Source organism: Saccharothrix longispora, assembly GCF_030852425.1.
GTDB classification, from domain to species: Bacteria; Actinomycetota; Actinomycetes; order Mycobacteriales; family Pseudonocardiaceae; genus Actinosynnema; species Actinosynnema longispora.
Map to the genome: position 1 here is coordinate 460,893 of NZ_NSDM01000002.1, position 56,896 is coordinate 517,788.

A 56,896-nucleotide genomic window follows, 5' to 3' on the forward strand; every position below is an offset into this window, starting at 1 on the left:
CCAGCACGCACGACGGGCCGCGCAGGCCGTGGCCGATGGAGAGCTGCCCGGTGCTCGCGGCGTAGAACCAGGCGATGGACTGGTAGGGGCCGACGTGCGCGGGGCCGCGCCGCCACAGGGCCTCGATCTCGCGCTGGCCGAACTCGACGCCGCCGGAGTAGCTCGCGGTCACCACGCCGAACGCGTAGTCGGGCACGGTGGCCGGGTCGAGGGCGGCGTCGCGCAGCGCCAGGTCGGCGGCGGCGAGCGCGAAGTGCGTGAACCGGTCGGTCTGCACGGCGACGCGCGGATCGACCCACCCGTCCGGCCCGAACCCGTCGACCTCGCCGGCCACGCGCACCGGGTAGGGGTTGGGCTCCCAGTGGCGCAGGTGCCCCAGTGCCCGGCGACCCTCCCGCACGGCGGGCCAGAAGTCCGCGCCGACGCCGCTGGGGGCGACCACGCCGACGCCGGTCACGACGGCGGCGCTCACGACCGCTCCCGGGCGGTCGACGGCCGGGTCAGCACGACCGCCGACTGGAAGCCGCCGAACCCGCTGCCCACCGACAGCACGGCGCGCAGGTCGCGTTCGCGGGCGGTGTGCGGCACGTAGTCCAGGTCGCACTCGGGGTCGGGGGTGTCGAGGTTGGCCGTGGGCGGCACGACGCCATCGGTCATGGCGAGCACGCACGCGGCCAGCTCGATCGAGCCGATAGCGCCCAGCGAGTGGCCGACCATGGACTTCACCGAGCTGACCGGCGTGGTGCGGGCGTGCTCGCCGAGGACCCGCTTGAACGCGGCCGTCTCGTGCCGGTCGTTCTGCTTCGTGCCGGAGCCGTGCGCGTTGACGTAGTCGACGTCGGAGGGCGCGACGCGGGCCTGGTCGAGGGCGCGCCGCGCGGCCTCGGCCATCTCCACGCCGTCGGGCCGCAGGCCGGTCATGTGGAAGGCGTTGCTCAGGGTCGCGAAGCCCGCGACCTCGGCGAGCACCACGGCACCGCGCCGGAGGGCGTGCTCGCGCTCCTCCAGCACCAGCACGGCGGCGCCCTCGCCGAGCACGAACCCGTCCCGGTGCAGGTCGAACGGCCGGGCGGCGTGCCCGGGGTCGTCGTTGCGGGCGGTGGTGGCGCGGATGGCGTCGAAGCAGGACACCGCGATCGGCGAGATCGGCGACTCCGCCCCGCCCGCGAGCACCACGTCCACCACGCCGTCCTCGACGAGCCGCGCCGCGTGGCCGACCGCGTCCAGGCCGGCCGTGCAGCCGGTGGAGACGGTGCGCACCGGTCCGCGCGCGCCGACCCGGTCGGCCACCTCGGTGGCGAGCGTCGCGGGTGAGAGGGCGAGGTGCAGGAACGGGGAGGCCGCCGACGGGTCGACCAGCCAGCGCGCGCCCCGGTCGGAGGTCGCCACGTAGTCGCGCTCCAGCAGGGTCGTACCGCCGACGGCCGAGCCCATGGACACGCCCACCCGCCACGGGTCGGCCACCTCCAGCTCGGCCTGGGCCCACGCCTCCGCGGCGGCCACCGCGGCGAACTGGACGTAGCGGTCCATGCGGGCGACCTCGGCCGCCGTCAACCCGGCCTCGGCGGGGTCGAAGTCGCACTCGGCGGCCACCCGCGACCGGAAGCCCGTCGCGTCGAACAGCGAGATCCGGCGGGTGGCGGTGCGGCCCGCGGTCAGCAGCTCCCAGAACGCCTTCGTGCCGGTGCCGCCGGGTGCCACCACCCCGATGCCGGTCACCGCCACCCGGCGGGTCACGGCGTCGGCTCCGTGTCCACGTGCCCCAGTTCGGGGCGGGGCGCGAGCGGGCACAGGTGGAACACCAGCCGCGCGGGCGCGGCGGAGGTGTTGCGGACCCGGTGCCGGACGCCGAGCGGCACCAGCATGGCCTGGTCGGCGGCCAGCCGGTGCGGGACGCCGTCGAGGTCCAGTTCGACCTCGCCCGCCACCACGTACAGGTACTCGTCGGAGTACGGGTGGTAGTGCTCGGTGACCCGCTCGCCGGGCGCCAGCGCCAGCACGCCGAGGAAGCCGCTGGTCGAGCCCACGGTCTTCGGGCCGAGCAGGACGCGCACGTCGCCGCCGCGGTGCAGCAGGGGCGGGACGTCGGCCGGGCTCACCGCCCGGTGCAGCTGCCCGGTCACGCCGCCACCTCCACCACGCGGTCGGTCACCAGGGTCATCGGCCGCGCGAGCCGCACGAGCGGCGCGAGCAGGCCCGCCAGCGGCACCGGCGGCGAGCCGGGCGCGTGGCCCGGCGCCGCGGACTCGGTGAGGTGCACGACGAGGTCGTGGCGGCGGAACACGGTGACAGCGCCGTCGAGGGGCGCCTCGGCGGCGAGCAGCCCGGCCACCTCGCGACCGCGTCCCGGCAGCGCCCGGTAGAGCGCGGCGGTCCGGGGCGCCCCGCGCTCGGCCGTGCCCCGCCGCCCGGCCACCCGCATCGCGGAGGTGGCCAGGAAGCGGCGCCGGTCGTCCTCGTCGGACAGGTCGCGCGGTTCGAGCAGGTGCGGGCGCAGGCGGTCCTCCACGGCCCGGATCTGCGGCCGGCCGGCCAGGTGGCGGATCGCCTCGGCGGGCGGGCAGGTGATGTCCACGACCCGCACGACGGTCGGTCCGGCCATGAACACCGAGGTGCGGTCGAGCAGGGTGCGCGGCGGACCGCCACCCGGCGGGCCGCCGCCCGACGCGCCGGGCGGCGGCCGGTGGTAGCCGGAGAGGATCCCCGCCACGGCGGCCTCGGACCCCGGCCGCACGGCGAACGTCAAGGCGTAGCGGTTCACGGCGTGCCTCCCACTTCCTGTCGTTGCGGCGCGCGGGTCGTCGCCCGCACGAGGTAGCGCCGCGATTCGCGATCGGTCACGCACGCCATCAGCGGGGCGGCGAGGGCGCGGTGCCCGGCGGTCGCCTCCCAGGTGGCGAAGTGCTGCGGGCTCGCCCACTCGCTGGTGATGACCCACTCGTCCGGGTCGTGCGCGGACTGGCACAGCTGGTCGCCGAGGTAGCCCTCGACCCGGGCGACCTCGTGGCGGATGCGCTCGTAGGCGTCGCGGAGCCGCGGGCCGGCACCCGGTTCGGCGCGCAGCCGGAAGATCACCCGCAGGTGGTCGGTGGTCGGGAACTCCGGGGTCGGGTCCATCCCTGCTCCTGTGGGCTCGGGGGGTGCGGGCGGCGGCCGGCGCTAGTCCTCGGGGTAGGACGCGATGCGGCACGCGTGGCGGGCCTCCCCGGGCGGCACGCCCTCGGCCTGGAGGATGCTGCGGCACCGCCGGACGTCCCCCGGAAGACCGCTCTTGGCGATCTTGCAGGCGCGCAGCACCGCGTCGGTGACCTCGACGCCCTGCTCCATGACGTGGTCGATGCAGATGCCCGGATCGGCGGACGCTGGTGCGGCGGCCACGAGCGGCGCGGCGAGGACCGCGAGGGTGAGCGCGACGGCGCGGAGGGTGCTCGACATCGGTGATCGCTCCTCGGGAGGCGTCAGGTCGTGCAGGGGTTCCCCACGCTCCGGCTCCGATCCCGGCCTGTCCACCGGGGCACCACCAGGCGCACCCGGACCACCCGTCCGGGTACACCGCTTGTCGCACTTCGTGTCGTGGCGCGCCGGGCGGTCATCCCACCCACTCCACTGTGGAGCGAAGGTGGCCGACCGGGCAGGGGCGGTTTCGCGATCCGGCCTCCGTGGCATAGAACTGGACCCGACAGCGGGCATCGAGGAGGATCTACGTGGCTCAGACGGTTCGCGGTGTGGTCGCACGGGGCAAGGGCGCTCCGGTCGAGGTGGTGGACGTCGTGGTCCCCGACCCCGGCCCGGGCGAGGCCGTGGTGAAGGTGCAGGCGTGCGGCGTGTGCCACACCGACCTGCACTACCGGGAGGGCGGGATCAACGACGGGTTCCCGTTCCTGCTCGGCCACGAGGCCGCCGGGATCGTCGAGGCCGTCGGCGACGGCGTCACCGACGTCGCGCCCGGCGACTTCGTGATCCTCAACTGGCGCGCGGTGTGCGGCCGGTGCCGCGCCTGCCTGCGCGGCCGGCCGTGGTACTGCTTCGACACCCACAACGCCTCGCAGCCGATGACGCTGGCCGACGGCACCCCGCTGTCCCCCGCCTTGGGGATCGGCGCGTTCGCCGAGAAGACCCTCGTGCACGCCGGCCAGTGCACCAAGGTCGACCCCCAGGCCTCCCCCGCCGCCGCCGGCCTGCTCGGCTGCGGCGTCATGGCCGGGTTCGGCGCGGCGGTCAACACCGGCAACGTCGGCCGCGGCGACTCCGTCGCCGTCATCGGCTGCGGCGGCGTCGGCGCGGCGGCCGTCGCCGGCGCGCGGGTCGCGGGCGCGACCACGATCATCGCCGTCGACCTCGACCCGCGGAAGCTGGAGCAGGCCACCAGGCTGGGCGCCACCCACACCGTCGACGCCAAGGACGAGGACGTCGTCGAGCGGGTCCGCGAGCTGACCGGCGGGTTCGGCGCGGACGTCGTGATCGACGCCGTCGGCCGCCCCGAGACCTGGAAGCAGGCGTTCCACGCCCGCGACCTCGCGGGCACCGTCGTGCTGGTCGGCGTGCCCACCCCCGAGATGCGGCTGGAGATGCCGCTGATCGACCTGTTCTCCCGCGGCGGCTCCCTGAAGTCCTCCTGGTACGGCGACTGCCTGCCCACCCGCGACTTCCCCTACATGATCGACCTGCACCGGCAGGGCCGCCTCGACCTCGACGCCTTCGTCACCGAGACCATCGCCCTCGACCAGGTCGAGCAGGCCTTCGCCAAGATGCACCACGGCGACGTCCTGCGCTCCGTGGTGGTCTTCTGATGGCCCGCGTCGACCACACCACCACGCGGGGCACGTTCAGCCTCGACGGGCAGACCTTCGACGTCGACAACAACGTCTGGGTGATCGGCGACGACACCGAGTGCGTCGTCGTCGACGCCCCGCACGACGTGGACAGGATCATGCGGGTGGTGGGCGACCGCGCGGTCAAGGCCATCCTGGCCACGCACGCCCACGACGACCACGTCCGCGTCGCGCCGGAGCTGTCGCGGCGCACCGGCGCGCCCGTGCTGCTGCACCCCGACGACCTGGTCGTGTGGCGGCTCACGCACCCCGACACCGACCCCGGCGGCGAACTCGCCGACGGCCAGGTCATCGAGGTCGCGGGCACCGCCCTGCACGTCCTGCACACCCCCGGCCACGCGCCGGGCGCGGTCTGCTTCCACGCCCCCGACCTGAACGCCGTGTTCACCGGCGACACCCTGTTCCACGGCGGCCCCGGCGCCACCGGCCGCTCCTACTCCGACTTCGACACCATCATCGAGTCGATCACCGACCGACTGCTCACCCTGCCACCGGAGACCGTCGTGCACACCGGCCACGGCGACGACACCACCATCGGCGCCGAAGCCCCCCACCGTGCGGACTGGATCGCCCGGGCCGCCGGCTGACGGGTGCGGGCGGGCCACCTCCCGGTGACCCGCCCGCACGCCGCTACCCGATGTGCTGCTCGACGCCCGGCACGTCCGCGCCCGCCGTGACCGCGACCGGGGTCGCGGCGCCGAAGGACGCGGCGTCCCGGTACCAGGCCTCCCGCCGGGGCTCCCGCTCGATGGCGCGGAAGCGGAGCTTGACCTCCTGGGTGCCCAGGCCGCCGACCACGTAGCCGTCCCCGTAGTTGGTGTCCCCGGCGCCGGCGACGTCACCGGTCCGGGCGTTCACCGCCATGACGTGCACCCAGGCGTACTCGTCGCCGTCCACGGCCGTCGTGCCGCTCACGCTGCCGCCCGCCACGAGGGACTCGTCGTGCGCGACCTCGCGCTCGGCGCGCACCCGGACGGGGGTGGCGGCGAAGCGGTCCGCCGCACCGCCCGACCACTGCCAGGCGTACCCGCCCGGCCGGTGCGCGAACTCCAGCGGCCAGCGGTACGGGCCGAGGCCGGTGAGCCGGTAGGCCCCGCCCGCGTCGGTGCACGTCTCGCCGTAGGCGTCCGGCGCGGCGAACGGGAAGACGCACACCTGCGCGACGCCGGCCCCGGTGACCCGGTCCGTCACCACCCCGGTGACCGTGCCGGCGCGGTCCAGGCGGATCGGCGGCAGGTTCGTCCACCGACCCGGCGTGGCGTCGACCTGCCGCGCCAGGCGCTGGTCGCCGGTGCCACCGAGCCAGCCGACCCACTGGAGGCCGTGCGGGGCGGCGGGACGGGCGAGCAGCCGGTAGGCCGCCGGCGTCAGCGGGCCGAGCGCCACCACACCGGACGCGTCGCTGCACCACTCGGCCGCCCGCTCGCCGGACACGCCGTGCGCGCCGACCTCGATCGGCTCCACGCAGGTGCCGGCCACGGGCGCCCCGGTGCGGGCGTCGCGGACGGTGGTGCGGATCGCGATCCCCGGCTTCGCGTGGGCGACCACCGGCGTGGTCTCGCCGGAGCGGACCACGACACCGCCGTGGTCGACCCCGAAGTGGGTCTTGTCCGGCGCGATGTGGAGCGTGTACGTGCCGCGCTTGAGCTGGTAGGCGATCCGCCCGTCGGTGGTGCACGGCCGGTCCGCGCCCACGCCCGGCGTGAAGACGCAGAAGCTGCGGACCGGCGCGCCGGACACCTCGTCCACCACGGTCAGGTCGACCGTGCCGGGCGGGAAGGTCTGCTCGTCCACCGAGGTCTCGACGTCGCCGGCCACCACGACGGCCTCGGCGTCCGCGATGGACTCCTTCCGGTGGTACCACTGCTCGCCGTCGTAGGGCGTGCGGAACTGGATCTTGTAGTGGCCGGGCCACAGGCCGGTGAACCGGTAGGTCCCGTCGCCCGCGGTGCCGGTCGACGGCCCCCAGCGGTTGCCGTCGACGTCGACGATCGCGACCGTCGCGTTCGCGACCGGCGCGCCGGCCGAGGTGGTCAGCGTCCCCCGCAGGACGCCGACGCCGGGCGGGCGCAGCCCCAGCTCGTGCCGGGGGTTGCCGGTGTAGACGGGGTCCGCCGAGGCGAAGTCGCGCGCGTCCGCGGCGGAGTGGCGGGCGTACCAGGTGTCCGCGTACCCCTCGCCGGTGGTGCGCAGCTTGAACGGCCCCCACGAGCCCGTCGGGACGCTCAGCGAGTACCGGCCGCCCTCGTCGGCGCAGGCCTGGGCCACCTGGACCTGGTTCGCGTCGAAGGCGGTGACGCACGCGCCGGGCACCGGCTGGCCGGTGAACCGGGCCGTGACTATGCCCTCGGACAGCAGCGAGTCGGCGCTCGCCGTGCCCGTGAACGGCACGAGCAGCGCGCACGCCGCGACCAACGCCGCAAGACGACGTCTCATTCTTCCTCCTGTTGGCGTGCGGACGCGCGAGGAGAAGGCGGACGTGCCCCCGTGTGATGCCCCCGCACCGCGCCGACCACGCGATTCGACGCGGAATGTACTGATCGCGGGTCGGCTTTGTCACTGCCTTTGTCCCGCCACCGCCCGCCGTGGTCCCCCGACCGCGGGGTGCGGTGTCGATCGGCGTCACGCGGGGTCCGACCGCCCCGCCTCCCCGTCGTCGCCGGGACGGAGGCCCCGATCACGTGAGCGACCCTAGCGGCGCGTGAGCGAGCGCAGGGCGAGGCGGGCGATCGGCAGGTAGGCCACGACCACCGACGCCGGGCCGCGCACCACCAGCCACGTCGCCCCGTCCGGTTCGACGCCGTGGCGCAGCCGCAGCCGGACGGGTCCGATCCGGGCGTCCCACGCCCACGTCCGGGCCGTCGGGTCCACCTCGGTCACGGTGAAGGCGACCCGCACGCCCAGCGGGCCCCGCACGCGTCCGGTGACGCCGGGGGCGATCCGGCGCGCCGACGCCTCGACCCCGGTGATCTGCGGCGCCCACCCGGGCCACCGCGCCGGCTCGGCGTAGCGCTCCCACACCACCGCCGCCGGCGCCCGGCCGGGTGCGCGCGTCCTGGCTTCCACTCCCCCATCGTCGCCGGGAACGCGGGCCTGCGCCGGTCGGCGCTCCCCCGCGGCGTCGTCGGCGGACGTCCCGCGGGTGGACCGGTCAGCCGGTCGCGCGCACGACGTCGGCCAACGGGGTGGCGGGACGCCCGGTGAGGCGGGGCACGTGGTCGGTGACGGCGGCCAACTCGCCGCGCTCGATGGCCGTGTAGGTGGACACCCACGCGTCGAGCTGCCAGTCGGGTGCGCCGTGGTGGGCGCGCGACCGGTACGCCTCCTCCACGGTCTCGGGGCGGTAGACGACGTCGCGCCCGGTGGTGCGGGACAGCACCTCGGCGACCTCGGCGAGGGTGAGCGCCTCCGGTCCGGTGAGGTCGTAGGTCGCGCCCACGTGGCGGGCGGGGTCGGTGAGCACGGCGGTGGCGGCGTCGGCGATGTCGTCCTGGGCGACCACCGCGGCCCGCCCGTCACCCGCCGGGCCGCGGATGACGCCGTCGTCGCCGACGAGGCCGAGCGTGAAGTCCGCGTACAGGTTGTCGCGCAGGAACGTGAAGGCGAGGCCGCTCGCCCGGATGTGCCGCTCGGTGGCCCAGTGGTCGCGGGCGAGCGTGAACGCGGCGTCCGGGGCCGCCCCGCAGAACGAGGTGTAGACGAGGTGCCCGACCCCGGCGTCGACCGCGGCGTCCACGAACGTGCGGTGTTGTGCCACCCGGTCGGGGGTTTCCGAGGCTGACACCATGAGGACGACGTCACTGCCGCGCAGGGCGTCGCGGACGGCGTCCCGGTCGGTGAACGCGGCGCGCAGCACGCGTGCGCCGGACAACCCGGGAGCGCGGGCGGGGTCGCGCACCAGCAGGGTCTGCGGCAGTCCGGCGTCGGCGAGGCGTCGGGCGACACGACCGCCCAGCCGGCCGGTGGCCCCGGTGACGACGATCGTGGGGCGGTCGGTCATGGGCGGCTCCCGTCCTCGGTGCTCACGCCGCACAGCATCGCCCACGGGCGCGCCACCCGCCCGCTACCGCGACGTCGGCGTGCCGGACGGGGCCCCGGACGGCGTGCCGGAGGGTGCCCCGGACGGCGGTGCGCCGGACGGCTGCCCGTCGCTGCCCGGTCGGGTGCCGCCGCCCGTCGGGGTCGTCGTGGTGTCGACGCCGACCGCGAGCGTGACCTGGTAGCCGTTCGACACGTCACCGGTCACGGTGGCCAGCTGCGTGACGCCGCCGTCGTCGCCGAACACGCTGTCGCCGTCCAGCGTGACCTTCGCCAGGTTGTCCGCCGACCCCTCGTAGCCGCTCTCCGCGTACACCTTCTCGCAGGCGTCCGCGGGCAGTGCGACCTGCGAGGTGGCGATGACCTTGGCCACGTCGGCGATGCCCGCCCGGTCGGGGTAGACCTCGAAGTGGACGTGCGGCCAACGCCCGGAGTAGCACGCGGGGAAGACGCTGGTGAAGCTCACCTTCCCGGAGCTGTCGGCGACCTGCACCCCGCGCAGGTAGTTCTCGCCCTCGATGCCCTGGCTGTAGAGCGAGTAGCCGCCCTCCCGCGTGCAGTGCCACACGTAGACGGCGGCGCCCTCGAACGGCGCGCCGCCGTCGGCCAGGTCGCTGACCACCAGGTCGAGGGTCATCGGCACGCCCTCGGCCCTCCCGGTCGGACCGCCGAAGCTGGACCTGATGTCGCTGCGCACCACACCGTCGTGGTCGAGCACGTCCGGCCCGTTGGAGCCGTCGCCGGGGTACGGCCCGGCCGTCTCGTCGGGGATCTCCTGGAGCAGCTGCGCGGTCGACGTCGCGGTCGAGGTGGACGCGGCCGTGGACGCGCCGGAGCCGCCCGACCCGCCGGAGCACGCGGCCAGCCCCACGGCGGCGGCGCCCAGGCCGAGGGCCCGCAGGGTCAGCCGCCGGCTCATCACGGTGCCGAGGTCGAACCCGAGGCCCTGGTCGACCAGTTCCTCGTCGGGGCGCGGCAGCGGGCGCCCCTCGTAGGAGAACGCCTCGTCGTGCGCCCTGCTCATGTGCCCTCCAGCGGTGCGGTCCCGGCCACGCTAGGGGGGTCGTCGGGAAGCCGCACGCCCATCCGCGCGCGGTCACACGATCCGGTCACACCCGGCCGTTCGACGGACCGCCCGGTGCGGACGCGGGCGGGTGGGGCGCGTCCGGGACGCGCCCCACCCCGCGTCAGCCGCCGATCGCGTCGAGTTCGGCGACCGCGTCGGCGGGCAGGTCGAGCGCGGCGGCCGCGACGTTCTCCCGCAGGTGCTCGACCGACGACGTGCCCGGGATCAGCAGCACGTTCGGCGAGCGCCGGAGCAGCCAGGCGAGCGCGACGGCCATCGGCGTCCGCCCGAGCCGCTCCGCCACCGCGCCCAGGGCGTCGGACTGGAGCGGCGTGAAGCCGCCCAGCGGGAAGTACGGGACGTACGCGATGCCCTGCCGGGCGGTCAGGTCCACCAGGGCGTCGTCCTCGCGCCGGGCGATGTTGTAGAGGTTCTGCACGCACACGACCGGCGCGATCCCCTGCGCCTCGGCGAGCTGCTCGGCGTTGACGGTGCTCAGGCCCAGGTGCCGGACCAGGCCCTGCTCCCGCAGCTCGGCGAGCGCGCCGAACTGCTCGGCGATCGAGCCGGGTTCGGGCGCTTCGAGGCCGCCGACCCGCAGGTTCACGACGTCGAGCACGTCGAGCCCGAGCCGCCTGAGGTTGTCGTGGACCTGGTCGCGCAGCTCGTCGGGTGTGCGGGCGTGCGGCCACCCGCCCCGCTCGTCGCGGCGGGCGCCGACCTTCGTGACGATGTGCAGGTCGTCCGGGTAGGGGTGCAGCGCCTCCCGGATGATCTCGTTGGTGACGTGCGGCCCGTAGAAGTCGGCCGTGTCGATGTGCCGGATGCCCAGGTCGACGGCGGTGCGCAGCACCGCGACCGCGGCGTCGCGGTCCTCCGGCGGCCCGAACACGCCGGGACCGGCCAGCTGCATGGCGCCGTAGCCGACCCTGGTCAGGTCGAGGTCGCCGACCCGGTAGACGCCTCCGGGCAGATCGTGGGGTGCCATCGTTCCCTTCCTGCTCGTCCGCGTCCGCGGCGAGCGGTGCCCACTGTGCACCGGGTGCGGCGCGGGGAGGCCGCCACCCCGGCGTCCTCCGCTCCGGTCCGGGGTCGACGCGCGGCACGACCCGGACGGCGCACGCCCCGGTCGCGCTGCGCACCCCGGGTCGAGGAGCACGTGCGCGAGATCGGCGCCGTCGTCCCGGGCCGCGGACCGATCGTCAGCCAGTCGTCAGGTGCGCGGACGGAGATGTCCCCCAGGATGGGCGGCGAACGCCGTCGGACCACCCACCTGGAGGACCGTGAACACCGAGCGAGCACACGCGGCACCCGTGCCCCGGGCGGAGCGCACCAGGTCGGTGCCCGCGGACGCCGAGGCGGTGTTCGACGTGGTCACCGACCTGGAGCACCTGTCGTCCTGGCTGCCCGAAGGCGTCGAGGTGGAGCGCTACGGCGCCCACGTGGTCCGGCTGTGGGTGCGCGGCGGGGTCGTCGAGCGGCGGCTCGCGGTCGACTGGGCGAACCTGTCCGTGACGTGGGGCGACCCGGTCTCCCCCGCCTGCACCGGCGTGCTGCGGCTCAGCCCCGGCCGCTGCGCCGTGAGCGCCTGCCTGACCGGTCCGGCGGGTCTGCCCGCGCCCCGGTTGGACGACTGGCTCGTGCGGGCGCTCGACGCGCTGGCCGCCCGGGCGAACGGGCTCGTCGGGGAGCACGCCCGGCAGGTGCCGGCGTAGACCGCCGGCGAGGGCCGTCCGCGCTCCCCCGCGACCGGTCCGGCGGCTCCCGTCGGGCGCACCGGTCGACGGGGTCCGGGGCCCCGCTCGGGGTCTACTCTGGCGTCATGCGCAGATCAGGGCTGGTGACGCACGCGCGCGAGCTCGGCGTCCACGACCACGTGTGCTGGCGTTACGACGACCGGGCAGACTTCCGCGAGCGCGCCCGCGAGTTCCTCGCCGACGGGCTGGCCCGGGGTCAGCGGATCGGCTACGTCGGCACCGGCGAACCAGCCGCCCTGGTCGAGGACCTGCGCGGCATCGAGGGGATCGACGAGGCGCTGCGCTCCGGCGCGGCCGGCGTCGCCTCGCTGGACGCGACCTACCGCGTCGGCGCGGTGGTCGAACCCACCGCGCAGGTGCGCACCTACGCCGAGGCGACCGAGGCGGCCCTGGCCGCGGGGTTCACCGGCCTGCGCGTCGCCGCCGACTGCACCACCCTGGTGCGCACGCCCGAGCAGCTGGCCGCTTTCGCCCGCTACGAGCACCTGGTCGACCACTACATGACCGGGCACCCGTTCTCGGCGATGTGCGCCTACGCCGGCGCGGAGGTGGACGACCGGGCGTTCGCCCAGATCGCCTGCATGCACCCGAGCAGCAACGACGCCGCCGCCGGGTTCCGGCTGCACGCCGCGGGGGGCCGGGTGGCCGCCGCCCTGGGCGGCGAGGTCGACCTGTTCAACGGGGACCTGTTCGCGGTCGCGCTGGAGCGCGCCGACCTGCGCCCGGACGGGGGCAGGCTGGTGCTGGAAGCGGGCGACCTCGCCTTCCTGGACCACCGCGCCCTGCTGCGCCTGGCCGACCACGCCGCCGGCCTCGACGCGTCCCTCGTGCTGCGCACGCCGTGGCCGGGTGTCGACACGCTGGTGGACATGCTGGGCATCACCGGCGTGCGGGTCGAGAGGACCGCGTGACCGTCACCGACCTGCCGCCCCGGGGCGGTTTCGTCCACCCCGCCCTGTTCTACGCGTCGGACGAGGAGTACCTGCGGGTGCTCGTGCCGTTCCTCACCGACGGCCTGGCGCTGGGCCACCCGGTCGCCGCGGCGGTGCCCGGCGAGCGGCTGGCGCTGCTGCGCGAGGCCCTGGGCGACGCCGCGGCCGACGTGCTGCTCATCGACATGGAGGTCGAGGGGCGCAACCCCGGCCGGATCATCCCCGGCGTGCTGCGCCGGTTCGCCGACAGCCACCCCGAGGGGCACGTGCGCATCGTCGGCGAGCCGGTCTGGGCCGGGCGCTCGGACGTCGAGTACCCCGCCTGCGCCCAGCACGAGGCCCTGATCAACCTCGCATTCGCCGGGCGCGACGTCAGCATCGTGTGCCCGTACGACACCTCCGCGCTCGACGAGCGGGCGCTGACCGACGCGCTGGCCACGCACCCCGAGGTGTGGGAGGGGTCCCTGCGCTACGACAGCGGGCACTACGCCCCCGACGACGTGGTCGGCCGCTACAACCGGGCGCTGGACGTCCCGGCGGACGCCGCGCTGCTGTCCGTGGCCACGACCGCGGACCTCCGCGGGGCGCGCCGGTTCGCCACGGCGGAGGCGGACCGCCTGGGGCTGTCCGCCGAGCGGACCGCCCGGGTCGCGCTCGTCGTCACCGAGCTGATGACCAACAGCCTCCGGCACACCGGCGCGGGCTGCCGGCTGGCCGTGTGGCGCGACCGCGACCACGTCGTCTGCGGGGTCCGGGACGGCGGCCGGTTGACCGACCCCCTGGCGGGTCGTCGACCGGCCGCACCCGGCCAGGACGGTGGCCGCGGGCTGCTGGTGGTCAACCAACTCGCCGACCTGGTCCGCACGCACACCTCCCCGGACGGGACGTCCGTGCACGCCTTCCTGCGGCTGACCGACTGACCGGCGGGTCCCCCGGCCCGGACGCGACCGGGGACCCGCCGGTCAGCGCACGGTGACGGTGCCGTCGGCGGAGCGGACACAGGCGACCGACCGGGTGCCGGCGGTGGCCGCCCCGGTGAGGCAGCGGCCGAGCACCGCGTGGCCGGACGCGTTGGGGTGCCAGGACTCCTGGCAGGTCTGGAAGTGGTCGGCGCAGGTCTTGGCGATCCGCTGCACGGCGATCTTGTCGCGGCCCGCGAGACTGGTGACGAACACGCCGGTCGGCCCGTCCTGCAACCGGATCGGGGTGGCCAGGGCGTACCCGGGGCTGCCGGTCCGCTCGCACAGCCGGGCGCCGTCGAAGGCCCGCTGCACGTCGAGGTGGACCAGGTCGGCGCCGGGGAACTCGGCGGACAGCGCGGCGTGCGCGGACCGGACGACGGTGCTCAGGCCGGCGGAGAAGAAGTGCCCCGGCGCGAGGCTGGCCCGGTGCACGGGGCACCCCGCCGCGTACCGCTCGGCCCCGAGGTCGCGGAACTTGTCGCGGGTGTCGCTGCGGCCGTCCTCCTCGTGGTACTCGGCCGCGAGGTCGAGCGGCAGCGGGTTGGTGTAGTCCTGGAGCACGACCCGGTGCCGCCCGTCGGCGTCCACCTGGGCGAGGGCGGTCAGCACCTGGCGCAGCGCCGCGGTGGTCTCGGCCGCCGCCGCCGCGATCTCGGCGTCGGTGGCCAGGTCGGACACCGCGCACGGCTCCTGCGGCACGTCGCCGGCCCAGAACTCCCACCAGCCGGTCCAGGCGTCGGCGATGAAGCGGTTGGCGCACAGGGAGGCCACGTCGCCGAAGGTGAACGAGCTGTTGTTCGAGCCGAGCCCCACCAGCACGAGGTCGATGTCGTGGGTGCCCGCGACCGCGCGGAGCTGGTCGAGCTGGGAGGCGACGGACCGGCCCTTCGGCCGGTTGCCGGAGGCGGTGGCGATGTCGTGCGGCTGGCCGCCGGAACACGCGAGGTTGAACCTGGCCTGGATGCCGGGCAGGTCGGCGCGGTGCAGCGAGGCGTTGGCCGACCGGTGGCAGAAGAAGGCGTTGTCGTTCGGCGCCGACCAGCCGGGGAAGCCCTGCGCCACACCGTTGGCGTCGGTCACCGGGACGTAGTTCCCGGCGCCCTCGCCGCTGACGAAGCTGTCGCCCAGCGCGACGGCGGCGGTCGGCAGGGCGGCGGGTGCGGGGGCGGCGGGTGCGGGGGCGGCGGTGGCACCCGTGGTGCCCGACCAGGCGAGCAGTGCGGCGGCGGTCAGCGCCGCCACCTTCGTGGACCGGCGGAGCAGGGACACCACGGCCTCCTCATTGACACCGCGCTGACGTGAAAAGAATTCAAGTCGCATGGCAGCACAGGCCGGTGCGGGCGTCAAGGAGTGCCGGGCCCCCGTCCGCCCGTTCCCGCCGGGCGGATGTCGGGACCTTCGGCAACCCGTTCCGCGGCACGGGCGAAGGGGGCGGTGGCGCGAGCCCCGGGCCGGGCCACCGCGGTCGTCGTGGGCGGACCGCCCGCCGCCGCGCTACGACAGGTAGCCCGCCAGCCGCTCGGCCAGTTCGACCGGGTGGCTGGTCGGGACGCAGTGCGCGCCGTCGATCTCGTCCGGCTCCACCCCGAGCCGCTCGCGCGCCACGCGGCGCTGGAACTCCGGCGGGAAGAACCGGTCGTCGCGGCACAGCAGCACGCGCGTCGGCACGTCCGGCAGCGCGTCGAGCGGCCACGGTTCGGCGTACTCGGCGCTGACCTGGGGGCGGCCGTACGACAGGGCGCGGGCCGCGACGTCGGCGGGGACGCCGGTGAAGAACGTCTCGGCGTCGTCGAGGCCCTCGGGCCCCTCGAACCCGGTGTTGTCCCACCAGTCGCCGGGCTTCTCCCCCGGCGCCGGGATCATCCCGGCGAGGAACACCAGCAGCCGCACCGGCAGCCGCGCGCACACCAGGGGCGCGGTGAAGCCGCCGTAGGAGTGGCCGACGACGACCAGGTCCCGGCGGTCGCCGACGGCGTCGAGCACGGTCCGGGTGAACTCGGCGAACCCGGCCGACGGGTCGTCGATCGGCAGGTCGGGCGCGACCACGTCGTGCCCGAGCCGGCGCAGTTCCGGTTCGAGGAGCTCGAAGTCCCGGTGGCCGCCGCCACCGCCGTGGACCAACACGAAGGTGCTCATGCGGCACAGCGTGCCAAAGGGGTCCGACAGCGGCCGTCGTCCGGGACCGGGAGCCCCCGCTCCCGGCGGCCCGCCGTGCGGCGGGGAACGGGTGGTCCGGTGACGCCGCCGCGATGACCACGCACTGCCGACGCCCCCGTCGCGCGCCGACCCGCACCGCGGCACCCGCACCGCTCCGGCACGGGGACCGCAGGTCATGCCGCCGACCAGGCGACACCGGACCACCCTTCCCACTCCCCGCCCGTCCCCGGCCAGTCGGGAACGGGCACCCCGCACGGCACGAGACCAGCCAGGCGTACCCCAGGTACCGCGTGAAGATCACCGCTAAGCGCGATGGCCGCCGGATCACCCCATCGTGTCCACCAGTACGGCGGTAACACGGGTCGGGGTCGGCCCCTACGCTCGGGCGCGACCGCTCGGCCGACCTCCCGGAAGGAGGCGGGCACCGTGTCCACCCCGCCCGTCGGACCACGAGGCGACGCGGAGCTCACCGTGCCCTCCGCCGCCCGTGCCTACGACTACTTCCTCGGCGGCGCGCACAACTTCGCCGTCGACCGCGCGTTCGCCGAGCAGGTGCTCCGGATCGCGCCCTCGGTGCCCGCCGTCACCCGGCTCAACCGGTCGTTCCTGCGCCGCGTGGTCGGCTTCTGCCTCGACCAGGGCATCCGCCAGTTCCTCGACCTCGGCTCGGGCATCCCGACCGTCGGCAACGTGCACGAGATCGCCCGGCAGGCAGACGGGCGGTCCCGCGTCGTCTACGTCGACTACGAGCCGGTGGCCTACAGCCACGCCCGGCGGCTGCTGGCCGACGACCCGTCCACGACGATCGTCCAGGCCGACATCCGCGCCCCCGAGGCGATCCTCGACCACCCGGAGACCCGACGGCTGCTCGACTTCTCCGCGCCGGTCGCGCTCCTGATGGTCGGCGTGCTGCTGTTCATCTCCGACGACGACCGCCCCGGCGAGCTGGTCGCGACCTACCGGGAGCGGTTGGCGCCCGGCAGCCTCCTCGCCATCTCGCACATCGCCGACGAGCACGCCCCGCCGGCGCTGCGGGCCGAGGTGGCGCGCCTGGTCGACGCCTACGCGGCGGCCGACGAACTGGTCTTCGTCCGCACGCACGCGGAGGTCCTGGAGTGGTTCGGCGACGACGCGAGCCTGGTCGAACCCGGTCTGGTGTTCCTGCCGGACTGGCGGCCCGACACGCCGGCGGAGCACGACAGCCCCGCCCGGGCGCTCGGCTACGGCGGGGTCGCCCGGGTCGGCCGCGCGACCCCGGCGTAGCGCGAACCCGCCGGCACCCCGGGTCCCGCGGACGACAGCGGCGGACGACCAGGCGTTGAAACGTACCAGCAATTCTCCGAAGTGGAGTGATACCTCCGACTACGGTGCCGCAACGACGAACGCCGCATCCCGGGGAAGTTGCCGAAGAACCGTTGACGGTCGCACGAACTGCACCTAACCTCCGGCTTCATCACTGCGTTGAAACATTTCAGTGACGGAGGCTCCGAATGGACCCGGAACACGCGGTTCCCCTGCTGGAGGTTCGTGACGTCACCAAGTCGTTCGGCGCCGTCGCGGCGGTCCGCGGCGTGTCGTTCGCGCTGTTCGGCGGTGAGGTGCACGCGCTCGTCGGGGAGAACGGGGCCGGCAAGTCGACGATCGTGAAGGTGCTCGCGGGCGTGCACGAGCCGGACTCCGGCGAACTCCTGATCGGCGGGCGCGAGGTGCGGCCGGCCGGGCCGGCCGCCGCCCGGGACGCGGGCATCGCGGTCATCCACCAGGAGCCGACGTTGTTCCCCGACCTGTCGGTGGCCGAGAACATCTTCATGGGCCGCCAGCCGCTGCGCCGGTTCGGCCGGATCGACCGGGCGGCGATGCGGGCGGAGTCGATGCGGCTGTTCGAGCGGCTCGGCGTGCGGCTGGACCCGGATCGGCCCGCGCGCGGCCTGTCGATCGCGGACCAGCAGCTGGTGGAGGTGGCCAAGGCGCTGTCGCTGGACGCGCGGGTGCTGGTGATGGACGAGCCGACCGCCGCGCTGTCCGGGGTCGAGGTGGAGCGGCTGTTCGCCGTCGTCCGCGCGCTGTGCGCGCGGGGCGCGGCGGTGCTGTTCATCTCCCACCGGTTCGACGAGGTGTTCGAGCTGTGCCGACGGGTCACCGTCCTGCGGGACGGGGCCCGGGTGTCCACCGACCCGATCGCGGAGGTGACCCCGGACCTGGTGGTGCGGCGCATGGTCGGCCGCGACGTCTCGACGCTGTTCCCCGAGGAGGACGTCGAGCCCGGTGACGTCGTGCTGGAGGTCGACGGGCTGACCCGGCACGGCGTGTTCTCCGACGTCACGTTCTCGGTGCGCGCGGGCGAGGTCGTCGCGCTGGCCGGGTTGGTGGGCGCCGGGCGCAGCGAGGTGGTGCGCGCGGTGTTCGGCGTCGACCGCTACGACGCGGGCGAGGCGCGGGTCTCCGGGACGACGCTGCCGGTCGGCTCCCCCGCCGCCGCGGTCGCGGCGGGCGTCGCACTGGTCCCCGAGGACCGCCGCCGGCAGGGCCTGGTCATGGGGATGTCGATCGAGCGCAACGCGACGTTGACGCGGCTGCGGTCGCTGGCGCGGCTGGGCCTGCTCGGCGGGCGGGCCGAGCGGCGGGCCGCCCGGGAGTGGACCGAGCGACTGCGGGTGAAGTACGGGCGGCTGTCGGACGCCGTCGGCACGCTGTCGGGCGGCAACCAGCAGAAGGTGGTGCTGGCCAAGTGGCTGGCGACCGACCCGAAGGTGCTGATCGTCGACGAGCCGACGCGGGGCGTAGACGTGGGCACGAAGGCCGAGGTGCACCGGTTGCTCTCGCGCCTGGCGGCCGAAGGCGTCGCGGTGCTCATGGTGTCGTCCGAGCTGCCCGAGGTGCTCGGCATGGCGGACCGGGTGCTGGTCCTGCACGAGGGGCGGGTCACCGCCGAGCTGTCCCGCGGGGAGGCGACCGAGGAGTCGGTCGTGTTCGCGGCCACCGGCCGGGGGGCGGCGTGAGCGCCGAGCGGGTGGCGGACGCGCCCCGCGACGGCGGCACGCGGTTCGCGCACCGGCTGTGGGCGGCCCGCGAGTTCGGCGTCGTCGTGGCGCTCGCGCTGCTGGTCCTGGTCACCGTGCTGGACAACCCGGCTTTCGCGTCGCCGCAGAGCCTGCGGGACCTGCTGCTGGGCGCGGCGATCCTGGTGGTGCTGGCCGTCGGGCAGACCGTGGTGGTCGTGTCCCGCAACATCGACCTGTCGGTCGGCGCGGTGCTGGGGCTGTCCGCGTTCGCCACCGGCACGCTGCTCGGCTCCGCGCCCGGCACGCCGACCGCGCTCGTGGTGCTGGTGGGCGTGGGGCTCGGCGCGCTGTGCGGCGCGGTCAACGGCGCGCTGGTGGCCGCCGCGCGGGTGCCCGCCCTGGTGATCACGCTGGGCACCCTCCACGTCTTCCGCGGCGTGGACCACCGGTGGGCCGGCGGACGGCAGGTCAACGCCTCCGACATGCCGCGCGACTTCCTGCGCCTGGGCACGTCGACCGTGCTCGGCGTGCCCGTCCTCGCGATCGTCGCGGTGGTCGTGGTGGTGGTCGTCGGGTACTGCCTGCGCTCCTACCGCGGTGGCCGGGAGCTGTACGCGATCGGCTCCGAACCGGCCGCCGCGCGGCTGGCGGGCATCCCGGTGGGGCGGCGGGTGTTCACCGCGTTCGTCGTCTGCGGCGCGCTGGCCGGGCTCGCGGGCGTGCTGTACGCGGCGCGCTTCGGCACCCTCGACGCCACCGCGGGCACCGGGATCGAGCTCCAGGTCGTCGCCGCGGCCGTGGTCGGCGGCGTGGCGATCTTCGGTGGCAGCGGGAGCGTGTACGGGGCCGCGCTCGGCGCGCTGCTGCTCACCACCATCGGCAGCTCGCTGGCGGTGCTGCGGATCGACCCGTTCTGGCAGCAGGCGGTCGTCGGCGCGCTGATCCTCGCCGCCATCGGCATCGACCGGCTGCTCGCGCTGCGCGCGGCGGACCGCTTGCGGGGGAGGTCGTCCCATGGCGCCTGAGACCGAAGGCCCCGGAACCGGGCGCCGGGACGTGCTGCGGTCCGTCGTGGCCCGCTGGGACGTGCTGCTGCTGGTGGTGCTCGCGGCGGTCGCGGTGGCCGCCGGGGTGCTGGTGGACGGCTTCGCCAGTGGCCGCAACTCCCAGTTCCTGCTGCTCGACGTGGTCGCCATCGCGCTGATCGCCCTGCCGCTGACGCTCATCGTGATCACCGGGGAGATCGACCTGTCGGTGGCCGCCACGCTCGGGCTGTGCAGCGCCGTGATGGGGCACCTGTGGGTGGCGGGCCTGTCGCTGGAGGTCGTCGTCGTGCTCACCGTGCTGCTGGGCGCGGTGCTCGGCGCGGTGAACGCCGTCTTCGTCACCGGGTTCGGGCTGCCCTCGCTGGCGGTGACCATCGGCACGCTGGCCGCCTACCGCGGTCTGGCGTTCGTGGTGCTCGGCGATCAGGCCGTGGCGGACTTCCCGGCCGGCTGGACCGGTGCGGCGAGCAGCACGGTCGCGGGCGGCGCCGTGCCGTGGGCGGTGGTGGCGACGCTGCTCTTGGCGGTCGTGTTCGGCGTCGTGCTGCACGCGACCCCGTTCGGCCGGTCCCTGTACGCGATGGGCGACAACGCCGAGGCTGCGACGTTCGCGGGTCTGCGGGTGGCCAGGGCGAAGTCCTGGCTGTTCGTCGTCTCCGGCGCGGTGTCCGGTCTCGCGGGCGTGTACTGGACGCTGCGGTTCGCCAGCGCCCGGGCGGACAACGCCGCCGGCCTGGAGCTGGCGGTGGTCGCCGCCGTCCTGCTCGGCGGTGTCTCGATCTTCGGCGGGCGCGGCACCCTGCTCGGGGTGCTGGCCGGGGTGCTGCTGCTCGGCGTCGTCCGCAACGCCCTCCAGCTCGCCGACGTCGCCGCCGACGCGCTCGACGTGGTCACCGGCGGCCTGCTCATCGCCTCGGTCGTGGTGCCCAACGCGGTCGGCCTCGGCCGAGCCCGGTGGCGGCGACGACGGCGGCGCACGGCCTGACCCGCTCTCGCACGACGACGAAGTCACCTGCCGAGAAAGGAAAGCCGATGTCACAGCCCAAACGCGCCCTGCGCCTCGGCGTGATCGCGACCGCGGCGGCGGCCGTGCTGGTCACCGCCGCGTGCGGCGGCACCACCCGGGGCTCCGGGGAGGACGCCCCCGCGCCCGGCCGGGCCACCGGCCAGGCCGACCCGGACGCGCCGCTGGTCGAGGGCCTCGACGTGGCGTTCCTGCCCAAGCAGGTGAACAACCCCTACTTCACCGTCTCCGACAACGGCGGCAAGAGCGCCGTCGAGGAGTTCAAGGGTTCCTACAAGGAGGTCGGCCCGTCCGAGGCGAGCGCCTCGTCGCAGGTCAGCTACATCAACACGCTGTCGCAGCAGGGCACCGACGTCATCGTGACCTCCGCCAACGACCCGAACGCGATCTGCGGCGCGCTCACCAGCGCGCGCCGGGCCGGCGCCAAGGTCGTCACGTTCGACTCGGACACCAAGCCCGAGTGCCGCGACGTGTTCGTCAACCAGGCGACCGGCGAGGGCATCGCGAAGACCCAGGTCGACCTGATCTCCGAGCAGATCGGCGGTGAGGGGAAGATCGCGATCCTGTCGGCGACGCCGAACGCCACCAACCAGAACGCCTGGATCGAGCTGATGCGCACCGAGCTGGCGAAGCCCGAGCACAGCGGGATCGAGCTGGTCACCGTCGCCTACGGCAACGACGAGGACCAGAAGTCGTTCCAGGAGACCCAGGGCCTCCTGCGGTCCTACCCGGACCTCGAGGGCATCGTCTCGCCCACCACGGTCGGCGTGGCCGCCGCGGCGCGCTACCTGTCCACCTCGGAGTACAAGGGCAAGGTCGCGCTGACCGGGCTCGGCACGCCGAACCAGATGCGCGAGTTCGTCAAGGACGGCACGGTGCGGTCCTTCGCCCTGTGGAAGCCGGCCGACCTGGGCTACCTGGCCGCCTACGCGGGCGCGGCGCTCGCGTCCGGGCGGATCACCGGCGCGGAGGGAGAGAAGTTCGAGGCGGGCAGGCTCGGCGAGTACACCGTCGGCGCCGACGGTGTCGTCGTGCTCGGGCCGCCCACGGTGTTCGACCAGGGCAACATCGACGAGTTCCGGTTCTGAGCGGGAAGGGGGCGATCGTGCACCGCGTGTGCTTCACCCTGCGGGTGGACCCGGCGAGGCTGGACGAGTACCGGGCGCGGCACGCCGACGTGTGGCCGGAGATGCTGGTGGCGCTGCGGGACGCGGGGTGGCGGTCCTACACGCTCCACCTGGCCGAGGACGGTCTGCTGGTGGGCGTGCTGGAGACCGACGACCTCGCGGCCGCGCAGGCGGCGATGGAGGCCACCGAGGTGAACCGGCGCTGGCAGGCCGGGATGGCCGAGTTCTTCCCGGACCTCGCGGACGGCCGCGCGGACCGCGGGCTGCGGGTGCTGGAGGAGGTGTTCGACCTGGACGCCCAATTGGCCCGGCACGGCGAGGCGACGACGTCCTGACGGCGGGCGGTGCCGGTCGCGGTCAGCCGATCGCGCCCGGCGGACGGGTGCGGGTCGACTCGCGCACGACCAGCTCCGGTTCGAACACGCGGCGCTGGTGGACGTGACCGCCGGGGTTGCGGGCCTCGTCCAGCAGCAGTTCCGCCGCCGTGCGCCCGAGGAGTTGGCGGGGCTGGGCCACCGAGGTCAGCGGGACCGCCGCGGCGGCGGCGAACTCGATGTCGTCGTAGCCGACGATGGCCAGGTCGTCGGGCACGCGCAGGCCGAGGCGCACGGCCTGCTGGAGCAGCCCCAGCGCGAGCATGTCGTTGGCGCAGAAGGCGGCCGTGGGGCGGCGGGCGGCGGGCAGGCCGGCCAGGCGCTGTCCCGCGCGCCTGCCCTCGGCGACGTCCAGCCGGTCCGTCTCCAGCACGGTGAGCGACTCGGCGTCGGCGCCGGCGCGGACGAGGGCCTGTCGGGCGCCCGAAATCCGGTCGGCGACCTGGCCGATGGTGCGGGGGCCGCCGACGAAGGCGATGCGGCGGTGGCCGGTGTCGAGCAGGTGCGAGACGGCGAGGTCGCCGCCGAGCACGTCGTCGACCGACACCGAGCACTGGTCCGGCCCCGCGCCCCGGTCGACGACCACGACGGGCGTGCCCCGGCCCGTCAGCGCGGCGATGCGCGGGTCGTCCTCCTGGACGGGGGTGATGAGGATGCCCTCGACCCGCTGCTGCTCCAGCAGGTCGAGGTAGTGGTGCTGGCGGGCGCGGTCCTCGCCCCCGTCGCACAGGAACAGCGCGAGCCCGGCCTCGTCGGCGACCCGCTGCGCGCCCGCGGCCACGTCGGTGAAGAACGGGTTGCGGGTGTCGAGGACGACGTAGGCGAGGGTGCGGCTGGTGCCGCCGCGCAGCTGCCTGGCCGACTCGTTGCGCACGAAGCCCAGTTCGGCGATCGCGTCCAGCACCCGCCGACGGGTCCGCTCGGACACCATCTCGGGGCGGTTGAGGACGTTCGACACGGTGCCCAGCGCGACCCCGGCGCGCGCGGCGACGTCCTTCATGCTCGGTGCCGACACCGCGTCCCTCCCTCTCCGGTCCGCACGGGTGCGGGCTGAAACGTCCAACCAACCGGTGGTCGCAGGAGCCTAGCAGCAGGAATGGAGGGCGCTCGGCAACACGGGGATCTTCGGACGACCCTGTTGTGAAACGTTCCAAAGGCGGCTACCGTCCGTGTGGCCGGTACCCCGCGGTCGAGAGGAACTACGCGTGACGTCCCCACAGGAGACCCCACCGGAGGCCCTGGCCGGCCTCGACGGTTTCACGATCGAGGTGCCCAGCTGGGCGTACGGGAACTCCGGCACCCGCTTCAAGGTGTTCACCACGCCGGGTACCCCGCGTGACCCGTTCGAGAAGATCGCCGACGCCGCGCGGGTGCACGCGCTGACCGGCCTCGCGCCGCGCGTGTCGCTGCACGTCCCGTGGGACCGGGTCGACGACTACGAGCGGCTGCGCGAGCACGCCGCCGACCTCGGCGTGCGGATCGGCGGGATCAACTCGAACCTGTTCCAGGACGACGACTACAGGCTCGGCTCCCTGACGCACACCGACGACCGCGTGCGCGCCAAGGCCGTGGCCCACCACCTCGACTGCATCGACGTCATGCGCGCGACCGGCTCGACCGACCTCAAGCTCTGGCTGCCCGACGGCACGAACTACGCCGGCCAGGACTCGTTGCGCGGCAGGCAGGACCGGCTGGCCGACTCGCTGCGGCGGATCTACGAGGCGCTGGACCCCGAGCACCGCCTGCTGGTCGAGTACAAGTTCTTCGAGCCCTACTTCTACTCGATGGACATCCCCGACTGGGGCACCGCGCTGCTGCACTGCCAGGCGTTGGGCGAGCGCGCGCAGGTCGTGCTGGACACCGGGCACCACGCGCCGGGCACGAACATCGAGTTCATCGTGATGCAGCTGCTGCGGGCCGGGCGGCTGGGCGCGTTCGACCTCAACTCCCGCTACTACGCCGACGACGACCTGATCGTCGGGTCGGCCGACCCGTTCCAGCTGTTCCGGATCATGGTCGAGATCGTCTCGCAGGACGCGCACCTCCCCGGGTCGGGCGTCAACTTCATGCTCGACCAGTGCCACAACATCGAGGACAAGGTGGCGGGTCAGATCCGCTCGGTCCTCAACGTCGAGCAGGCCCTGGCGAAGGCCCTGCTGGTCGACACCGCGGCGCTGGACGAGGCCCGGCTGGCGGGCGACGTGCTCGGCGCGCACGACGTGCTGATGGACGCCTTCCACACCGACGTGCGCGGCGCGCTCGCCGACCGCCGCGAGGCCAGGGGCCTGCCCCGCGACCCGATGGCCGCCTACCGCGCCTCCGGCTACGCCGCGGAGATCGCCGCCGAGCGCGTCGGCGGCACCCAGGCCGGCTGGTCCTGACCACCTCCCCCTCCCCGAGGAGCCCCACCGCATGACCGACAACACGACCGCGCCCGACGACACCGCGGCGCGGCTGGTCGAGCGCTCGAACCGGCTGGGCGCCGACCCGCGCAACACCAACTACGCCGGGGGCAACACCTCCGCCAAGGGCGTCGGCCGCGACCCGGTCACCGGGAAGCCGGTCGACCTGCTCTGGGTGAAGGGCTCGGGCGGCGACCTGGGCACGCTCACCCCGGCCGGGCTGGCCGTGCTGCGCCTGGACCGGCTGCGCGCGCTGGTGGACGTCTACCCCGGCGTGGAGCGCGAGGACGAGATGGTCGCCGCGTTCGACCACTGCCTGCACGGCGGGGGCGGCGCGGCCCCGTCGATCGACACCGCCATGCACGGCCTGGTCGACGCGCCGCACGTCGACCACCTGCACCCGGACTCCGGCATCGCCCTGGCCACCGCCGCGGACGGGGAGGAGCTGACGCGGCGGTGCTTCGGCGAGCGGGTCGTCTGGGTGCCGTGGCGTCGTCCCGGTTTCCAGCTCGGGCTGGACATCGCGGCGATCAAGGCGGCGAACCCGCAGGCGATCGGGTGCGTGCTGGGCGGGCACGGCATCACCGCGTGGGGCGGCACGTCCGAGGAGTGCGAGGCCAACTCGCTGGGGATCATCCGCACGGCGGAGGCGTTCCTGGCCGAGCACGGCGTCCCCGAGCCGTTCGGCGCGGTCGTGCCGGGCAACGAGCCGCTGCCCGAGGTCGAGCGCCGGGCCAAGGCCGCCGCGATCCTCCCCGCGGTCCGCGGCCTGGTCTCCACCGACCACCCCCGGGTCGGCCACTACACCGACACCGACGTCGTGCTGGACTTCCTGTCCCGCGAGAAGCTCGGGCCGCTGGCCGCGCTGGGCACGTCGTGCCCGGACCACTTCCTGCGCACCAAGGTCACGCCCCTGGTGGTCGACCTGCCCGGCACGGCGAGCGTGGACGAGATCACCGCGCGGCTGCGGGAGCTGCACGCCGCCTACCGCGAGGACTACCGCGCCTACTACGAGCGGCACGCCGGCCCGGACTCGCCCGCGATGCGCGGCGCCGACCCGGCGATCGTGCTGGTGCCGGGCGTGGGCATGTTCTCCTTCGGCCGCGCCAAGCAGACCGCGCGGGTGGCGGGCGAGTTCTACGTCAACGCGATCAACGTCATGCGCGGCGCGGAGTCGGTGTCGACCTACCGGCCGATCCCGGAGTCGGAGAAGTTCCGCATCGAGTACTGGGCCCTGGAAGAGGCCAAGCTGGCCCGGATGCCCGAGCCGAAGCCGCTGGCCGCGCGCGTCGCGCTGGTCACCGGCGCGGCCTCGGGCATCGGGAAGGCCATCGCCGAGCGGCTGGCCGCCGAGGGCGCGTGCGTGGTCGTCGCCGACCTCGACGCGGTCAAGGCGTCCGAGGTGGCCGCCGGGATCGGCAGCGCCGACGTGGCGATCGGCGTGGGCGCGGACGTGTCCGACGAGGACGCCGTGGAGCGGGCCTTCGCCGAGGCCGTGCTCGCCTTCGGCGGCGTGGACCTGGTGGTGAACAACGCCGGGTTGTCGATCTCGAAGCCGCTGCTGGAGACCACCGTGCGCGACTGGGACCTCCAGCACGACGTGATGGCGAAGGGCTCGTTCCTCGTCTCGCGGGCCGCCGCGCGCGTGATGGTCGAGCAGGGCATGGGCGGCGACGTCGTCTACATCTCCAGCAAGAACGGCGTGTTCGCCGGACCGAACAACGTCGCCTACGGCGCCACCAAGGCCGACCAGGCCCACCAGGTGCGCCTGCTGGCCGCCGAACTGGGTCCGCACGGCATCCGCGTCAACGGGGTCAACCCGGACGGCGTGGTGCGCGGCTCCGGCATCTTCGCCGGCGGCTGGGGCGCCCAGCGCGCCGCCGTCTACGGGGTGAAGGAGGAGGAGTTGGGCGCCTACTACGCCAAGCGCACCCTGCTGGGCCGCGAGGTGCTGCCCGAGCACGTGGCCGCCGCGGTCTTCGCGCTCACCGGCGGCGACCTGTCCCGGACCACCGGGCTGCACGTGCCGGTCGACTCCGGCGTCGCCGCCGCGTTCCTGCGATGACGGCGGGGGCGCGGGTCGCGGCGGTCGACCTCGGCGCGTCCAGCGGGCGCGTGGTGTCCTTCGACGTGACGCCCGACCGGATCGCGTCCACCGAGGTGCACCGGTTCCCCAACGGGCCGGTGCGCCTCGGCGGCACGCTGCACTGGGACGTGCTCGGGCTGTACCGGGGCGTGCTCGACGGCCTGCGGGCGGCCGGGCCGCAGCTGGACGCGGTCGGCGTCGACTCGTGGGCGGTGGACTACGGCCTGCTCGACGCCACCGGCGCGCTCCTGGGCAACCCGGTGCACTACCGGGACGGGCGCACCGACGGCGTGCCCGACGCCGTGCACGCCCGTGTGCCGGCGGCCGAGCTGTACCGGGTCACCGGGTTGCAGGTGCTGCCGTTCAACACCGTCTACCAGCTCGCGGCGGCGGCCGGGTCGCCGCAGCTGGCCGCGGCGCGCCACCTGCTGCTGATCCCCGACCTGATCTGCCACTGGCTGACCGGGGCGCGCTTCGCGGAGGTCACCAACGCCTCCACCACCGGCCTGCTCGACGCGCGGACGCGCACGTGGTCGGCGGAGCTGCTGGTGCGCCTGGGCATCGACGCCGGGTTGTTCCCGCCACTCGTGGAGCCGGGCGCGGTGGTCGGGTCGCTGCTGCCGCACGTGCTCGCCGAGACGGGCCTGCCGGGACCGGTGCCGGTGGTGGCGGTCGGGTCGCACGACACCGCGTCGGCCGTGGTCGGGGTGCCGGCCGCCGGTCGGGACTTCGCGTACGTGGCCACCGGCACGTGGTCGCTGGTCGGGGTCGAGCTGGACGGGCCGGTGCCCACCGAGGCCGGTCGCCGGGCGAACTTCTCCAACGAGCTGGGCGTGGACGGCACGGTGCGCTACCTGCGCAACGTGATGGGGCTGTGGTTGCTCCAGGAGTGCCTGCGCGAGTGGGGCGACCCGGAGCCTGGTCCCCTGCTGGACGCGGCGGCCGGCGAACCGGCCCTGGCGGCGGTGGTCGACGCGGGCGACCCGGCGTTCATCCCGCCCGGCGGCATGCCGGCCCGCATCGCGGCGGCGTGCGCCCGGACCGGACAACGACCGCCGGGGACGCCCGCCGCCGTGGTGCGCTGCGTGCTGGACAGCCTGGCCCTGGCCCACCGCCGCGCCGTGCGGCAGGCCGCCGGGCTGTCCGGCACGCGGGTCGGGGTGGTCCACGTGGTCGGCGGCGGGGCGCGCAACACCCTGCTGTGCCAGTCCACGGCCGACGCGTGCGGCCTGCCCGTGCTCGCCGGCCCGGCGGAGGCCGCCGCGTGTGGCAACGCCCTGGTCCAGGCCCGCGCGCTCGGCGTCGTCACGGGTGGGTTGGCCGAGCTGCGCGGGCTGGTGCGCGCCTCCACCGACGTGGTCCGGTACGAGCCGCGCGGTGGCACCGCCGCCTGGGACGAGGCGGAGGGCCGGCTCGGCCTCGCGTGACCCCGGGCCGATAAACTCCGCGTGGTCGACGGCGCACAGGGGGGTACCGGTGGTGGAACTCGCGGACTCGGTCGAGTCGGTGGAGCAGCTGGCCTCGGTCTGGCGCGACGTGGTCCTCGACCGCGACCCGGACGCCGACGTGCGGGACCTCCCGGGCATCGCCGTCCGCTGGGCCGACTGCCGGTTCGCGTTCTGGAACTGCGTCACGCTGACCGACGTCGGCGCGGACGCGGACCTGCTCGGACGGCGCCTGGGCGAGGCGGCGGACGTCATGCGCTCGAAGCGGCGCCCCGGCTTCCTGTGGCTGTTCGAGGACCTGCTGACCGACGACGCCCGCGCCGCGCTCGACGGGGCGGCCGGCCGGGCGGGCCTCGTGCACGCCTTCCCCGGCATTGGCATGGCGTGGGACGTGCCGTCCACCGCCGAGCCGGCGCACCCCGACCTGGTGTTCGAGCGCGTGACCACCGACGACCGGCTGCTGGCCTACGCGGACCTCAACTCGCGCGCCTACGGGTTCCCCCTGGAGGACGGCCGCGACGGGCTCGCCGGCTCCGCGCTGTGGAAGGAGCGCGTGCACGCCTACCTGGCCCTGCGCGACGGCGTCCCGGTGGCGTGCGCCGCGACCGCCGAGGCGGACGGACGCCTCTTCGTCGCGCTCGTCGCCACCGCCCCGGAGCACCAGCGCAGGGGGTACGGCGAGGCGGTGACGCGCAAGGCGCTGCACGAGGGCCACCGGGCCACCGGGTCGACCCGCGCCACCCTCCACGCCACCGCCGCCGGTGCGCCCGTGTACCGGCGGATCGGCTTCGAACCGAACTCGCCGATCCGCTTCTACGGCCTCGCGGGCTGACCACCCGGGACGGACGGCGCACGGGACCGGCGGCTCACCGGGCACGCCCGGCGAGCAGGACGCGGGTGTTGGCGTACACCGCGTAGAGCAGCGGGGCGCAGGCCACCAGCAGGCCGGCCACGGGCTGGAGCAGCACCGCCGCGACGGCCAGGCCGAGCACGACCGCGTTGGCCAGGGCCAGGTACCAGCGCCGCGCCACCAGGCACAGGCACGGCCACACCAGGTCCCGCAACCGGTCGGTCCCGGCCGACGTGGCCACCAGCACCGCCACCACCGTGCCCACGACGAGCACGGCCGCCGTGGCGAACAGCGGCACCACCGCCGGTCCCCACGCCGCGCGCGAGACCACGACGACGTCCACGGCCAGCACGACCAGCACGGCGGCGCCGCCGTACCACGCGACCAGCGCACGTCCCGCCGCCCGCCGGTAGGCGTCGGCGAACGGGCGCCACACCCGTCCCCCGTCGAGCGCGGCGAAGCAACCGAACACCCCCGCCAGCGCCGGCGCGCAGCACCCCGACAGCACGACGAAGAACGGCCACGACGCCACGGGGTCGCGCACGACGGCCAGCGCCAGCAGCAGCGGCGCGCAGCCGGCCGCGAGCAGCACGTTGGCCCCCAGCGCCACGTGCACGAGGCCGAAGACCTTCTCGTAGGTCCGCTGCGCGGCGGGCCGCAGCAACCGGGCGACCACGGCGCTCACCCCTTCAGCCCGCTCGTGGCGATGCCGCGGATGAAGTACCGCTGGCCCAGCAGGAACACCGCGAGGATCGGCAGCACCGACAGCACCGCCCCGGCCATGATCATGGCGTGCTCCCCGTCGTACTGGCCGAGGAACGAGCGCAGTCCCAGTTGGACGGTCCACAGGTCGTTGCTCGTCAGGTAGATGAACGGCCCCATGTAGTCGTTCCAGGTGTTGACGAACGTCAGCAGTGCCAGGCTCGCCAGCGCGGGCTTGGACAGCGGCAGGACGATCCGCCGGTAGATGCCGTACTCGCTCAGGCCGTCGATGCGCGCGGCGTCGCACAGCTCGTCCGGGATGGACGCGTAGTACTGGCGCATCAGGAACACGCCGAACGCGCCGAACGCCTGGAGCAGGATGATCGACAGGTGCGTGTTCGTCAGCTCCAGCCGCTGCATCATGATGTACTGCGGCACCATGTACGCCTGCCACGGCACGGCGATCGTGGCGATGTAGGCCAGGAACAGCGCGTCCCGGCCGGGGAACCGCACCTTGGCGAACCCGTAGGCGGCGAAGCTGCCGGTGAGCACCTGGAGCGCGGTGATCGCCACCGACAGGAACAGCGAGTTGCCCAGGTAGGTCGCCAGCGGGATGCGGTCCCAGATCTCCACGAAGTTCGACCAGCGGAACTCCTCCGGCACCCACCGGATGGGCACGGTGAACACCTGGTTGTCGCGCTTGAGCGAGGCGGACACCATCCACGCGAACGGCACGAGCACCAGCAGGACGACCGCGGCCAGCACCGCGTAGGCCGCCGCCGGTGCCGGCCTGCCGGTGCGGCGCCGACGCGCCGGTGGCGGTGGGTCGGCCGGGCGGGCGGGCCGCGGCGGGGCCGGGCGCAGGGCGGTCATCGGGCGTTCCTCCGCTCGTTGAGGCGGAACTGGGCGACGGTGACGGTGAGCACGATGGCGAACAGCACCAGCGCGATGGCCGACGAGTAGCCGAAGTGGCCCTCGGTGATGCCCTCCCGGTAGACGAGCTGGGCGAGCACCAGCGTGCTGCGGCCCGGTCCGCCGTCGGTCATGACGACGATCAGGTCGAGCACCTTGAAGCTCTGGATCGTCAGCATCACCAGCACGAAGAACGTCGTCGGCCGCAGGCACGGCAGGGTGACGTGCCGGAACCGGTCCCAGGCGTTCGCGCCGTCCACCCTGGCCGCCTCGTAGTACTCCTCCGGAACGGCCTGGAGGCCCGCGAGGTAGAGCACCATGTAGTAGCCCATGTCCCGCCACACGCTGGTGATGATCACCGCGGGCATCGCCCAGTCGGTGCTGGCCACCCAGCCGGGCGGGTCGGCCACGCCGAGCGCGCCGAGGAACTGGTTGACCGGTCCCGCCGTGGGGTTGAACAGCATGTTCCACACCACCGCCACGGCGACCAGCGACGTGACGTAGGGGAAGAACGCCGCGGTGCGGAAGAAGCCGACGCCCCGGAGCTTGCCGTTGAGCACGATGGCGAGCCCGAGCGCGGCGACCAGCGTGAGCGGGATGTGCCCGGCCGCGTAGAGCAGCGTGTTGGTCAGCGCGACCCGGACGTTCTCGTCCTCCAGCATCTCGGCGAAGTTGTCCAGGCCGACCCACTCCGGGGCGCGGTAGGAGTCCCACTCCATGAACGCCAGGGCGAACGCCGCGATCACCGGGACGAGGGTGAACAGGGCGAAGCCCGCGAAGTTCGGCAGGATGAAGCTCCACCCGACGAGGGTGTCGCGCCGCGCGCGGCGCCGTCGGGCGGTGCTCCCGGGTGGTGCGACCGGTGGCGCGTGCCGCCGCTGTGCCGCTGCGTCGACCATGCGCGTCAGTCGACGACGTCGTGGACGCGGTCCCGCATGGACCGGATGCCGTCCTCGACCGACTTGTCACGCACCATGATCAGCTGGTGCTCCTCCTTGAGGATCGCGTCCACGTCGGAGGTGTGCTCGCTGACCGGCATCTCCAGGGCTATCTCGTCGGGCACGAGGGCCTTGGCGGACAGCGGGTCGGTGGGCATGCCCTCCAGGGCCGCGTACCGCCGCGTGATCTCCGGGCTCTGCAACGCGGGCACGACGCCCACCCCGGTGATGGCCTCGGCGCCCTCCTCACCGGCCGCGAACTCGACGAACTCCCGCGCGGTGGCGGTGTGCCGGGCGTTCTCGTTCACCGCGAACGCGGTCGGCGAGCCGAACGTGGTGACGCCGGACGCGCCGGGCCGCTGCGGCAGGGGCGCCAGTCCCCACTCGACGTCCGTGGCGCCCTCGGCCTTCGCCTTCAGGACGCCCGCGACGTACCAGGTGCCCATGGGCATCATCGCGGCCGTGCCGGTCTCGAACACCGTGCGGTAGCTCGCCTGCTGCGAGATCGCGGTGCCGAAGTCGAGCGCGGCCCCGGACTCCTGCACGTCCAGCGCGGTGCGGTACTGGTCGGCGAAGAACTCGAAGTCGCCGGTGATCTGGTCGCCGCCGGTCTGGGCCGCCGCGATGGCGTGCACGACCGAGCGCCACGTGTGGTGGTAGGTGCCGTGGACCTTGCCCGCGCCGTCGCCCCGGGTGAGCTTCCGGGCCAGTTCGGTGTACTGGTCCCAGGTCAGGTCCTCCGGGTAGGGCACGCCGGCCCGGTCGAAGAGCGCCTTGTTGTAGTAGAGCACCCAGAAGTCGTGGCGGTAGGGCAGGGCGAAGAACTTGCCGTCCACGGCGAAGGCGTCGAGCCCGGCGAGCGCGGCGCCGCCCTCGCCGCGCGCGGTGTCGGTGAGGTCCGCGAGCTGACCTCGACCGGCGTAGCGGGCGTAGTCGGTGACGTTCTTCATGGTGATCACGTCGGTCTCGTCGCCGCCGGCGAGCATCGTCGTGACCTTCTCGGCGTAGTCGTCGGCGAGGATGTCCACCGGCTCCACGGTCACGTCGGGGTTGGCGCGCTCGAAGGCGTCGAACAGGGCCTTGAACTCGGGCGTGCCCTGGAGGTTCCACACCGACACGGTCAGCGTGACCGGTCCGCTCTCGTCGGCGGGGCCGCCGGAGCCGCAGCCGGTGGCGACGAGCGACACCGCCGCGAGGAGGGCCAGCCCCCTGCGGAAACGACCGCGCCGGTTCCCGGGTCGGAGCTTGTTCGGAGTCACCGTTGATCCCCTCTCCTGTGCTTGGTCAGTCGTCGTGCGGCAGGTCGACGGCGGTGGTGGTCCCGTCGGGCCAGCGGACCACCACCCGGCCGGTCCCCCGGTCGAGCGCGACGTCCGGGGCGTCGCCGTGCGGTTCGCGGGCGGGCGGCCGGTGGGCGTGCGGCCGGTGGGCGTGCAGGCCGATCACGGCGACCGCCCAGCGGCCGGCGACGACGTCCCCCGCCGCCCACGGCGTGGCGCTGCGCTGTCCCAGCGGACTGGCGTCGTGCTCGGTGTGCACGCCGACGCGGTCGAGGCCCCGGTGGGCGACGAGCACGGAGCACAGGTCGCCCGCGCGGGCCCCGGCCCGGCGCGGTCCGGTCGTCGTGGTCGGGTCGCCCGCCAGCGGCCACCCGCCGATCCGCAGCGCGGTCGCGACGATCGGCGTGCCGGGCAGCGGGTCCACCCGCGCGCAGCGCACCTCCCACCCGCCGCGCACGACCGACGCGGTGGTGACCAGGGCGACGTCGTGCGCCGCGCCCCGGCGGCCCGACCCGTGGTCGCGCTGACCGGGTTCGGGGACCACCCGGTGCGCGCGGGCGACCGACGCCCCGTACGCGGCGTCCCCGACCTGCCGCGTGAACAGGGTGCGCATGCCCGCGCGGTGGGTGGCGACGCCCGTGTCGTCCAGCAGCACCACCGACTGGTCCAGCGGCGAGGTCCACGCCCGTTCCGACAGCAGCGGCGCGGTCGCGGTCGAGTAGCCCAGGCGGGCGTAGAGCGGGGAGTCGCCCGCGGACGAGCCCTCGACCTCGTGGTCCGTGCCGTGGTTGACGACCCGGACCAGGCCGTCGGCGCGGGTGGCCGAGACCAGCCAGCCGGGCGGGGCGGCGACCCACGTGCGGTCGGCGCGCTCGACGGGCAGCGGTTCCTCGACCGCCGTCCACACCGGGTGGTCGGCCGGGAGCGCCAGGCCGAGCAGGCCCTTGGCCGCCCAGTACGGCGAGGACGGCCCCGAGTAGCTCTGCGCCAGCCGCGGCCACTCACCGTGCCAGCCGAGCGTGAGCAGGCCGCGGTCGTCGGGTGCGCCCCGGTCGGCGAAGTGCGCGACGATCCCGGACGCGGCGCGGCGCAGCAGGCCGGGGCCGGTGGAGGGGACGCCCGCCAGCGCGCCGGCCCAGAACGGCGCGGCGGCCGCGAAGCGGTAGGCGAGGCTGCGGCCCTGCACCAGCGGTCCGCCGTCCCCGCCGACGAGGTGCGCGTAGTCGGTCAGGTAGCGGTCGAGGCGCGCCGTGTCGAGGGCGCTCCGGTCGACCAGGTCGGCGGCGCCGCGCATCCGCGCCCACAGCACCGGGTACAGGTGCAGCGCCCAGCCGCCGTAGTGGTCGAACGCCCGCTCGTCGCCGTCGGCGAACCAGCCGTCGCCCCGGTGGAACGAGTCGTGCGCGGCCAGGTCGGCCTCCACGTCCCCGGCGCGCCACGGGCCGCCCACCGACCGCAGGAAGGTCTCCACGACGATCCGGAACCACACCCAGTTGCAACGCGGGTAGGTGTCGTCGCCGACCACGGCGGAGAGGTAGTCGACCACGCGCTCGCGCACGCCGTCGTCCAGCAGGTCCCACAGCCAGGGGCGGGTGAGGTCGAGGACCAGCGCGATCGAGGCGGCTTCGACCTTGGCCTGCGCGTGCTCCTCCGGGCGCGGCCAGCGCTCGGAGGACCCCGGGTCGGTGCCCGCCGCCAGGCCCCCGGCGTACCACCCGGCCAGGTCGAGCGGGTCGCGGCCGTCCTCGCCGGCGAGCCGGAAGCCCGCCGCGAGGAAGGTGCGGGCGAAGCCCTCCAGGCCGTCCACGTCCGCGCCGTAGCCGCCGGCCGGGCCGGGTGGGGCGACGCGGGCGCGGTGCGGCGAGGCGTGCGGGCGCACGGCGAGCAGCAGCCGGTCGGCCAGCGCGGCCCAGTGCTCCCGGGTCCACCCGGTGAGGGGCGAGAGCGCGGCGCTCACGCGCTCATCCCGAACGTGTCGGGCGTGACGGCGGCGCGCGGCGGCAGGCCGGTCAGGTGGCGTTCCAGCTCGTCGAGCGCGCTGTCGCTCATCCGGCGGGTCTCCGCGCCGAGCGAGCCCGCCACGTGCGGGGTGATCATCACGTTGGGCAGGTCGTAGAGGACCGAGTCGGCGGGCAGCGGTTCGGGGTCGGTGACGTCGAGGATCGCGTCCAGGCGCCCGGTGGCGCACTCGCGCTCCAGGGCGCCGGTGTCCACGATCGCGCCGCGCGCGGTGTTCACGACGGTCGCGCCGTCGCGCAGCAGGGCGAGTTCGGCGGCCCCGATGAGGTGGTGGGTCGAGCGCAGCGACGGCACGTGCAGGGTGAGCACGTCGCTGGCGCGCAGCAGCTCGGGCAGCTCGACCAGCCGCGCCCCGGCGGCGGCCACCCGGGCCGGGTCGGCGTACGGGTCGGCGACCAGGACGTGCACGTCGAGCGTGCGCAGCCGGTCCACCACGCGGCGGCCGACGCGGGAGAAGCCGACGACGCCGATGGTGCGGCCCCGGTTGGACAGCTCGCCGCGCGCGGTGGCGTAGGACCAGTCGTCGCGGTGCCGGCGGGCGTCCTGGGCGAGGAAGGGCGCCTTCTTGCCGGCGAACACGATCGCGGCGAGGGTGAACTCGGCGACCGGGATGGCGTTCTCGTCGGCGGCGTTGGTGACCAGGATGCGCCGCCGCCACACCTCGTCGGTGACGAGCGGGCGGACCGTGCCCGCGCAGTGGAAGACCGCGCGCAGGCCGGGCGCGGCGGCGAGGCGCTCGGCGGTGAGCGACGGGCAGCCCCACGAGGTCAGCAGCACGTCGACGTCGCGCAGCCTGCGCCGGACGGCGGGCGAGTCGAGTTCGGCGGTGCAGGCCGGGTCCCCCAGGTCGGCGAGCCGGTCGAGCCGGTCGAGCTGCGCCCGCTGGAACTGGGAGCGGAAGTGCCGCGGCTCCATGACGAGGAGGGCCTGGGGTCGTCGTGGTCGGTCGGTCACGAGGAGTCCTCCTCAAGCCGGCACGCGCTCGAACAGTCCGACCGATCATGTGTGCTCGGAGTTGAACAAGTCAAGACCGCTTTTGTTCGGTTATGATCAGTTTGATCATCACGGCGGAGGTAAGCGCATGACGACCCCGGAACCGTCGGCCCTGCTGCCCTCGGAGCGGCGCGCCCGGCTCGTCGAACTGCTGCGCAGGCGTGGCACCGTGCGCGTGCACGACCTCGCCGGCGAACTGGACGTCTCGGCGATCACGGTGCGCCGCGACATCACCCTGCTGGCCGACCAGGGCCTGGTCCACCGCGTCCGCGGCGGCGCCACGGCGACCGCCTCGGTCGACGCGCCCGGCCCGGACCGCGTGCCGCACGTCGTCGAACCCGCCACCGCCCCGGCGCAGCCCACCGTCGGCATGGTCGTCCCGTCGCTGGACTACTACTGGCCCGACGTGATCAAGGGCGTGCGGGAGGCGGCGGCCGGTGCGGACGTGCGGGTCGTGCTGCGCGGCGCGACCTACGAGGCGGCCGACGAGCTGCGCCAACTCGCCCGGCTGGTGGACGCGGTCGGGGTGGACGGCCTGCTCGTTGCCCCGACGACCACCGGCGACGAGGGCGAGGCGCTGGTGCGCTGGCTGCGGTCGGCGGACGTGCCCGTGGTGATGGTCGAGCGGACGCCGGCCGAGGGCTACCGCGAGGCCGTCGAGTCCGTGGTGAGCGACCACCCGCGCGGGGCCGCGATGGCCGTGCGGCACCTGGCCGAGCGCGGCCACCGCCGGATCGGCGTGAGCACGACCGTGACGAGCCCGACCGCGCCGCACGTCCGGCGCGGCTGGCTGGAGGCGTGCGCACGGCTCGGGTTGCCGGTCGAGGGCACCCCGGACGTGTGCACCGTGGACCGGCGTGACACGGCGTGGCCCGCCGCCCTGGACGACCTGCTGGACGCGTGCCTCGCCTCCGGCACGACGGCGCTGCTCGTGCACTCCGACCCGGAGGCCATCTCGCTGGTGGAGCGCTGCCAGGAGCGCGGGATCAGGGTGCCGGGGGACCTGGCCGTGGTGACCTACGACGACGAGGTGGCCGAGCTGTCCGACCCGCCGCTCACCGCGATCCGGCCGCCGAAGGCCGCCGTGGGCCGCGCGGCCCTGGAGCTGCTCGCCGCGCGGCTGCGCGATCCCGACCCGGGCCGGCCCGCGCACCGGGTCGTCATCGAGCCGAGGTTGATCGTGCGCTCCTCGTCCTGATCACGCCCGGCAGGCCGGCGTGCCGGAGGCGCGGCTCCAGCGGCACGGCACCGGCTGACCGGCCGGCGGCGAACGTGGTGATCGATTCATGTTCAGCCGGCGCGCAGCCGGGTATGCCGCGAATCCGGGTGGTGTGGCTCGACGACGAGCGGGGTTGCGGATGGCCGCTGGCAGGTCGACGGCAGACGAGTTGGCCGGTGTGTTCGCCCGCGTCTCGGGGCTGCTGCTGACCACCGAGACGGTGAACACGGCGTTGAAGCTGCTCACCTCGCTGGCCAGGCAGGTGGTCCCGGGTGCGGCCGGGTCCGGGATCACCCTGCTGGACGAGCGGGGCGAGCGGGTCACGGCGGCGGCGACCGACGCGGTGGTGGAGCGCGCCGACGCGCTCCAGTACCGCCTCGGGCGGGGACCGTGCCTGACCTCGTGGCAGGACCACGTGGTCGTGCGCGTGGACGACCTGACCCGGGACGAGCGCTGGCCGGACTGGTCGCGCCCGGCGGCCGGGCTGGGCCTGCGCGCGGTGCTCTGCGCGCCGCTGGTCGCGGGCGCCCGGTCGCTGGGCGCGCTGAAGGTGTACGCCCGGGAACCGGACGTCCACGGCAGCCGCGAGCAGCAGGTGCTCACGCTGTTCGCCTCGCAGGCGGCCGTGCTGCTGGCGAACGCGCGCACCGCGCGGGACGCCGAGCGGATCAGCGACCGGCTCCGGGACAGCCTGCGGGAGCGGGAGGTGATCAGCGTGGCGAAGGGCATCGTCATGGCGCGGGACGGGGTGGACGAGCGCGCGGCGTTCCTGGCGCTGACCGACGCGGCCAGGCAGCAGGGCTCCACCCTGAGACAGGCCGCCGAGCGCCTGGCGCAGTCCACCGTGCGGCGGAGGCGCTGACCACGTGGACCACGACAACCGCGCGCTGGAGCAGCAGCGCACCCTGTCCCAGGCGCTCAAGCGCGCCGAGTTGACCACCGAGCAGCTGTGGCTGCGCTACTTCAGCCTGGGCGGCGACGCCGGGCTGATCGACGTGGACGCCTACGTCCACGGCCTGGGCGGCCTCGCCCCGGTGCAGCGCGACGTCCTGGCCCACGCGGTCAACGAACGCCTCGACGAGCTGACCCCGCCGCACCGCGCGGCCTACAGCCGCCCGATCCGGGGGAGTAACCCGGACACCGGGCCGCTGGCCGCCCTGGTCCGGCTGCTGGAGGACACCGAACTGGCGCCCCCGGAACGGCTGCCGGCCGTGGCCGGGGCGGCGGGCGGCGTCCTGGGCGTCCGCGTCACCGTCTACCTGGCCGACTACGACCAGCGCCTCCTGCACCCCCTGCCCACCGCGTCCGGCGGCGACCGACGCCCCCTGGAGGTCGAGACGACCCTGGCCGGCCGGGCGTTCCGGCACGTCGAGCTCCTGCCCTCGGAGACGCCGGGACCGCGCCTGTGGGTGCCGCTGCTGGACGGGGTCGAGCGCCTGGGCGTGCTGGAGATCGCGGTGGCCGACCGGGACGACCTCTACGACCCCGGTCTGCGCACCCAGTGCCGCTGGGTGTCGATGCTGCTCGGGCACCTGGTCACCCTGCTGACCCAGCACGGTGACGCGCTGGACCGGGTGCGGCTGCGCACGCCGCGCACGATCGACGGCGAGTTGATCTGGTCGCTGCTGCCCCCGCTCACCGCCGGCGTGGACCGCTTCGTCGTCACCGGCGTGGTGGAGCCCCGCCAGGACGTCAGCGGCGACGCGTTCGACTACTCGCTGTCCGAGACCACGGCGACCCTCATCGTCCTCGACGCGGTCGGGTACGACCTGCGCAGCGGCCTGATCGCGGCCACCGCGCTGGCCGCGCACCGCACCGCCCGCCGCGCCGGGCACGGCCTGTACGAGCAGGCCCGGGCCGTCGACGAGGCGATCCACGACCAGTTCGGCGAGGGCGCGTTCGCCACCGCGGTGCTGGCCGAGGTGGACCTCGCGACCGGGAGGCTGCGCTACCTCAACGCCGGTCACCCCGAGCCCCTGGTGATGCGGGCGGGCAAGGTGGTCAAGCCCTTGACCGGTGGTCGCCGACCACCGCTCGGCCTGGGCCTGGGGGAGCTGACCATCGCCGAGGAGGCGCTGCAACCGGACGACTGGCTGGTGGTCCACACCGACGGCATCACCGGGGCCACCGACGGCGCGGGCGAGCCCTTCGGCCGGGATCGCCTGATCGACTTCCTGCACCGCGAGGCGGCCACGGGCCACCCGCCGCCGGAGACCGCGCGGCGGCTGGTCAGGTCCGTCCTGGCGCACCAGCACGACGGCGTCCTGCCCGACGACGCCACCGTGCTGATAGCCCGCTGGACGGACCCCCGCAACCCCACCCCGTGACCTGTTCCCGGGGCACCGGTGACGTAAGGTTCGCGAGCAAACCTCGCTTTCCTTCGTGACCGGGGGTTCCGACCGTGGCCAGGTCCGCCGTTGACGCGCAACGCCTAGACCGCGAGGCGCACGAGCTGTTCACGCAGCTGGGCGTGCTCCAGACGACCGGCCAGGACAAGGACGGTCGCACGATCACCATCACGCCGGGCGAGCGGTTCGCCGAGATCAACCGCCGAGCCAGGCTCATCGCCGTCAGCGACACGCTGGCCAGGGCGGTGGTGGCCCTCCTCGCGGCCCGGGGCGTGCCCGCCGAGGTGGACCACGTCCGGGTGGACCCGGCCGCCGAGGGCGACGAACAGGTCATGGGCGTGCGCGTCCAGGTGGGCGGCGCGGACGCCGTGGTCCCCCTCCGCCCGGCCACCACGAGCCTGCGCGCCTACCCGGCCGTGGACGACATCGACCTGACCGGTCACACCCCGCTGGTCGAGGTCGCCCTCCCCCCGGCCGCCGACGGCTGGGTGACCGCGGAAGCCGTCACCACCGCCCTCCTGCACCACCTGACCCCGGCCACCACCTGACCCGGCCACCGTCCCCGGGTCGTCGGCGCTAAGCGGGCGAGGCGGTGTCCGTGTCGGCACCGTTGTCGGCCCGGCGTTCGGTGCGGCCGGTTCCGCGCCAGTCCAGGCAGAGCACGGTGGCGTCGTCCTGGAGGTGATCGCGGCAGGCGTGCCGCACGGCCCTGGTCACCTCCCGCACCACCTCCCTGGAGTGCAACCCTTCGGTGGCGCGGATCAGCGCGGGCACGTCGACGCCGGCGGCGTCGCGTTCGAACATGCCGTCGGTGAGCAGCACCAGCCGGTCGCCGGGACGCAGGTCGAGCCGTTGCACCCGGTACCGGTACGGGGTGACGCCGAAGAGCAGGTCGACCTCCAGCTCGACCTCCTCCACCACGCCGTCGCGCAGCATCAGCGGCGGCGGGTGGCCGGCGTTGACCAGCTCGACGCCCCGCCCGCTCAGGTCCACGCGGAGCAGCAGCCCGGTCGCCAGCGATCCCCCGCCGTGGTCCAGCAGCGCCTGGTTGGCCCGCTCGGCCTGCTCCGCCAGGCCGTGGCCGGCCCGGCGGGCCCCGCGCAGCGCACCCACCAGCAGGGTCGCGGTCAACGCCGAGGCCACGTCGTGACCGACGGCATCGGTCATCGACAGGTGCAGGGCGTCGCGGTCCAGGCAGTAGTCGTAGGTGTCGCCGCCGATGTCGTCGGCGGGCACCAGGGCGCCGGCGACGGTGAACTGGCCCGCCTCGCAGCACGAGGCCGAGGGCAACAGCTGGTGCTGGATCTCCGCGGCCAGGCTCATCGTCGTCGTGCGCCGGCCGGAGTGGTACAGGTCGGTGAAGCGACGATCGGTGACGATGACGTAGGCCAGCGCGTGCGCGGCCTCCCCCAACTGCGCCAGCACCTCCCCGTCCAGGGAGGGCACGGTCACCTCCAGCACGCCGACGCAGTCACCGCGGTTGGTCACCGGCAGCACCACCCGCACCCCGTCGTCGTCCCGCTCCTGCCAGGGCTGCTGGGTGCGCAGCACCTCCTCGTAGACGCTGTCCCGCAGGACGACGCCCCCCGCTCCGCGCCCGTCGGGGCTCCGCGTGGTCGAGGTCAGCCGCACCAGCTCCTCGTCGACGAGGTCGACCAGCAGGAACGACACGTCGAAGGCGTCGAACCGCTTCGCCAGGTCACGCGCGACGACCTCGACCGACTCCACGGGCGGCGCGCTCTCGGCCGCCGCCAGCACATCACCCGGTCGCACCACGCCACCGCCCACGGCAACCTCCGACCAGTCGGGTCCCACCCAACCACATGCCCGGGGTCCCCTGGCACATCGAGGCCACCGCGACCAGCGGACCGCACGGCCGGACCGGGTCGGCTCGTGGCGACCGGGGTCCGGCGGGGCGGCGAAGAGCAGCGGCTCGCTGGGCCCCCGACTGGACGTACCGGCACTCGCCGGTGCCGGGCGAGACCACGACGGACTCGACGGCGGCGACCGCCTCGGACACGTCCAGGATCGGCAGCGCCAGGTCCTGGATCACGCCCCGGGAACCGTCGATGATCGGGGTTTCGGCGAAGCCGGGGCACAGGGCGTTGATCCGGATGCCCTCGTGGGCGTGCGGCGGGGCCGGCGACCGCGCGTAGTCCACCACGGCCGCCTCGGCGGTGCCGTGGACCGGGTCGAGGGGCACGGGGACCAGGCCCGCCATGCCGGCCATCGCCACGACGCTGCCACCGTCGCGCGCCCGCAGGTCGGGCAGGACCGCCTGCACGCCGTAGACGACGCCGTCCAGGTTGGTGGTCACGACCTGCCGGTGCCGCCGGCCCGCCCCGGCTCGCCGGAGGACGTGCTGCACGCCGCCGCCCCGGAACAGGCCTGTTCGTCCTCCCCCGCGGCGACCGGCCCGACCTGCTCACCGACGAACTCGGCCACCGCGCCATCGGCGCGGTCTACCACCCCGAGCGGGACCACCGGGGCAACTACGTCCCCACCGTCCTCGTCGACCGCTACGACGCCTTCCTCCGGTTCGACGAGACCCGCGCCCTGCACCCCCTGCGCGTCCGCCACGTCGACGCGCTCGAACCGGAGACCCACCCGACCGGCGCCCGACCGGTGGACGCCCGGGGTGCGGATCACCGCGGGCGGTGTGACGATGGGGATCGGCTCGGACGGAGGTGGGCGTGGGACCGCGGCGGTGGCTGGAGGGGTGGCCGGTGTTCCGGCAGCTCACCGGTGGCGACCCGCTCGGCCGGGGCAAGGCGGCGCAGTCGCCGCTGTCCGCCGGGCTGACCGCGCGCACCGCCGACGCCGATCACGTGGCCAGGTCCGTCTGCCCGTTCTGCGCCGTGGGCTGCGGCCAGCGGGTCCACGTGGCCGACGACCGGGTGATCCAGATCGAGGGCGACCCGGACAGCCCCGTCTCGCGCGGGCGGTTGTGCCCCAAGGGATCGGCCAGCACGCAGCTGGTCACCGGGCCGCAGCGGGCGCGGAAGGTGCTCCACCGGCGGCCGTACGCGACCGACTGGGAGGAGCTGGACCTCGACACCGCCATGGGGATGGTGGTCGAACGGGTCCTCGACGCGCGCGCCAAGGGGTGGCAGGACGTCGACGAGCACGACGCCCGCGTGCGCCGCACCCTCGGTTTCGCCAGCCTGGGCGGCGCGACGCTGGACAACGAGGAGAACTACCTCATCAAGAAGTTGTTCACCGCGCTCGGCGCGCTCCAGATCGAGAACCAGGCCCGTATTTGACACTCCGCCACGGTTCCCGGTCTGGGAGCCTCCTTCGGTCGCGGCGGCGCGACGGACTACCAGCAGGACCTGGTCAACTCCGACGTCATCGTCATCACGGGCTCCAACATGGCCGAGGCCCACCCGGTGGGCTTCCAGTGGGTCATGGAGGCCAAGGAGCGCGGCGCGAAGGTCCTGCACGTCGATCCGCGGTTCACCCGGACGAGCGCGCACGCGGACGCCCACGTGCCGTTGCGGGCGGGCACCGACATCGCGTTCCTCGGCGGGGTGATCAACCACGTCCTGTCCAACGGGCTGGACTTCCGCGAGTACCTGGTGCCCTACACGAACGCCTCGTTCCTGGTGGGCGAGGACTTCCGGGACACCGAGGACCTCGACGGGCTGTTCAGCGGCTACGACCCGGAGACCGCCTCGTACGACCCGCGGTCGTGGCAGTACGAGACCGTGGACGAGGAGGAGTCGTCCGAGCAGCACGCGGGGGCGGACGAGAAGGAGCAGTCCGCGCCGTACCAGCACGGCTCCGGCGGGCCGAAGGTCGAGGGCGGCAGCGGCCGGATCGCCGCCGACCCGACGCTGGAGCACCCCCGGTGCGTCTACCAGGTGCTCAAGCGGCACTACGCCCGCTACACGCCGGAGATGGTCTCGCGCGTGTGCGGCGTGTCCGAGGAGCTGTTCCGGACCGTGTGCGACGCGTGGACGGCGAACTCCGGCCGCGAGCGCACCGGCGCGCTGGTCTACAGCGTCGGCTGGACCCAGCACAGCACGGGCGCGCAGTGCATCCGCGCGGGCGCGATCATCCAGCTGCTGCTGGGCAACATCGGCCGACCCGGCGGCGGGGTGTTCGCGCTGCGCGGCCACGCCAGCATCCAGGGCTCCACGGACATCCCGACGCTGTTCAACCTGCTGCCCGGCTACCTGCCGATGCCCACGCCCGAGCACACCGACCTGGCCGCCTACGTGGAGAGCGTGCGCGCCGACCACCAGAAGGGCTTCTGGCGCAACGCCGACGCGTACACCGTGTCGCTGCTCAAGGAGTACTGGGGCGACGAGGCCACCGCGGACAACGACTACCGCTTCGACTACCTGCCGCGCATCACCGGCGACCACGGCACGTACCGCACGGTCATGGACATGGTCGACGGCAAGGTGTCCGGCTACTTCCTGCTGGGCCAGAACCCCGCGGTGGGCTCGGCGCACGGCAAGCTCCAGCGGCTCGGCATGGCGAACCTGGACTGGCTGGTCGTGCGCGACCTGACCATGATCGAGTCGGCGAGCTTCTGGAAGGACTCCCCCGAGGTCGAGACCGGCGAGATCGTGCCCGCCGAGTGCCGCACGGAGGTGTTCTTCTTCCCCGCCGCGTCGCACGTGGAGAAGGAGGGCACCTTCACCCAGACCCAGCGGATGCTCCAGTGGCGCGAGAAGGCCGTGGAGCCGAAGGACGACCAGCGCTCCGAGCTGTGGTTCTTCTACCACCTGGGCCGCCTGCTGAAGGAACGGCTGGCGGGCTCGACCGACGAGCGCGACCGGCCGCTGCTCGACCTCTGGTGGGACTACGCCGTGGTGGGCGGCGAACCGCAGGCGGACGACGTGCTGCGGCGGATCAACGGCCTGGACCTGACCACCGGCCGCCCGGTGAACGGCTACACCGAGTTGAAGGCGGACGGCAGCACCGCCGCAGGCTGCTGGATCTACAGCGGCGTGTACGCCGACGGCGTCAACCAGGCCGCCCGCCGCAAACCCGGTCGGGAGCAGAACCTCCACGCCACCGAGTGGGGGTGGGCGTGGCCGATGAACCGCCGCGTGCTCTACAACCGGGCCTCCGCCGACCCGACCGGCCGGCCGTGGAGCGAGCGCAAGGCGCTGGTCTGGTGGGACGCCGGGCGCGGCGAGTGGACCGGGCACGACGTGCCGGACTTCGAGCGCACCAAGCCGCCGGACTACCGGCCGCCGCGGGGCGCGGTGGGCCCGGAGGCGCTGCACGGCGACGACCCGTTCATCATGCAGGCGGACGGCAAGGGCTGGCTGTTCGCGCCGAGCGGCCTGGCCGACGGGCCGCTGCCCAGCCACTACGAGCCGCACGAGTCGCCGGTGCCCAACCCGGTCTACCGGCAGCAGGCCAACCCGACCCGCAAGGTGTACGGCCGGACGGACAACCCGTCGAACCCGTCGCCGCCGGAGCTCCACGGCGAGGTGTTCCCGTTCGTGCTGACCACCGCGCGGCTCACCGAGCACCACACGGCGGGCGGCATGAGCCGGACCGTGCCGCACCTGGCCGAGTTGCAACCCGAGCTGTTCGTGGAGGTCTCGCCGCAGCTGGCCCGGGAGCGCGGGCTGGAGCACCTGGGCTGGGCGCACGTGGTCACCAGCCGGGCCGCGGTGGAGGCGCGCGTGGTGGTCACCGACCGGATGCCGCCGCTGCGGGTGCACGACCGGCGGGTGCACCAGGTGTGGCTGCCCTACCACTGGGGCGCCACCGGCCTGGTCACCGGCGACTCGGCCAACGACCTGTTCGGGGTGGTGGTCGACCCGAACGTGTTCATCCAGGAGACGAAGGTCGCCACCTGCGACGTGCGGCCGGGTCGCCGCCCGCGCGGGCCGGCGCTGCTGGAGTACCTGGCCGCCTACCGGCGGCGCGCCGGGATCACCGCCGAGACCGGCACCCACGTGCTCACCGGGGGACCCGGGCACACCGAGGAGGAGCCGTGACCGACAACAGCCTCTACGGGCCGCTGCACGACGTGGCGGGCGAGGCGGGGCACGTCGACCACCCGCCGCGGGTCGGGTTCTTCACCGACACGTCGGTGTGCATCGGCTGCAAGGCGTGCGAGGTGGCCTGCAAGGAGTGGAACGGGGTCCCGGCGTCGGGCTTCGACCTGCTGGGCATGTCGTTCGACAACACCGGGCACCTGGGCGCGGACGCGTGGCGGCACGTGGCGTTCGTCGAGCAGCAGCGGCCCGCGCCGCCGAAGCCGGGGGCGGAGGACCTGGGGATGCCGTCGTTCGACCGACCGGGGACCTCGACCGGCCCGGAGTCCCGCACGGACTTCCGCTGGCTGATGGCGTCGGACGTGTGCAAGCACTGCACGCACGCCGGCTGCCTGGACGTGTGCCCGACCGGGGCGCTGTTCCGCACCGAGTTCGGCACGGTCGTGGTGCAGCAGGACATCTGCAACGGGTGCGGCTACTGCGTGTCCGGCTGCCCGTACGGCGTGATCCAGCGCCGCGAGGGCGACGGCCGGGCGCAGAAGTGCACCCTGTGCTACGACCGGCTCAAGGTGGGCGAGCAGCCGGCGTGCGCCAAGGCGTGCCCCACCGACTCCATCCAGTTCGGCGAGCTGGACGAGCTGCGCGAACGCGCGGCCGCCCGCGTGGAGACCCTGCGCGGGCGCGGTGAGGAGGGCGCCCGGCTCTACGGCGCGGACCCGGACGACGGGGTGGGCGGCAACGGGGCGTTCTTCCTGCTGCTCGACGAACCCGAGGTGTACGGCCTGCCGCCGGACCCGGTGGTGCCGACGCGCGACCTGCCCGCGATGTGGAAGCGGGCGGGGCTGGCGGCGGTCGCGTTCGCCGCCGCCGCGGTCGTCGCGTTCGCCGGGGGCCGGTGATGGGCCGCCGTGACGACGAGGTGGTGCCGGAGGCCGAGTTCCGCTCGTACTACGGCCGCCAGGTGCTCCAGACGCCCGCGTGGGAGTGGCCGGTGCCCGCGTACCTGTTCGCGGGCGGGGTGTCGGCCGGGTCGACGCTGCTGGCGCTGGGCGCGGACCTGACCGGGCGGGCGGCGCTGCGGCGGGCCGGGCGGCTGGGCGCGCTGGTGTCGCTGGGCGCGGGCATGGTGTTCCTGGTGGCGGACCTGGGCAAGCCGGAGCGGTTCCTGCACATGCTGCGGGTGGCCAAGCCGACGTCGCCGATGAGCGTGGGCACGTGGGCGCTGGTCGCCTACGGCCCGGGCGTGGCCGCGGCGGCCGCGGCGGAGGTGCTCCCCGGCCGCTGGTGGTGGTCCCGGCTGCTGAAGCGGGCGGCGCGCCCCGCGGCGGCGTCCTCGGCGGTGTTCGCGCCCGCCATCGCCTCCTACACGGCGGTGCTGCTGTCGCAGACGGCCGTGCCCGCGTGGCACGAGGCGCACCCGCACCTGCCGTTCGTCTTCACCGGGTCCGCCGCGGCGGCCTCCGGCGGGCTGGGCATGGTGTTCGCGCCGGTGGGCGAGGCCGGTCCGGCGCGGGCGTTCGCCGTGCTCGGCGGCCTCGGGGAGCTGGCCGCGTCGCGGGTCATGGAGCGGCGGTTGGGCCTGGTGCGCGAGGCGTACACCACGGGCGGCGCGCACCGGTTGCGGCGCTGGTCGGAGGTGCTGACGGCGGGCGGCGTGCTCGGCGCGGCGCTGGGCGCGCGGCGCGGCCGGGTGGTGGCGGTGCTGTCCGGGCTGGCGCTGCTGGCGGGCAGCGCGTTGCAGCGGTTCGGCGTGTTCGAGGCCGGTGTGGCGTCCACGAAGGACCCGAAGTACGTCGTGGTGCCGCAACGGGAGCGCGCCGAGCGGCGGGAACGGGCCGAGCGGGGATCACCGGACGACGCGGGTGTCGTCCGGGAGGCGGCGCGTCAGGCCGAGTGAGTCGAGCAGCTCCAGCAGCGGCAGCGCCACCCGGCGGGTCGTGCCCAGGGCGGCCTTGGCCTGACCGGCGGTGAACGGCGCGGGCAGGTCCGCGAGGACGGCGGCGGCCCGCCGGGGTGCGTCGGGGGCGAGCACCACGCCGTCGGCGACCCGCACCAGCCTGCCCACCCGCACCGCCGCCGCCAGCTCCCGGGGACCGAGCCCGAGCCCGGCGAGCCGGTTCGCGTCCGGTGCGGCGAACGGCGAGCGCGCCAGGTCGGCCTCCACCGCGGCCACCGCCCGCTCCACCGGCGCGGGCAGCGCGGCGGCGGTGGGCACCCGGCCGTCCACCAGGCGCAGCCCGGCCTGGTCGACCACGGCCGCGACGAGTTCGGCGGGCACGTCGAGCCGGCGGGCCAGGACCTCGGCGGGCACGCCGGCGGCCAGCGGCTGCTCCGCGCGCCACGCGGCGACCACCTCGGGCGCCCGCCGCACCAACCCGGCCCAGTGGTCGGGGTCGGCCCGCCACTCCCCCACCGGCACGCCCGCGTCGTCGAACCCGAGCGCGCGCAGCTCCCGCACGGTCACCAGGCCGCGGTGGCGCAGGTGGGAGGCGGCCACGTCGCCGGTCAGGTCCAGGCCGCGCAGCCGTGCCGCGCCCCGCCGGTCCAGCGCGGGCGGGCGCACGTCGAGCACCAGGACACCGGCCGCGATCCGGTGCAGGCCGGGGTCGCGCAGCAGGCCGCGGTCACCGGCGCGCAGCGGCAGCGGGCGGGCCAGGACCAGCCGCGCGGTGCCCGCGCCCAAGGGGCGCACGTGGGCGGGCACGGCGGCCGAGCCCACGTGCAGCACCAGCCGGGCGGGCACCTCCGGCGCGCTCAGCCGCACGTCCAGCTCGCGCACCGCCGGCCACGCGCCGGGTGTGAGCAGCGCGTCGCCGCGGCCCACCTGGTCGCGCTCCACGCCGCGCAGGTTCACCGCGACGCGGGCGACGCCGCCCACCCGCTCGACCGGCTCGCCCAGCGACTGGAGGCCGCGCACCGGCACGCGCCGCCCGCCCAGCTCCAGTTCGTCCCCGACCGAGACGGTGCCCGCGCCGAGGGTGCCGGTGACGACGGTGCCGGCGCCGCGCACGGTGAACGACCGGTCCACCCACAGCCGCACGTCGGCCGCCGGGTCGGGTTCGGGCAGCGCGCGGGCCACCTCGTCCAGCGCGGCGCGCAGCCCGTCGAGGCCCTCGCCGGTGCGCCCGCTGACCGCCACCGCCCGCACCCCGTGCAGCGACGTGGCGGCCAGGTGCCCGCGGGCCTCCGCGAGGGCGGGGCCGGGGTCGGCCAGGTCGGCGCGGGTGACGACGAGCAGGCCGTGCCGCACGCCCAGGCCGTCGAGGGCGGCGAGGTGCTCGGCGGACTGCGGCATCCAGCCCTCGTCGGCGGCCACCACGAGCATCGCGGCGGGCACCGGTCCGACGCCCGCGAGCATGTTGGTGGTGAACCGCTCGTGCCCGGGCACGTCGACGAACGCGATCGGCCCGCCCGGCAGGGTGGTCCAGGCGAAGCCGAGGTCGATGGTCAGGCCCCGGCGGCGCTCCTCGGCCCACCGGTCGGGCTCCATGCCGGTCAGCAGCCGGATGAGCGTGGACTTGCCGTGGTCGACGTGCCCGGCGGTGGCGATCACCCGCACCCGATCACCCGCACCCCAGCACGGCTTCCCGCAGCACGTCGTCGTCGGCCGGGTCCACGGTGCGCAGGTCGAGCAGGCACCGGCCGCGCTCGACGCGGGCCACGACCGGGGGCCGACCGGCGCGCAGCCGCTCCGCGTAGCGCTCCGGCAGGCTGACCGCCGCGCTCGGCAGCTCCACGCCGGGCGCGCCGCCCCCGCCGACGGCCGCCGCGCTCGTCGTCGCCCGCGCGTCGACCCCCTCCCGGGCCAGGGCCGCGGCCAGCTCCCCCGCTCGGGCGCGCAGGACGTCCACGTCGGCGTCCAGCGCCACCGCCACGGGCGCGGGCGGGCCGAGCAGGGTGGCCTCGAGCGCGGCCAGGGTCAGCTTGTCCACGCGCAGGGCGCGGGCCGCCGGGTGGCGGCGCAGCCGGTGCACGAGGTCGGCGTCGCCGAGCAGCAACCCGGCCTGCGGACCGCCGAGCAGCTTGTCGCCGGACGCCGTGACCAGGGCCGCGCCGGCTCGCAGCGCGCTCGCCGCGTCCGGTTCGTCCGGCAGCAGGGGGTGCGGCGTGAGCAGGCCCGAACCGATGTCGACGACCAGCGGCACGCCGAGGCCGGCCAGCTCGGCCGGGTCCGGCGCGCTGGTGAAGCCGGTGACCCGGAAGTTCGACGGGTGCACGCGCAGCACGAACCCGGTGTCCGGGCCGATCGCGTCGGCGTAGTCGCGCAGGTGGGTGCGGTTGGTGGTGCCGACCTCGCGCAGCCGCGCCCCGGTGGAGGCCAGCAGGTCGGGGATGCGGAAGCCGTCGCCGATCTCCACCAGCTCGCCCCGGCTGACCACGATCTCGCGGCCGGGCGCCAGGGCCAGCGCGCACAGCAGCAGCGCGGCGGCGTTGTTGTTGACCACGTGCACGTCGCCCGCGTCCGGCACCGCCGCTGCCAGGGCGGCCAGCGCGCCGCGCCCCCGCTTCGCCCGCGCCCCGGTGGCCAGGTCGAACTCGACGTCCGTGCAGCCGGCGGCGTCGGCCACGGCGGCGACAGCGGCGCGCGACAGCGGCGCGCGGCCGAGGTTGGTGTGCACGACGACGCCCGTGGCGTTGAGCACCGGCCGCAGGGACGCTGCCCCCGGGGGCAGCGCGGCGAGCACGTCGTCGACCACCCCGGTGGGCGCGACCAGCCCCTCGCGGGCCCGCTGCTGTGCCTCCACCACGGCGGTCTTGACCAGGGACCGGCCCAGCGCCGCCACGGCGGGGGCCAGCCTCGGGTCGGCCAGGACCAGGTCGGTGCGCGGGATCGCGCGCCGGGGATCGGTCACCCGCCGGACATCGCTCACCGGGGGTCACCGCCGTGGCGGAGGCGGACGGGAATCGAACCCGCCAGCGACAGGTCCTGCCGCTCAACGGTGTTGAAGACCGCGCCGGCCACCAGGCCGGGTACGCCTCCTCGTGCCATCGCCCAATCCTGCCGGCCCCGTGCCGGTGGTGCGCGGCGCCCCGCCGACGGGCAGGCTGGTCGGGTGATCCGGTTGACCCAGTACGCCCGCGGCGGCGGTTGCGCCTGCAAGATCCCTCCCGGTGAACTGGAGGAGGTGGTGCGCGGCCTGACCGGCCCCGCGCCCCGCGATCCGGTCGGCGAGCTGCTGGTGGGCCTCGACCACGGCGACGACGCGGCGGTGGTGCGCATCCGCGACGGCGTCGCGCTGATCGCCACCACCGACTTCTTCACGCCCGTGGTCGACGACCCGTTCGACTGGGGCCGCATCGCGGCGGCCAACGCCCTGTCCGACGTCTACGCCATGGGCGGGCGACCCGTGGTGGCGGTGAACCTGCTGTCGTGGCCGCGCGGGGTGCTGCCGTTCGAGCTGGCGGCCGAGGTGCTGCGCGGCGGCCTGGAGGTGTGCGCGGAGGCGGGCGCGCACCTGGCCGGCGGGCACAGCGTGGACGACGCCGAGCCCAAGTACGGGCTCGCCGTGACCGGCATCGGCGACCCGGAACGCCTGCTGCGCAACGACACCGGTCGCCCGGGCGTCCCGCTGTCGCTGACCAAGCCGCTGGGCATCGGCGTGCTCAACAGCAGGCACAAGGCGACCGGCGAGGTGTTCCCGCAGGCGGTCGCGGCGATGACCGCCCTCAACCGCGACGCCTCCCGGGCCGCCCTGGACACGGGGGCGGTGTGCGCGACCGACGTCACCGGTTTCGGGCTGCTGGGCCACCTCTACAAGCTGGCGCGGGCGAGCGGCGTGACGGCGGTCGTGGACGCGGCGGCGGTGCCGTACCTGGAGGGCGCGCGGGAAGCGCTGCGGGACGGCCACGTCAGCGGTGGCACGCGGCGCAACCTGGACTGGGTGCGCCCGCACGCCGACCTGGGCGCGGTGTCCGAGGACGAGGCGCTGCTGCTGGCCGACGCGCAGACGTCGGGCGGGCTGCTGGTGGCCGGCGAGGTCCCCGGCGCCCCGGTCGTGGGTGAACTCGTGCCGCGCGGGGAGCACGTGCTCGTCGTCCGCTGACCGCGCCCCGCGGGTCGTCGTCCACCCGCGACCCGCGGGGTTGCCCGCCGTCCGCGATGCCGGCCACCCTGGGCGGGTCTACCTCTCGTGGACGCCGGTGGCAGAGCCCCCGTCCCGAGAGTCCGGCGCTCCCCGCTCATCACACCGGACGTGGCGTCGTGCGCGACGCCTTCCCCGGAGCCGGGAGTCCGACCCGCCGGCGATCGCCGCGCGTTCTCCCACACCCCGAGGAACACACCATGAACACGACCGCCACCACCCCGCGCCCCACCACCGGAATCCTCGACGTGGTGGGCGAACGCGCCGTGCTGCGCGCGGACGGCTACCTGCCCGGACCCGACGACGCGGCCGTGCCCGAGCACCTCGTGCGCCGGCACGGCCTGCGCCGCGGCGACGCGGTGACCGGCCCGGTCCGCCACGAGCGCGACAAGTCCACCCTGGACGGTGTCGACACCGTCAACGGCCTGCACCCCAAGCATTCCGCGGCCCGGCCCGCGTTCGCCGACCTCGTGCCGGTCCACCCGGACGAGCGCCTGCGGCTGGAGACCGAGCCGCACGAGCTGACCACGCGCGTCACCGACCTCCTGATGCCCGTGGGCAAGGGGCAGCGCGCGCTGGTCGTCGCCCCGCCGAAGGCGGGCAAGACGTCCGTGCTGCGGGCGATCGCGCACGGCCTCGCCAAGAACCACCCCGAGTGCCACGTGATGCTCGTGCTGGTCGGGGAACGACCGGAGGAGGTGACCGACCTGTCGCGCGCCGTGCCCGGCGAGGTCGCCGCCGCCACGTCCGACCGCCCACCGCGAGACCACACCGCGCTCGCCGAACTCGCGATCGAACGCGCCAAGCGCCTGGTGGAGCTGGGCCGCGACGTGGTGGTGCTGCTCGACTCCCTCACCCGCCCGGGTCGTGCCCACAACCTGACCGCGCCCGCGTCCGGCCGCATCCTCTCCGGCGGGGTCGACTCGACGTCGCTGGTGCCGCCCAAGCGCTTCCTCGGCGCGGCCCGCAACGTCGAGGGCGGCGGTTCGCTCACCGTCATCGCCACCGCGCTCGTCGACACCGGCTCGGTCGGCGACGCGCTGATATTCGAGGAGTACAAGGGCACCGGCAACGCCGAGCTGAGGCTGGACCGCAAGGCCGCGAACCGCCGCGTGCACCCGGCCGTGGACGTCGCCCGGTCCGGCACCCGCCGCGACGACCTCCTGCTGACCCCCGCGGAGGCCGCCGCGACCCGCCTGCTGCGCCGCGCCCTCGACCGCCGCGACGACGCCCTGGACGTCCTGCTCGACGGCCTGCGCAGGACCCGCGACAACGCCGAGTTCCTCACCCAGCTCACCGCGACCACGCCACGCGACCTGCGCTGATGTGATGTCCATGACCGAACGGGTTGGGTTTCCACCCGACCGGGTAGCCCTCTGACAGACAGCAATACGAGACTCAGGAGGGTGACGTGATCGGGTTCATCGTCGCCGGCTTGATCATCGGTGCGCTCGCCCGCCTGATCAAGCCCGGCAAGCAGAACCTCGGCATCGTGGCGACGCTGCTGCTGGGGCTGGTCGGCTCCGTCATCGGCGGCACGATCGCCAACCTGCTCGGCACCGGCGACATCTTCGAGCTGAACGTCCTGGGCTTCATCATCGCGGTGATCGCCTCGGTGCTGCTCATCGGCGTCGCGGAGGCCATCGCCGGCGGCCGCCACCGCACCAGCGTGCGGTAGGCGCCCCGTACCGCACAAGGCTGAACGGCCCCGTCACCGGGTGGTGACGGGGCCGTCGCACGTCGCGGGGACGCGGGTCAGTAGGCGGAGGCGCGGACCGCGAAGACCGAGCGGTCGCCCGCGTACTCGGTCAGCGACCAGAGCTGCCCCTTGGCGGGCCAGTAGGAGAAGTTCTCGGGACCGACGGGCAGCACGTCGTGGCGCGTGGTCACCGCGCCGCCGGGCGTGAAGGTGGCCAGGTCCCCGGCGTTGCCGCTGCCGTCGCTGGTGGACAGGTAGTACTTGCCGTTGATCGCCGTCGCGCCCTGCATGCTCTGCACCGACACGTCGTACGCCTCGGTGGCGCGGGCGTAGCCGTCGGCGGACTCGGCGAGCATCCGGTCGGTGTGGTCGATCGGGAAGCGGAACAGGCGGCTGCCCGCGCCGGGGTTGGCGTACTCGCCGACCACGACGCTGTCCGGGGTGCTCGTGCGGTCCAGCGAGGCGAAGGAGAAGCGGATGGCGGCCCGGCCGCCGGTGGTCGACTGGTTGTAGGCGAACGCCTGGGGCAGCACGTACTTGTAGCCGTACGCCTGGTGGCTGCCGTCTGCCTGGCGGCCGATCGCGGAGCCGTTCGTGGTGCTGGTCTGCCACAGGTGCCGCAGGTCGAAGACGCGGAACCCGGTGCCGGTCGCGGCGACGTAGAGGTGGTGGCCGTACCAGAACATGCCGCCGGCGTGCAGGTTCACCGCCCGGAACGACGCCTGCCCGGCGCTGTTCGCGTACGGCTCGACCAGCAGGACGTGGCGGTAGGTGGGCGCGGACGGCGTGGAGTAGTCGACGAACGAGACCCGGACGCCCCGATCGACCCCGTCGGCGCCGTTGTCGTACCAGCTCACCAGGATGGCGGTGGCGCCCTCGTAGGTCGCCTCGCCGTAGGCGTCGGCGGTGGTGGTGATGCCCTGCGGCACCCAGTACGCGACGTCGTCGTCGCCGCTGTTCCAGCAGAACGCGGCGACCCGGTTGGCAGCGGCCGGCGAGCAGGTGGTGGCGGCCCGGTTCCCGTCGCGCACGACGGTCGGCACGCCCACGTCGGGCAGCGCGGCGTCCAGGTCGTCGATCAACCCGGAGTAGCCGGTGGCCTTGAGCCTGAAGTCGGCCGCCGGCAACGTCGTCGCCGCCTGCGCGGGCACGGCCGGACCACCGCGACCGCGAGTGCGGCCGCCAGCCCGACGACCAGTGATCGGTACTTTCTCACCGAACTACCCCCAGTGTGGTCGAAGACCGACGAGCGGCCATCATGGCGGCACCCGACGCCCGGATCAACACCCCGCCCGGGGTTGTCAGGCAAGTGGTCACTTGCCTATGGTGGGTGTCGTGGCGGACGACCTGTTCAAGGCGCTGGCCGATCCCACCCGCCGGCGCATCCTCGACGAGCTGGTGGAGCGGGACGGCCAGACCCTGTTCGAGATCTGCACGCGGTTGATCGCCAAGCACGGCCTCGGGTCGACCCGCCAGGCGATCAGCCAGCACCTGGCCGTGCTGGAGGCCGCGGGCCTGGTCCGCACGCGGCGCCAGGGCCGCTACAAGTTCCACGACCTGAACACCGCACCGCTCGAGGTCATCGTGACCAGGTGGCTCGAGCCCCGCACACCGGAGGACACCCCGTGAAGATCCACCTGTCCAGCGTCTTCGTCGACGACCAGGACAAGGCCCTGCGCTTCTACACCGACGTGCTGGGCTTCGTGAAGAAGACCGAGATCCCGCTGGGGGCGCACCGGTGGCTGACCGTGGTCTCGCCGGAGGACCCCGACGGCACCGAACTGGTGCTGGAGCCCGACGAGCATCCCGCCGTGAAGCCGTACACGGAGGCGCTGGTCGCGGACGGCATCCCGGCCACCGCCTTCGCCGTGGACGACGTCCGGGCGGAGTTCGACCGGCTGCGCGGGCTCGGCGTGCGGTTCACCCAGGAGCCCCTGGAGATGGGCCCCGTCGTCACCGCCGTGCTGGACGACACCTGCGGCAACCTGATCCAGATCGTCCAGCACGGCTGAGGCGGACGCCCTAGTCGGCAGGCCCGCGCAGGGTCAGCACCACCCGCAGCACGTGCTCGACGGCGGAGGGGAACACCGCGCCGCGCAGCTCACCGCGCGTGGCGAGGTTGCGGGAGGCGAACTCCAGCATGCGGTCCGCGCCCACCCGCCGGACGACGAGCGCGGCGACCTCCTCCAGGTCGAGCCCGGGGTTGTCCAGGCGGGTCAGGGCGAACTCGACGACGAGCTCCTCGTCCGTCATGCCCGCTCCTCCCGCCACCACCCGACCCGGCACCCCGACCCTAACCACGGCGGCGGGTGTCGGCACGACGGCCGGCGTCACCCGGTGAGACGGGCCGGCAGGCGCTCGTACCCGCGCAGGATGCGGGTCCCGCGGCGGGTCGCGCCCGGCAGGAGGCGCAGCCGGGGGAAGCGCTCGAACAGCACCCGCAGGCCCACCTCGCCCTCCATCCGGGCCAGGGCCGCCCCCAGGCAGTGGTGGCGGCCCGCCGAGAACGAGATGTGCTCGCGGGCGTTGGCGCGGCGCACGTCGAACCGCCCGGGGTCCTCGAACACCAGCGGGTCGCGGTTGGCGCCGGCGAGGATGGTGGTCACCAGCGCGCCCTTCGGCACCCGGACGCCCGCCACCGCCGTGTCGCGCACGCTCGTCCGGCCGGTCAGCAGCACGGGCGGGTCGACGCGGAGCACCTCCTCGACCGCGTTCGGCCACACCGAGGGGTCCTCCGCGAGCACCTCGCGCTGGCCGGGGTCGCCGTGCAGCAGGGCGACCCCGTTGCCGAGCAGGTTCACGGTCGTCTCGAACCCGGCGGCGAGCACCAGCCCGGCCGTGGCGCGCAGTTCGAGGTCGTCCAGGCCCACGCCGTCCTCCCTGGCGGCGACCAGCTCGCTCAGCAGGTCGTCGCCGGGGTGGGAGCGCAGCCGGCGGAGGTGGTCGGCGAGCCAGGTTTCGAACTCGGCGAGCGCGGTCTCGACCGCGCGGAACCGGCGCCACGGCAGCCCCATGTCCAGGCTGGGCGCGGCCGCCGCGCCCAGGGCCAGCACCCGCCGGCGCTGCTCCGGCGGCACGCCCAGCACCTCGGCGATCACCGTGACGGGCAGCGGGGCGCAGTACGCCTCGACCAGGTCGACGGGTCCGGTCGGGTCGAGCGCGTCGAGCAGCCGGTGCGCGGTGCGCTCGGTGAACGCCCGCAGCCGCTCCACCGCCCGCGCGGTGAACACCCGGGTCACCAGCTTGCGGTAGCGGGTGTGCGCGGGCGGCTCGGTCACCAGCAGCGAGGGCGGCGCCATGGGGTGCAGCACGGTGGGCGCGGACCAGTCGGACAGCCGCGCCCACGTCCCGTCGCCCGAAGGGCCGATGCCGGTGCGGAAGTCGCCGCCGGTCAGCACCTCCCGCACCGCGGCGTGGTGCGCGGTGAGGTGGGAGAACCTGCCCCGGACGAGCGGTCCGCGGGCGCGGACCTCGTCGAACAGGCCGCTCAGCCCGGCGGTGGACGACGTGCCCGACTCCACGAACAGGCGGGCCTGGAGGTCGCCCCGCCGTGCGGCGGCGCGGAGCGCGGCCCGTGGCAGCCCGTGCCCCAGGCCCCACCGCACGAGCGGCTTGACCAGTTCGGTCCCGGACG

The 56,896-nt window shown here is 74.9% G+C and carries 55 protein-coding genes and 1 tRNA gene (2 of these 56 only partly in view); 28 read left to right on the plus strand and 28 right to left on the minus strand.

Annotated elements, in window-relative coordinates; translation table 11 throughout:
- The 6 genes in view from CKY47_RS07110 to CKY47_RS07135 are tightly spaced (at most 42 nt apart) and all read right to left on the minus strand, a layout consistent with a single transcriptional unit that may run on beyond the window.
- Positions 1–472, minus strand: the start of a protein-coding gene (locus CKY47_RS07110) for a beta-ketoacyl synthase N-terminal-like domain-containing protein (protein WP_306744853.1). 755 nt of this gene lie to the left of the window's left edge; the window shows 472 of its 1,227 coding nt (coding positions 1–472); its start codon is at positions 470–472; the stop codon falls past the left edge of the window.
- Entirely contained in the window at positions 469–1,737 is a 1,269-nt protein-coding gene (locus CKY47_RS07115) for a beta-ketoacyl-[acyl-carrier-protein] synthase family protein (protein WP_306744854.1), read from the minus strand. Before CKY47_RS07115 ends, CKY47_RS07110 begins: the two co-directional genes overlap by 4 nt.
- On the minus strand, positions 1,734–2,123 hold the full coding sequence (locus CKY47_RS07120; protein ID WP_306744855.1) for a cupin domain-containing protein: 390 nt from the start codon (positions 2,121–2,123) through the stop codon (positions 1,734–1,736). Before CKY47_RS07120 ends, CKY47_RS07115 begins: the two co-directional genes overlap by 4 nt.
- The gene (locus tag CKY47_RS07125; protein WP_306744856.1) at positions 2,120–2,761 is read right to left on the minus strand and encodes a SchA/CurD-like domain-containing protein; all 642 of its coding nucleotides are present in this window, start codon (positions 2,759–2,761) and stop codon (positions 2,120–2,122) included. Before CKY47_RS07125 ends, CKY47_RS07120 begins: the two co-directional genes overlap by 4 nt.
- A complete protein-coding gene (locus tag CKY47_RS07130) occupies positions 2,758–3,117 on the minus strand; it encodes an antibiotic biosynthesis monooxygenase family protein (protein ID WP_306744857.1) in 360 nt (119 codons plus the stop codon). The genes CKY47_RS07125 and CKY47_RS07130 overlap by 4 nt, the downstream gene beginning before the upstream one ends.
- A 42-nt stretch (positions 3,118–3,159) precedes the next feature.
- Entirely contained in the window at positions 3,160–3,435 is a 276-nt protein-coding gene (locus tag CKY47_RS07135) for a hypothetical protein (RefSeq protein ID WP_306744858.1), read from the minus strand.
- Between the two features lie 269 nt (positions 3,436–3,704).
- On the opposite strand from CKY47_RS07135, the gene CKY47_RS07140 reads away from it, so the two are divergent.
- Complete coding sequence (locus tag CKY47_RS07140; protein ID WP_306744859.1) at positions 3,705–4,790, plus strand: S-(hydroxymethyl)mycothiol dehydrogenase; 1,086 nt, start codon at positions 3,705–3,707, stop codon at positions 4,788–4,790.
- Positions 4,787–5,419 carry an MBL fold metallo-hydrolase gene (locus CKY47_RS07145; RefSeq protein ID WP_371320629.1) on the plus strand — a complete coding sequence of 211 codons (633 nt, stop codon included), beginning with the start codon at positions 4,787–4,789 and terminating at the stop codon, positions 5,417–5,419. The genes CKY47_RS07140 and CKY47_RS07145 overlap by 4 nt, the downstream gene beginning before the upstream one ends.
- 43 nt (positions 5,420–5,462) lie before the next feature.
- On the opposite strand, the gene CKY47_RS07150 is transcribed toward CKY47_RS07145, so the two are convergent.
- The 5 genes from CKY47_RS07150 to CKY47_RS07170 all read right to left on the minus strand — a co-directional run bounded on the left by CKY47_RS07150 (position 5,463) and on the right by CKY47_RS07170 (position 10,924).
- On the minus strand, positions 5,463–7,268 hold the full coding sequence (locus tag CKY47_RS07150) for a carboxypeptidase regulatory-like domain-containing protein (RefSeq protein WP_306744861.1): 1,806 nt from the start codon (positions 7,266–7,268) through the stop codon (positions 5,463–5,465).
- 255 nt (positions 7,269–7,523) lie between these two features.
- Positions 7,524–7,898, minus strand: a complete 375-nt coding sequence (locus CKY47_RS07155; RefSeq protein WP_306744862.1) for an SRPBCC family protein — start codon at positions 7,896–7,898, stop codon at positions 7,524–7,526.
- Between the two features lie 85 nt (positions 7,899–7,983).
- Positions 7,984–8,832, minus strand: coding sequence for an SDR family oxidoreductase (locus CKY47_RS07160; RefSeq protein ID WP_306744863.1), 849 nt, complete (start codon positions 8,830–8,832; stop codon positions 7,984–7,986).
- 63 nt (positions 8,833–8,895) lie between these two features.
- Positions 8,896–9,894: a dioxygenase family protein gene (locus tag CKY47_RS07165; RefSeq protein ID WP_306744864.1), complete on the minus strand. Its 999-nt coding sequence runs from the start codon at positions 9,892–9,894 to the stop codon at positions 8,896–8,898.
- Between the two features lie 163 nt (positions 9,895–10,057).
- Positions 10,058–10,924: an oxidoreductase gene (locus tag CKY47_RS07170; RefSeq protein ID WP_306744865.1), complete on the minus strand. Its 867-nt coding sequence runs from the start codon at positions 10,922–10,924 to the stop codon at positions 10,058–10,060.
- Positions 10,925–11,219: 295 nt separating this feature from the next.
- Between CKY47_RS07170 and CKY47_RS07175 the strand changes: the two genes are divergently transcribed.
- The 3 genes from CKY47_RS07175 (at position 11,220) to CKY47_RS07185 (ending at position 13,545) form a co-directional block, all read left to right on the plus strand.
- Positions 11,220–11,651 carry an SRPBCC family protein gene (locus tag CKY47_RS07175; protein WP_306744866.1) on the plus strand — a complete coding sequence of 144 codons (432 nt, stop codon included), beginning with the start codon at positions 11,220–11,222 and terminating at the stop codon, positions 11,649–11,651.
- A 107-nt stretch (positions 11,652–11,758) separates the two neighbouring features.
- Positions 11,759–12,604, plus strand: a complete 846-nt coding sequence (locus tag CKY47_RS07180) for an MEDS and STAS domain-containing protein (RefSeq protein WP_306744867.1) — start codon at positions 11,759–11,761, stop codon at positions 12,602–12,604.
- Positions 12,601–13,545 (plus strand): sensor histidine kinase, encoded by a 945-nt coding sequence (locus CKY47_RS07185; protein WP_306744868.1) that lies wholly within the window; start codon positions 12,601–12,603, stop codon positions 13,543–13,545. Before CKY47_RS07180 ends, CKY47_RS07185 begins: the two co-directional genes overlap by 4 nt.
- Before the next feature lie 42 nt (positions 13,546–13,587).
- On the opposite strand, the gene CKY47_RS07190 is transcribed toward CKY47_RS07185, so the two are convergent.
- Entirely contained in the window at positions 13,588–14,856 is a 1,269-nt protein-coding gene (locus tag CKY47_RS07190; RefSeq protein ID WP_306744869.1) for an SGNH/GDSL hydrolase family protein, read from the minus strand.
- Positions 14,857–15,081: 225 nt separating this feature from the next.
- A complete protein-coding gene (locus CKY47_RS07195; RefSeq protein WP_306744870.1) occupies positions 15,082–15,723 on the minus strand; it encodes an alpha/beta fold hydrolase in 642 nt (213 codons plus the stop codon).
- A 447-nt stretch (positions 15,724–16,170) separates the two neighbouring features.
- On the opposite strand from CKY47_RS07195, the gene CKY47_RS07200 reads away from it, so the two are divergent.
- From CKY47_RS07200 to CKY47_RS07225, 6 genes are all read left to right on the plus strand, one after another.
- Positions 16,171–17,007 (plus strand): SAM-dependent methyltransferase, encoded by an 837-nt coding sequence (locus tag CKY47_RS07200; RefSeq protein ID WP_306744871.1) that lies wholly within the window; start codon positions 16,171–16,173, stop codon positions 17,005–17,007.
- A 227-nt stretch (positions 17,008–17,234) separates the two neighbouring features.
- Complete coding sequence (locus CKY47_RS07205; RefSeq protein WP_306744872.1) at positions 17,235–18,743, plus strand: sugar ABC transporter ATP-binding protein; 1,509 nt, start codon at positions 17,235–17,237, stop codon at positions 18,741–18,743.
- Positions 18,740–19,771 carry an ABC transporter permease gene (locus CKY47_RS07210; RefSeq protein WP_371320624.1) on the plus strand — a complete coding sequence of 344 codons (1,032 nt, stop codon included), beginning with the start codon at positions 18,740–18,742 and terminating at the stop codon, positions 19,769–19,771. Before CKY47_RS07205 ends, CKY47_RS07210 begins: the two co-directional genes overlap by 4 nt.
- The gene (locus CKY47_RS07215; RefSeq protein WP_306744873.1) at positions 19,761–20,777 is read left to right on the plus strand and encodes an ABC transporter permease; all 1,017 of its coding nucleotides are present in this window, start codon (positions 19,761–19,763) and stop codon (positions 20,775–20,777) included. Before CKY47_RS07210 ends, CKY47_RS07215 begins: the two co-directional genes overlap by 11 nt.
- 47 nt (positions 20,778–20,824) lie before the next feature.
- Positions 20,825–21,904 (plus strand): rhamnose ABC transporter substrate-binding protein, encoded by a 1,080-nt coding sequence (gene rhaS, locus CKY47_RS07220; RefSeq protein ID WP_306744874.1) that lies wholly within the window; start codon positions 20,825–20,827, stop codon positions 21,902–21,904.
- A gap of 17 nt (positions 21,905–21,921) precedes the next feature.
- Positions 21,922–22,278: an L-rhamnose mutarotase gene (locus CKY47_RS07225; RefSeq protein WP_306744875.1), complete on the plus strand. Its 357-nt coding sequence runs from the start codon at positions 21,922–21,924 to the stop codon at positions 22,276–22,278.
- Between the two features lie 22 nt (positions 22,279–22,300).
- On the opposite strand, the gene CKY47_RS07230 is transcribed toward CKY47_RS07225, so the two are convergent.
- Complete coding sequence (locus CKY47_RS07230; protein ID WP_306745005.1) at positions 22,301–23,317, minus strand: LacI family DNA-binding transcriptional regulator; 1,017 nt, start codon at positions 23,315–23,317, stop codon at positions 22,301–22,303.
- Between the two features lie 205 nt (positions 23,318–23,522).
- Between CKY47_RS07230 and rhaI the strand changes: the two genes are divergently transcribed.
- From rhaI to CKY47_RS07250, 4 genes are read left to right on the plus strand one after another with little or no spacing between them, the layout of a single operon-like run.
- Positions 23,523–24,698, plus strand: a complete 1,176-nt coding sequence (gene rhaI, locus CKY47_RS07235; RefSeq protein ID WP_306744876.1) for an L-rhamnose isomerase — start codon at positions 23,523–23,525, stop codon at positions 24,696–24,698.
- 31 nt (positions 24,699–24,729) lie between these two features.
- Positions 24,730–26,784: a bifunctional aldolase/short-chain dehydrogenase gene (locus tag CKY47_RS07240; RefSeq protein ID WP_306744878.1), complete on the plus strand. Its 2,055-nt coding sequence runs from the start codon at positions 24,730–24,732 to the stop codon at positions 26,782–26,784.
- Positions 26,781–28,232, plus strand: a complete 1,452-nt coding sequence (locus CKY47_RS07245) for a rhamnulokinase (RefSeq protein ID WP_306744879.1) — start codon at positions 26,781–26,783, stop codon at positions 28,230–28,232. The genes CKY47_RS07240 and CKY47_RS07245 overlap by 4 nt, the downstream gene beginning before the upstream one ends.
- Before the next feature lie 49 nt (positions 28,233–28,281).
- Positions 28,282–29,082 carry a GNAT family N-acetyltransferase gene (locus CKY47_RS07250; protein WP_306744880.1) on the plus strand — a complete coding sequence of 267 codons (801 nt, stop codon included), beginning with the start codon at positions 28,282–28,284 and terminating at the stop codon, positions 29,080–29,082.
- Positions 29,083–29,116: 34 nt separating this feature from the next.
- On the opposite strand, the gene CKY47_RS07255 is transcribed toward CKY47_RS07250, so the two are convergent.
- From CKY47_RS07255 to CKY47_RS07280, 6 genes are read right to left on the minus strand one after another with little or no spacing between them, the layout of a single operon-like run.
- Positions 29,117–29,785 carry a hypothetical protein gene (locus CKY47_RS07255; RefSeq protein WP_306744881.1) on the minus strand — a complete coding sequence of 223 codons (669 nt, stop codon included), beginning with the start codon at positions 29,783–29,785 and terminating at the stop codon, positions 29,117–29,119.
- On the minus strand, positions 29,782–30,675 hold the full coding sequence (locus tag CKY47_RS07260) for a carbohydrate ABC transporter permease (RefSeq protein WP_306744882.1): 894 nt from the start codon (positions 30,673–30,675) through the stop codon (positions 29,782–29,784). The genes CKY47_RS07255 and CKY47_RS07260 overlap by 4 nt, the downstream gene beginning before the upstream one ends.
- Complete coding sequence (locus CKY47_RS07265) at positions 30,672–31,613, minus strand: carbohydrate ABC transporter permease (protein ID WP_306744883.1); 942 nt, start codon at positions 31,611–31,613, stop codon at positions 30,672–30,674. The genes CKY47_RS07260 and CKY47_RS07265 overlap by 4 nt, the downstream gene beginning before the upstream one ends.
- Positions 31,614–31,618: 5 nt before the next feature.
- Positions 31,619–32,911, minus strand: a complete 1,293-nt coding sequence (locus CKY47_RS07270; protein ID WP_306744884.1) for an ABC transporter substrate-binding protein — start codon at positions 32,909–32,911, stop codon at positions 31,619–31,621.
- Between the two features lie 25 nt (positions 32,912–32,936).
- Positions 32,937–34,889, minus strand: coding sequence for a DUF2264 domain-containing protein (locus CKY47_RS07275; RefSeq protein ID WP_306744885.1), 1,953 nt, complete (start codon positions 34,887–34,889; stop codon positions 32,937–32,939).
- Positions 34,886–35,905: a hydroxyacid dehydrogenase gene (locus CKY47_RS07280; RefSeq protein WP_306744886.1), complete on the minus strand. Its 1,020-nt coding sequence runs from the start codon at positions 35,903–35,905 to the stop codon at positions 34,886–34,888. The genes CKY47_RS07275 and CKY47_RS07280 overlap by 4 nt, the downstream gene beginning before the upstream one ends.
- A gap of 127 nt (positions 35,906–36,032) precedes the next feature.
- Here CKY47_RS07280 and CKY47_RS07285 point away from each other — a divergent pair, with 127 nt between their 5' ends.
- The 4 genes from CKY47_RS07285 (at position 36,033) to CKY47_RS07300 (ending at position 40,059) form a co-directional block, all read left to right on the plus strand.
- Positions 36,033–37,142 carry a substrate-binding domain-containing protein gene (locus CKY47_RS07285; protein WP_306744887.1) on the plus strand — a complete coding sequence of 370 codons (1,110 nt, stop codon included), beginning with the start codon at positions 36,033–36,035 and terminating at the stop codon, positions 37,140–37,142.
- Between the two features lie 160 nt (positions 37,143–37,302).
- Complete coding sequence (locus CKY47_RS07290; protein WP_306744888.1) at positions 37,303–38,025, plus strand: GAF and ANTAR domain-containing protein; 723 nt, start codon at positions 37,303–37,305, stop codon at positions 38,023–38,025.
- A gap of 4 nt (positions 38,026–38,029) precedes the next feature.
- Positions 38,030–39,490, plus strand: coding sequence for a PP2C family protein-serine/threonine phosphatase (locus CKY47_RS07295; RefSeq protein ID WP_306744889.1), 1,461 nt, complete (start codon positions 38,030–38,032; stop codon positions 39,488–39,490).
- Between the two features lie 74 nt (positions 39,491–39,564).
- Positions 39,565–40,059 carry a hypothetical protein gene (locus CKY47_RS07300; RefSeq protein ID WP_306744890.1) on the plus strand — a complete coding sequence of 165 codons (495 nt, stop codon included), beginning with the start codon at positions 39,565–39,567 and terminating at the stop codon, positions 40,057–40,059.
- 28 nt (positions 40,060–40,087) lie between these two features.
- Here the strand turns inward: CKY47_RS07300 and CKY47_RS07305 are convergent, their stop codons facing one another.
- Both CKY47_RS07305 and CKY47_RS07310 read right to left on the minus strand, forming a co-directional pair.
- Positions 40,088–41,284, minus strand: coding sequence for a PP2C family protein-serine/threonine phosphatase (locus tag CKY47_RS07305; RefSeq protein ID WP_306744891.1), 1,197 nt, complete (start codon positions 41,282–41,284; stop codon positions 40,088–40,090).
- Positions 41,271–41,828 (minus strand): SDR family NAD(P)-dependent oxidoreductase, encoded by a 558-nt coding sequence (locus CKY47_RS07310; RefSeq protein WP_306744892.1) that lies wholly within the window; start codon positions 41,826–41,828, stop codon positions 41,271–41,273. Before CKY47_RS07310 ends, CKY47_RS07305 begins: the two co-directional genes overlap by 14 nt.
- Before the next feature lie 134 nt (positions 41,829–41,962).
- On the opposite strand from CKY47_RS07310, the gene CKY47_RS36845 reads away from it, so the two are divergent.
- From CKY47_RS36845 to nrfD, 4 genes are read left to right on the plus strand one after another with little or no spacing between them, the layout of a single operon-like run.
- Positions 41,963–42,313: a hypothetical protein gene (locus CKY47_RS36845; RefSeq protein WP_371320630.1), complete on the plus strand. Its 351-nt coding sequence runs from the start codon at positions 41,963–41,965 to the stop codon at positions 42,311–42,313.
- Complete coding sequence (gene fdh / locus CKY47_RS07320) at positions 42,205–45,480, plus strand: formate dehydrogenase (RefSeq protein WP_306744894.1); 3,276 nt, start codon at positions 42,205–42,207, stop codon at positions 45,478–45,480. The genes CKY47_RS36845 and fdh overlap by 109 nt, the downstream gene beginning before the upstream one ends.
- Positions 45,477–46,379, plus strand: a complete 903-nt coding sequence (locus CKY47_RS07325; protein ID WP_306744895.1) for a 4Fe-4S dicluster domain-containing protein — start codon at positions 45,477–45,479, stop codon at positions 46,377–46,379. Before fdh ends, CKY47_RS07325 begins: the two co-directional genes overlap by 4 nt.
- A complete protein-coding gene (nrfD, locus tag CKY47_RS07330; RefSeq protein WP_306744896.1) occupies positions 46,379–47,377 on the plus strand; it encodes an NrfD/PsrC family molybdoenzyme membrane anchor subunit in 999 nt (332 codons plus the stop codon). The genes CKY47_RS07325 and nrfD overlap by 1 nt, the downstream gene beginning before the upstream one ends.
- Here nrfD and selB read toward each other — a convergent pair.
- From selB to CKY47_RS07345, 3 genes are all read right to left on the minus strand, one after another.
- Entirely contained in the window at positions 47,327–49,039 is a 1,713-nt protein-coding gene (selB, locus tag CKY47_RS07335) for a selenocysteine-specific translation elongation factor (RefSeq protein WP_306744897.1), read from the minus strand. The genes nrfD and selB overlap by 51 nt on opposite strands.
- A gap of 4 nt (positions 49,040–49,043) precedes the next feature.
- Positions 49,044–50,333, minus strand: a complete 1,290-nt coding sequence (selA, locus tag CKY47_RS07340; RefSeq protein WP_306745006.1) for an L-seryl-tRNA(Sec) selenium transferase — start codon at positions 50,331–50,333, stop codon at positions 49,044–49,046.
- A gap of 33 nt (positions 50,334–50,366) precedes the next feature.
- Positions 50,367–50,461: transfer RNA gene (locus CKY47_RS07345), tRNA-Sec, on the minus strand.
- A gap of 73 nt (positions 50,462–50,534) precedes the next feature.
- Between CKY47_RS07345 and selD the strand changes: the two genes are divergently transcribed.
- The 3 genes from selD to CKY47_RS07360 all read left to right on the plus strand — a co-directional run bounded on the left by selD (position 50,535) and on the right by CKY47_RS07360 (position 53,241).
- Positions 50,535–51,524 (plus strand): selenide, water dikinase SelD, encoded by a 990-nt coding sequence (gene selD, locus CKY47_RS07350; RefSeq protein ID WP_306744898.1) that lies wholly within the window; start codon positions 50,535–50,537, stop codon positions 51,522–51,524.
- Positions 51,525–51,763: 239 nt separating this feature from the next.
- On the plus strand, positions 51,764–52,888 hold the full coding sequence (locus tag CKY47_RS07355) for a transcription termination factor Rho, short form (RefSeq protein ID WP_306744899.1): 1,125 nt from the start codon (positions 51,764–51,766) through the stop codon (positions 52,886–52,888).
- Positions 52,889–52,974: 86 nt separating this feature from the next.
- Positions 52,975–53,241, plus strand: a complete 267-nt coding sequence (locus CKY47_RS07360) for a GlsB/YeaQ/YmgE family stress response membrane protein (RefSeq protein ID WP_033435354.1) — start codon at positions 52,975–52,977, stop codon at positions 53,239–53,241.
- A 77-nt stretch (positions 53,242–53,318) separates the two neighbouring features.
- On the opposite strand, the gene CKY47_RS07365 is transcribed toward CKY47_RS07360, so the two are convergent.
- Positions 53,319–54,413: a hypothetical protein gene (locus CKY47_RS07365; protein WP_306744900.1), complete on the minus strand. Its 1,095-nt coding sequence runs from the start codon at positions 54,411–54,413 to the stop codon at positions 53,319–53,321.
- A gap of 172 nt (positions 54,414–54,585) precedes the next feature.
- Here CKY47_RS07365 and CKY47_RS07370 point away from each other — a divergent pair, with 172 nt between their 5' ends.
- Both CKY47_RS07370 and CKY47_RS07375 read left to right on the plus strand, forming a co-directional pair.
- Positions 54,586–54,891: an ArsR/SmtB family transcription factor gene (locus CKY47_RS07370; protein ID WP_306744901.1), complete on the plus strand. Its 306-nt coding sequence runs from the start codon at positions 54,586–54,588 to the stop codon at positions 54,889–54,891.
- Positions 54,888–55,274 (plus strand): VOC family protein, encoded by a 387-nt coding sequence (locus tag CKY47_RS07375; RefSeq protein WP_306744902.1) that lies wholly within the window; start codon positions 54,888–54,890, stop codon positions 55,272–55,274. The genes CKY47_RS07370 and CKY47_RS07375 overlap by 4 nt, the downstream gene beginning before the upstream one ends.
- 10 nt (positions 55,275–55,284) lie before the next feature.
- On the opposite strand, the gene CKY47_RS07380 is transcribed toward CKY47_RS07375, so the two are convergent.
- Complete coding sequence (locus tag CKY47_RS07380) at positions 55,285–55,515, minus strand: hypothetical protein (RefSeq protein ID WP_306744903.1); 231 nt, start codon at positions 55,513–55,515, stop codon at positions 55,285–55,287.
- Positions 55,516–55,592: 77 nt separating this feature from the next.
- A protein-coding gene (locus CKY47_RS07385) for a cytochrome P450 (protein ID WP_306744904.1) crosses the window boundary here: on the minus strand, positions 55,593–56,896 show its 3' portion. Its footprint extends 16 nt past the window's final position; 1,304 of the gene's 1,320 nt are visible here — the last part of the coding sequence; the start codon falls outside the window, past its right edge — the gene reads right to left on this strand; its stop codon occupies positions 55,593–55,595.

Bases quoted from the DNA above. Each gene is read 5' to 3' on its own strand.
- CKY47_RS07245 (WP_306744879.1), top strand. From the start codon at position 26,781: ATGACGGCGGGGGCGCGGGTCGCGGCGGTCGACCTCGGCGCGTCCAGC.
- CKY47_RS07205 (WP_306744872.1), top strand. From the start codon at position 17,235: ATGGACCCGGAACACGCGGTTCCCCTGCTGGAGGTTCGTGACGTCACC.
- rhaS (WP_306744874.1), top strand. From the start codon at position 20,825: ATGTCACAGCCCAAACGCGCCCTGCGCCTCGGCGTGATCGCGACCGCG.
- CKY47_RS07195 (WP_306744870.1), bottom strand. From the start codon at position 15,723: ATGAGCACCTTCGTGTTGGTCCACGGCGGTGGCGGCGGCCACCGGGAC.
- nrfD (WP_306744896.1), top strand. From the start codon at position 46,379: ATGGGCCGCCGTGACGACGAGGTGGTGCCGGAGGCCGAGTTCCGCTCG.
- CKY47_RS07380 (WP_306744903.1), bottom strand. From the start codon at position 55,515: ATGACGGACGAGGAGCTCGTCGTCGAGTTCGCCCTGACCCGCCTGGAC.
- CKY47_RS07150 (WP_306744861.1), bottom strand. From the start codon at position 7,268: ATGAGACGTCGTCTTGCGGCGTTGGTCGCGGCGTGCGCGCTGCTCGTG.
- CKY47_RS07370 (WP_306744901.1), top strand. From the start codon at position 54,586: ATGGTGGGTGTCGTGGCGGACGACCTGTTCAAGGCGCTGGCCGATCCC.
- CKY47_RS07165 (WP_306744864.1), bottom strand. From the start codon at position 9,894: ATGAGCAGGGCGCACGACGAGGCGTTCTCCTACGAGGGGCGCCCGCTG.
- CKY47_RS07260 (WP_306744882.1), bottom strand. From the start codon at position 30,675: ATGACCGCCCTGCGCCCGGCCCCGCCGCGGCCCGCCCGCCCGGCCGAC.
- CKY47_RS07355 (WP_306744899.1), top strand. From the start codon at position 51,764: ATGAACACGACCGCCACCACCCCGCGCCCCACCACCGGAATCCTCGAC.
- CKY47_RS07230 (WP_306745005.1), bottom strand. From the start codon at position 23,317: ATGAAGGACGTCGCCGCGCGCGCCGGGGTCGCGCTGGGCACCGTGTCG.
- CKY47_RS07170 (WP_306744865.1), bottom strand. From the start codon at position 10,924: ATGGCACCCCACGATCTGCCCGGAGGCGTCTACCGGGTCGGCGACCTC.
- CKY47_RS07215 (WP_306744873.1), top strand. From the start codon at position 19,761: ATGGCGCCTGAGACCGAAGGCCCCGGAACCGGGCGCCGGGACGTGCTG.
- CKY47_RS07285 (WP_306744887.1), top strand. From the start codon at position 36,033: ATGACGACCCCGGAACCGTCGGCCCTGCTGCCCTCGGAGCGGCGCGCC.
- CKY47_RS07290 (WP_306744888.1), top strand. From the start codon at position 37,303: ATGGCCGCTGGCAGGTCGACGGCAGACGAGTTGGCCGGTGTGTTCGCC.
- CKY47_RS07180 (WP_306744867.1), top strand. From the start codon at position 11,759: ATGCGCAGATCAGGGCTGGTGACGCACGCGCGCGAGCTCGGCGTCCAC.
- CKY47_RS07240 (WP_306744878.1), top strand. From the start codon at position 24,730: ATGACCGACAACACGACCGCGCCCGACGACACCGCGGCGCGGCTGGTC.
- CKY47_RS07135 (WP_306744858.1), bottom strand. From the start codon at position 3,435: ATGTCGAGCACCCTCCGCGCCGTCGCGCTCACCCTCGCGGTCCTCGCC.
- CKY47_RS07160 (WP_306744863.1), bottom strand. From the start codon at position 8,832: ATGACCGACCGCCCCACGATCGTCGTCACCGGGGCCACCGGCCGGCTG.
- CKY47_RS07265 (WP_306744883.1), bottom strand. From the start codon at position 31,613: ATGGTCGACGCAGCGGCACAGCGGCGGCACGCGCCACCGGTCGCACCA.
- CKY47_RS07130 (WP_306744857.1), bottom strand. From the start codon at position 3,117: ATGGACCCGACCCCGGAGTTCCCGACCACCGACCACCTGCGGGTGATC.